Raw genomic sequence first — 57671 nt, 5'->3', positions numbered from 1 at the left:
GAAGCCGTAAGTCAGCTCGTGTTCACCAACCCAAGAGATATTGCGGATGTCACCACCAATGGTCGTCACGTTGTATTCGCGATCAGGAATCGATAGGTCACCATCTTTGGTGAATTCCCAAGCGCCGTTCACCTTCTTCCAATCGCCGTACTCTTCGACTAACGCGTCGCGTTCCATGTATTGACGGTTGTAGTACAAGTTGGTTTTTAGGTTAACCAAGTCGCTTCCATTATCGAAACGGTGCTCGAACGTCACGGTATCACGGTTAAGTGAGTTGTAGTTGTGATCATCATGCAGGTAAAGTGCGCCTGCTTTTTCACCTGATAGCTGACGCTTACCGCCATCTTGGTAGGTGTTAAAAGTAAGCTTAAATTCATTAGCATCGTTTGGAACGAAGACTAGCTTCACCAAGCCAGATTTCAGTTCACCTTGCTTTGAAGTCACGTCATCTTTACCAGGAATGTAAAGATCGCCGTCTTCTGAGTAGTTGATGATACCCATCAACTGAAGTTCATCATTCAACTGCGCGTAAACCGCAACATTCGTCGTGAAGCGCTCATAAGCCGTTTGATACCCCGTTTTAACGCGAGCACCGACGCTTTCGCCTTCCGAAAGTAGATCGCTGGGATCTTTCGTTTCGTATTTAAATGAGCCGTTAATCGCACCAGCACCAGACAGTACTGAGTTACCACCTAGCGTGATTTCAGCTAACTTAAGCATCGCAGGATCGAACGTTTGGTCGCCCGAGTGGTGGAATAGCTGACCTTCTTGACGCGCACCATCAATGGTTACGACAGAGAATTTGTCTTCCATACCGCGAATGTAAACTTTACGAGAGTAACGAGCGTTACCGTCAACCGTAACACTCGGCATGGTGTTCAATACGTCTTTAATATCCGACGCTTGTTTGAGCTCTAACGTTTCAGCGTTAATCTCAGTTTGAACAAGTTGATCAAGGGCAGAACCGACAACAACAATATTTTCATCGGAAGCGTGAGCAGCAAAAGAGGCAATGGCAACGGTGATGGCTGCTGATAGTGACTTCAGTTTCATAATACTACTTATATTTTATAAACAACAACGTGGTACGAAGCATAATACACAACATTAATGATAATTAATCTCATTTACATTCTTTACGTTAATGAGTGATTTATTTTTATTCAGAATGAACCAGGCATCGTCAGTAAATCACTCAGCAGAAAAGAGCAAAAAAGTGCGAGGAAGTGGGTGTTGGACGGTTTTGAGTAAAGTGAGAAGTAGATAACCTCCACGAATCTGCTTCCAGTGTTAGACTAAAACCACTCTCTTTCGCTTTGTGAAATACGATGCCATCTCGCCCAAAAACCTTTTATGAACAAGAAATCGATCGCGTGTACAGCGAGATGCCGTTGAGCCCAAAACAGTACCTCCTGATCAGGCAGTCCAAGGCATTTATGGAAAAGCATCACTCAGAAAACATCGAGCTAAACGACTTAGCCAAAGCGGCTTTTATGTCACGCTTTCACTATGTGCGGATTTTCAAACAGATGTATGGTGTCACGCCGCGAAGCTATTTAAGGGATATGCGGATTAAAAAAGCCAAAGTGCTGCTCAAGGAAGGTCACTCGATTACGGATACTTGTTTTCAGGTTGGCTATGAGAGCTTAACCACGTTTTCGAGTGTCTTTAGAAAGAGCACAGGTTACTCCCCCAAAGCGTTTCAAAAAATATATAAAAGCAATCTAGAATAAGTTTTTGAGCCAAGCTTTCGCTATCTTTTACTTATTCCAAAACAGTAAAGGTGAATACCCGTGATCAGAATTTCCCTAACCAGCGTTCCTGTTAACGATCAAGATAGAGCTCTCGATTTCTATACCAATATCCTTGGTTTCATTAAAAAAACAGAAGTACCAATTGGTGAGCACAAATGGCTAACAGTGGTCTCTCCACAAGAGCAATCTGGCGTGGAATTATTGTTAGAACCGATGGCATTTGGCCCAGCAAAAGTATACCAAGACGCGTTGAAAGAAGCCGGAATCCCATGGACGTCGTTTGCGGTCGATGACCTAAATAAAGAATATGCAAGATTAACTGAGCTTGGCGTGCAGTTCTCAATTGAGCCACGAGAAGCAGGCACGGTCATGATTGCGGTACTTGACGATACCTGTGGTAACTACATCCAATTGATGCAAGAGCTTTAAAAACGGCTCATGAGCGGATAGAAAGAACAGAGGTTATCAGGTAAGCAACAAAATCTGAGACCTCTTGTTTGTATAAAGCCCTACCGAAAAAGTGTGATTACACCAAGCAAAGATATGAAAGTGATCGTGTATTCGATATCCAACTCGATTAGCATGGATTTTTTAACATCCTGTCACATTTATAGAACCTATGTTTGGATTAAAACGAATCAAATCAGAAAATGAGCTGCTAAAGCAAGAATTAGCAGACCTCAAACAGAAGTACCAAACTGACGTTGCCGCTCTGGAAAATCAGCTCCAAGAGGCTCAGCAGCTTGTTCGCTCCGCTCAACAGGAACACCACAATAGTGATGAGTTGATGTCGAGCAGTTTGAAAGGTGGAGATATGCTCCAAACCATTCGAACAGAGATGGTGGAGAGTGCGCAATCTATGGCGCATGAAAACCAAGAGCTGCAACAACTAGATGAAATGTTTAAGCAGACTCATCAAGCTCTTGCTCGTCTTGATAACCGAGCCGTAAAGATCAGTACGCAAGCCTCACAAAGCATTGAATCTGTTCAAATATTAGATAAAACTGCCACTTCTATTTCCCTTCTTGTATCGACTATTCAAGAGATTTCTGACCAAACGAATTTGTTGGCATTAAATGCAGCGATTGAAGCAGCACGAGCCGGTGAAGCAGGCCGCGGATTTGCCGTGGTAGCAGATGAGGTAAGAAACCTTGCCGGCAAAGCCAGCGAAGCCAGTGAGCAGATTGATTCTTTGGTGAACCAAGTACTAACGCAAGTGAACGCGATTAAAACCTCGATTGATGAAAACCAAACTTGTGCTGAGGAAGTGTCTGCCTCTTCTGCGCAGATTGGTTCTATTGTCAACGAAGTGGTCGTGAAATCGGAACACATGCAACAGGTGATCCATATTGCTTCCACACGCGCTTTCTTGGATACGGTCAAACTCGACCACGCCATTTGGAAGAACAATATCTACCGTCTCCTACAAAAAGGCGCGTTTGGTGAAACCGTTAATAGCCACTCTGAGTGTCGCTTGGGTCAGTGGTACTACCGTGGCGATGGCAAGGCTTACAGCCACTTAAGAAGCTATGCATTGCTTGAAGAACCACACAAAGGCGTGCATGACGGTGGACGTGAAGCAATGAGCCAAGCCAAATCTGGCAACATGGCAGGCATGGTGACTGCAATTAACGCCATGGAAGACGCCAGCGAACAAGTCGTAGTACAAATCGATCGCCTAATGGATGAAATTATCGCGAGTTAATTACAATACTTGTTCTTCCTCCCTTCTCACAGAGTAAAGGGAGGAAGCTAAGCTTACCTACCCTATCATCCCCTTATTCATTTTTTGGCAACTGCGTCTCAAGCCATTCAATAAATGCAGCATTCTTTGGTCTGTGTTGTTGCCCATTTAGACAGATCAAATCGTAGCCTCGCTCTGCACTTACGCGCTCAAAATGTGCCACTAGTTCACCGTTTTCTAGGCTGCTTTTCACTAAAGATTCGCGAGCGATCCCCAACCCCATTCCGTTCTTAGCCGCTGTCATTGCCATATCGGCGTGATTAAATAAGTAAGTTCTGTCCATCACGTTAAGTGTGTTGAGTAGCGGGTTAGATTGTTTGTCCAACCACATCGCCCATTCTTGATTAGGTTCACTCGCCTCTAATGATTCAGAGCAATGAATAAAAGTCACGCCGGCCAACTGCTCAAGTAGTGGTGCTGGCTCAGTAAAATGGTCGTTAAAGTATTTGGGGCTACAAACCGGCAACAGCACTTCATCAAATAAACGCTGATGGTAAAAACCCGGATGTTCGCTATCGCTGTAGTAAATCGCGATATCGACGGGCTCATGTTGAAAGTCCAAACGGCTCGCTTTCACCCTCAGTTTTATATTGAGATGCGGGTACAAACGTTGGAAATCTGGCAACCTTGGCAGAAGCCAACTCTGGGCGAACGTCGGAGCTGCTCCGATATATAACTCACCGCGCAGTTCATTAAACTTGATGTCTTCGAGCTCAGAGAAAATAACTTCGAACGATTGGTTTAATGCATGCAGTAATCGCTCACCTTCTTTGGTCAGTTCTAATCGTCTCGTCATACGCACAAACAAGCTGAAACCCAGTTGCTCCTCTAACGATTTGATTCGCTGGCTCACCGCCCCTTGGGTAATGAAAAGCTCTTCCGCTGCTTTGGTAAAGCTAAGAAACTTACCTGCAATCGCAAAAGTGTACATATTGGAGAGCATCTGCTGCTTTCTGTCCATTACTCAACCTTCTATAAATTAGCTGTGCTAATCCATAGCAAGATTTGTTTGGTTTGTGAAGCCAATAAAGATGCATTTTAATCAAACTGTCTTATCCATAACGAGAACATCACGATGAAAAAGAATCTTAAAATTACCATCATTGGCGCAGGCTCTAGCTACACACCAGAGCTGATCGAAGGTCTGATCAAACGCAATCATGAACTGCCAATCGGCGAACTGTGGTTGGTTGATATCGAAGATGGCGCAGAGAAAGTCAGCATCATTGGCGATTTAACACGTCGCATGTTGGCTAAAAACGACATGTCGCATATTGATGTGCACGTCACCTTGGATCGCAAAGCTGCTTTGAAAGACGCAGACTTTGTATGTTCTCAATTTCGCGCTGGCTGCTTGGAAGGTCGAATCCGTGATGAACGCATCTCGCTGAAGTACGGCATGATCGGTCAGGAGACCAATGGGCTAGGCGGTTTTGCCAATGCCTGTCGCACCATTCCTATCGCGCTGGAAATCTGTAAAGAGATGGAAGTGTTGTGTCCAGATGCTTGGTTGCTAAACTTTACCAACCCATCAGGCATGGTTACAGAAGCGATTCTCAAACACACCAAAGTGAAAGCGGTCGGTTTATGTAACGTGCCAGTGATCATGCAAAAAGGCATCGCCCAAATGCTAGGTGCTAGCGAGCAAGAGTTTGTACTGCAAGTTGCGGGTTTGAACCACTTTATCTGGGCACGTCAGATCCTGCACGAAGGTCGTGACAAACTGCAAGAAGTGGTCGAAGAGATCCTATCCGGCAACGATCCTTTGGTGCCGCAAAATATTCCTCCATTCGACTGGCCACAAGAGTTGCTGCGTAATATGGGGATGATCCCGTGTGCTTACCTGCGCTATTACTACACCAGCGAAGACATCATGAGCCAAGAGATTGAAGAAGCGAACGGCGAAGGCACACGCGGTGAAGTGGTCAAAGCTATGGAGAAACGACTGTTCGATATCTACCGCAATCCAGAGCTCAACGAAAAACCAAAAGAGCTCGAAAAGCGTGGTGGTCAATACTACTCAGAAGCTGCCTGCGAGCTGATGAGCTCTATCTACAACGATAAGCGCACCATCATGCACGTAAACACCCGTAACAACGGTGCCATTGCAGGTTTACCTGACGATTGCGCGGTGGAAGTCAGCTGCATGATCACAAAATCGGGACCTGTGGCTTTAAACGTCGCGCCATTCCCAAGCGATACGCTGCGCTTGATTCAATTGATGAAAGACTTTGAATCACTCACGGTAGAAGCGGCTGTCACAGGCGACCGCAATGCCGCGCATCGAGCATTGATTTTGAACCCGCTCGTGACCACTGGAACGATTCTAGAAAAGGCTCTAGAAGAGACGATTGAAGCTAACCTCGACTACATGCCACAGTTCCGATAATCCAAACAAAAACAAAAAAGGGATGGTGAATACCATCCCTTTTTTGTTCTTCAATTTACCCAGTAACCTCAAGGTGTTTGAATACTGTTACTACATGGTCAGTATAATTTTGCCTTGCAGCGTGACTGTCTCATCTTCTATCAGCTCAAAAGCACGCTGGAACTGTCCTAACGGAAGGTAGCGATCCACATCGAGTTGTATCTGGTGTTCCATAAAGTGTTCTAGCATCTCAGCAAAGACTTGTTTGCGAACGGTCTTACCAACTGACTCTTCCCAATAGCGCAAAAAGAACGTACTGAAGTCGATATTGTTTTGCTTCATACAAGCGAAGAAAGCTGGCTCATAAGGGGTGAGTGAAAGCGTTCCATAATTGATGTATATTCCCGAATTACGCACAATTTGGATGAGTTCTGTACCCAACTTGCCGCCAATGGCATCGAATGCAACATTGGGTTGAGGTAACTCTCGGGCATCAATTTGAGATTGCAGATCTTGCTTGCTATCTAACACTGCAATGGAATCGTATGGATAACGCTCTGGCGCGGAGCTTATCGCAATTAAAGTAAATCCAAGTGAGTGCGACAACTGAGCGAAGATCTTACCAATCGCAGAATTGCCCGCGTTGATGATCACCACGTCATCTTTACCTAACTTGGCAACGTGAGTGGTGATCACCCAAGCCGTCAGGGCATTGATATACAACTGGCAAGCATAGCCGCTCTCAAGATCTTCCGGCACTACAAAGACATTCTCCGCAGGCGTATCGACATAGCTTTGCCAAGTCCCGCTTTGTGCCACCAGCACCTTTTGCCCAATGTGAAATTCAGTTTGATGCGGATCGTTTATCTCAACCACACGCCCTACCGCTTCAAACCCAGGCACTCGCGGCGGTACATGCACACGACGATACTGCCCTACTCCCTGAATCGACAATTGGTCACTTGGATTAATGTTCGTGGCTTCGATTTGCACGCGCAGTTTACCCAAAGCCAGTGGCTCTAGCTCAACATGCTCCAGCACCAATGACACACTTGGCGAGCCAAAGCTCAGTTGATTAACGCGAGTGTTTGTCTTGGTCGAGTTGGTCTTAGTTAAGCTCATCTTGATACCACTGAATTGCTAGAGAGAATATGGCGCGCCATAGCGAAACGGGTATATAACGTTTTCTCGGCGCGCGCGTCAAATTGGATAAGAGCTTAAACGGGCTGACTCAGCATAAACACCACCACTAACGCTAGGCTGCTGCCCATGCATCGGTTTACCCACACCACCTTTTGTGGTGACTGAATAAAGCGGTTCAATACTGTGCCAAAGTACGCCCACGCAAACATCCCCAGCACACCAGTTCCCACCATTACGCTGATAATGATCACCACCTGTGTCAGGTAATCATTGTTTGGCGAGATAAATTGAGAGAACACTGTCAGCGATGCGACCCAACTTTTCGGATTAAGAATTTGCACCCAAACGCCAGATAAAAAGCCAGACTTTTTCGCATTCAAATCGTTGTCGAGTTCCATTGTGGCAATCGACCATGCGAGATACAGCAGGTACGCCGCACCAATCCACTTTAACGCCGTGTACAAATCAGGGTAAAGGGTAAACAAACTGACAAGCCCCACACTTGCACCAACCAACATGATGATCACCCCGACTGCATTGCCCAATACGAACGGTACGGTCGCAGAAAACCCATATCGGCTTGAAATACCTAACAGCGCGACGTTACCAGCTCCCGGCGTTAAAGAAATAGAAACGGCAAACAACAAAAATGCCGCCAACAATTGAGCACTCATGCACTCTCTCCCAAAAAGTAATCAACGAATATGGGAACAGTCTAACGATTTGGGTAGAAAGAAAATTGCTATCTGAGCTACGATAAAAGCAAATTTGAGCAGACTATTTCCAGAATAACCATGAAAAAGAAAGAATCCACCAATTTTGAATTGGATAGTACCGATTTCGCCATTCTTGACCATATTCAGAAAGATGGTCGCATGAGTAACTCTAAGCTTGCCGAGACCGTTAACCTGAGTGAAACGCCCTGCTGGCGACGCTGGAAAAAGATGGAAGAGGAAGGCTACATTGAGGGTTATGCAGCAAAGCTGAACCGCAAAAAGCTCGGTTTCCAAGTCTCTGGTTTTACGCTGGTGACACTAGGCAGTCATGAAGTAGAAAACACCACGCCTTTTGAAGACTTTGTCGCTGAAACCGACTGGATCTTAATGTGTCACTGCATTGCTGGCAGCGCAGATTATATGGTGCAAGTGGTGGCGAGAGATTTAGACGAATACTTTGACCGCATCAGTGCGATTCGCCGCGTGAAAGGCATCAGCGCCATTCAATCCAACGTATCCGTAAAGGAAATTAAGAGTACTTTCCAGTTGCCGTTAGAGTAGTGTGATGGACGAGATTGATGCTGTAGACAAGGCTGCACTCACTATCCCCGTCGACCATTCACGCGAAACTGCTGTGGGGTGACATCAAAATAGGCTTTAAACGCTTTGATGTAAGAAGAGTCATTTTGATACCCCACTTGATCGGCAATGCTTTGGATCGAGAGCTCTTCATCTAGCAAAGAGAGCGAATAAATCAGCCGAATTTGTTGCCGCCAAAGTTGAAATGAGGTGTTGAACTCTTTGGAGAACAGGCGCGACAATGTTCGCTCAGATGCGCCTACTGTCTCTCCCCACTGTTTGAGTGACCAATCTAATGCTGGCGTGTCGGTCAGCGCTTCAAATATCAGCTTTAAGCGCCTGTCTTCTGGCAGCAGTAACTGAAAGGTCTGCACGTTATCTTTCATGATTTGATCATGCAACACGCCAAGCAATCGTGATACTTCCTCATCACTCACGAGCCCTTCGCACTGGCGGCGTATTTCCTGTAACAACTCGTTTAAGAACGGCGTGAGAGTGATGGTTCTAACTTGATGCTCGTACTCAGTACCAAACTTAGGGTTTAGATAGATACCGACAAATGTCGTATGGCTTAGCGCGATGGATTCATGTTGAATACCCGCAGGTACAAACAGCGCAGAGGTATGAGGCACAAGGTGTTGGTAGTGCTCGGTTTTGGTTTGCAATAGCCCTTTGATCGGGAAAATGACTTGATGCCACGTGTGTTGGTGCAGCGCATCAATGTAACCTTTCGGCATGTCGATGGTCTTAACCAAAGCTGGAGAGTGAGGATTGGCAGCCATCATCTCATTGGAGGTCATGACACCGGAGTGAGAATCGATTTGGCGGGTTGGCATTATTAACTGTCCTTACATCCCTACTCTGACACGAGTTCACTAGGCTATCATGCTCGGCAAAGTGAATGAAGCCGTGAGGTGCGACGTATGCGATATCAAGTTGAAATATCCAAAGAAAACCAACTCTTATTCAAAGTCGATATTGATAACATCAACCAAGACAAGTGCGAAGCATCGCTTGAAACCGTGTTAACCAAGTTTCCTAAAGCGGAAGGTTATCAACGTCATGTGTTGGTTTCAGATAGCGAAACGCGTTACTTAAAAAGCACAGAAAAGCGCATTGAAGTACTGGCAGCGATTCCGGTATTCAAATCATTGGGTGAGCGATAACGTGATTTTGTCTCACGCCGTTTGGCAAATCAGTTTTAGCGATAAGGAAAGAATATGAAGAAGTTAGGCGTAGTTAACAGCGTATTAGCAGGTAAAACCGTTGCCTTTGCACATGGTGCGAAAAGTGCGATTAACAAACAGGTTCTACCTCAGCGTCAGCACGCAACAGAACTGGGTTTTACCAATGACGAACAAGGCGATCCGCGCTTTCATGGTGGGATTCAAAAAGCCCTTCATATTTACCCAAGCGAGCACTATCCGATTTGGCAACAAGAGTTGGGCGACAAAGCGATTTTCCAATCAGCTGGCGCGTTCGGTGAGAACTTAAGCTCAAGCGGCGTAACAGAAGCGTCCATTTGCCTGAAAGATAAGATCCGCATCGGCTCAACCTTGTTAGAAGTATCCCAAGGGCGCATGCCCTGCTGGAAACTCAACGTCCGCTTCGAGCAAAACGACATGGCGAGAAGGCTGCAAGACACGCTTCGAACAGGCTGGTACTTCCGAGTGTTGCAAGAAGGCGATATCGGCGCAGGTGACGAAATTATTCTATGGGAAAGACCTTACCCAGACTGGTCATTGGCTCGCATCATGGGCGCAGTATTTACTGGTTGCCTAGATAAAACAGAGCTAAGCCAACTAGCGGAACTTCCATTGGTTGAATCTTGGGGCAAGCTTGTTGAACGCCGCTTAGAAACCGGTGAAGTCGAAGATTGGGAAATGCGTTTGGTTGGTCCGACTGCGGGTTAATTCCCGTTTTGACTCCCCGAGAGAACAAAGCGTATCCCTTCCGATATCCGCCCCACAACCAATTCAGTGGGGCTTTTGCTTTTTAGCCGTTCAAAACAGCAAATCTGTATTTAAGCTGGAACTTAGCAATTAACAAAGGTTAATGAATCACGCACAAATACTCTTTATGTTGTACCCAAAATAATACAAGGGGAAGCATGATGCTCGAATGGAGAATTAAGAAATTCGCAGATCTGTCTGTTCAAGAGCTTTACGATTTTTTGCAGCAAAGAGTCAATATTTTCATCGTAGACATGAACACGCCATACAGCGATTTGGATGGTAAGGATAACCATCCCGACACCTACCATGTGATGGGATATGATAACGAACGTCTGGTGGCTTATAGTCGTATTATGCCTCCGAAACTCGGATACCCCGTTGACGTTTTACCCTTGCTGAACTCTGATGCCAATGACGTGTGTATCGGTCGCGTTATCGTCGCAGAAGATTACAGAGGGAAAAACATCGGCAACCAATTGATGCAAGTGAGCTTCGATGCCACAAGGAAGATCTACCCGAACGACAGCATTTTTATATCCGCACAAGCGCACTTGAAAGGTTACTACGGCAAATTCGGCTTCGATGTTGTCACCGATAGCTACTTGGAAGACGGGTGCACTATGTTGGGTCTTAGATACATTCCGAAAGTTATCTGCTCAGCATAAAACCATTCATCATTCTATACGTTCACTTATAACGCTATTAGGCGTTTTATCTCAAAACCAAAACCGTCATCACTTTGCTCTGTATCGTGTATTGAAACAAAGCAAAGGAGAAAGGCAATGAGCGGACAGTTAGTAAGATTGGTTTTAAGATGGATGCATATATTGTGTGCGCTGTTGGTGGGTGCAGCGCTTTATTCACCGCTGAAGGCAAATGAAATGTTCATGACGTTAACGTTATTTGTACTTGTTCCCGTCGTTGCTATCACAGGCGTTATGATGTGGAAGCAAGGGAAAGTCATGAAGTACCTTCACCGCAAACCCAGTTAAACCATCTCAACGGCGATAGAGATCATCTATACCAATGTCTCAACCATGCCTTCACAGCGGGCATGGTTCTACTTCTTAGCGTTTTTTAAGCGAAACCATACATTTCTTAAAGTCATCATTACACTTCCATACGCTCTGCTGATAGAGGGTTACAATTTTATTTTGTACAGTGTTCAAAACCAAACAACTGGGACAGAACAATGAACAAAACAATTATTGCATTATTAACGTTGACGGCTGCAGGCACGGCAACAGCGGGTGATACTTACATTCGTAACGGTAACATCTACAACAACGAAGGTGGCTGGATGGTCGAAGCTGGCGTAGTACAAGCGAGCGATCTTTTCAAAGACCAAAAACACAACACTGCACCAGTTCTAAACGGTGGCTACCATGGTGAAGACTTCAACGCTGATTTAGGCGGTATTAACTACCGTTTCCTAGGTGACAACGATGAACTACTTAACATGAGTGCTTACGTGGTAGGTAGCGGTGTACCTCGTGATAGCGATGTAGCGAAAAGCCTAAAAGGTACGAAACGACGTGATATCGCGATCGATCTAGGTTTGAACGCAGACTTCAGACTTGATCCAAACAACGTGATCTCAACTTACCTACAACATGATGTATCAGGTGCTTACAAAGGCTTCCAAGGTGGTGCTACTTACTTCCATATCATGAATATCGGTAATGTTGATTTCGTACCATTTGCGAGCGTGTCTTACCAAAGCAAAGATTACGTTGATTACTACTTCGGTGTAACAGACAAAGAAGCACGTGCAAACCGCAAAGCATACAAAGGCGATGCAACCGTAAACTACGGTTTAGGTTACAAACTGGTAGTGCCAATCACTGAGCACTGGCAAATCAGCCAAGTATCACAATACACTCGTCTAGGTAGTGGCATCAGCGATTCTTCTATCGTAGACAGTGCAAACCAATGGGCAGTAGGCGCGACAGTTTCTTACAACTTCTAAGCACTACCCTTATTTAGACACACACTCCATTTAATTAAAAAGCCATCATTACGATGGCTTTTTTTTATTTGGTTTTGCTCATTTAGCTTTAGGCGCTTGACGTTTCGGCTTACCTTGAAACTGCTTAATGCTCTTTTTGGCATTGGTTCGGCGATTGGCTTTTTTATCACGTGGGGCGCGCTTGCTTTCGCCTGTTGATGGCTTATCCGTTACAGGGAAACCTTCAAGGTCTTGCGTTGGCAATTCACGTTGCGTCAAGTTACGGATCGCTGTAAGCGCTTCACTTTCTCCATGGCAGACCAGCGACATTGCAACACCTTGCTCGCCCGCACGGGCTGTGCGCCCAACTCGGTGAACGTAAGTCTCAGCGTGCATTGGCAACTCAAAGTTAATCACTACTGGTAGTTGCTCGATGTGAATACCGCGAGCTAATAGATCGGTAGCGATCAACACCTGTGTTTGCCCGGACTTAAACTGCGCCAGCGCTTCTTCTCGCTCTGCTTGGCTCTTATTACCGTGCAGCGCATTGGTTGTAATTCCAGCTTTGTTCAATTTCTTCGCCAAACCATCAGCGTTCTCTTTCGCGCCAATAAATACCAATACCTGCGCCCATGAATTTTGCTTGATCAGTTCAACCAACGCTTTGGTTTTGCTGCCTTTGTTGACGAGATACAGCGTTTCGGCAATATCTCGATTGGTGCTGTTTTCTTGATGCGCTGCTACCTGTTTTGGTGCGTGCATGAGTTGCTTGGCTTTGCCCTTCAACTCATCAGAAAACGTTGCTGAGAACATCGCGGTTTGACGCTGGTTTGAAATCTGTCCTGCAATATTTTGCACGTCTGGCCAAAAGCCCATATCCAGCAAACGATCCGCTTCATCCAACACTAGATAATGGATATTACTCAGGACCAAACCGTTGTTGACCAGATCAACTAAACGACCGGTTGTCGCCACAAGAATGTGGGGATTTGACGCAAGTGCTTGTAGTTGCTGCTCTTTATCAACACCACCACACAAACACACTGCGTTGAGACCAATAGATTGACCAACTTGGTTAATCGCCTCGCTCACTTGTATCGCCAGTTCACGTGTAGGTACTAGAATCAGCGCTTTTTGCTCTGGATTTACACTTAGCTTTTCCAACAAAGGCAAACCATACGCAAGGGTTTTACCACTGCCTGTATTTGCCAATGCCAACACATCTTTACCACTGAGTAGCTCAGGAATAGCCAAAGCCTGAATATCAGTTGGCTTCTTAAAGTCTTTTGGCAGTGCGTGAATCAGCTCAGAACTCAAAGAGAGAGTAGAAAATGGCATTAGCTTAACCTTGTGCTTTTGATTGAAGAGGCAGTAAAAGATGCGGTAAATCGCAGGCGCGGACTTTACCACAATCTAAGAGACGAACAATCCAATTTTAGAAGAGGAAGTCTGCGAACGTTGTTGGTTTTTAATGCCTCAAACCAAAACAGTGATTAGATTGCCGCTTGGTAGGTACCACGAATAGGGTAATCATTTTCTGGGTTACGGATAAACGCCAACCCTGAGAGCAAGACTTCTAGGTCAGGTCGAGCGAATGGACCGTTGGAAATATCGACTAACTGAACTTGTCCTTTACTGTTCACCACAAACAAACCTGGCTCTGCAAAGAGATGGTCTGTCTCTTTTTCTGAGCGAGGCTCCGAGATATACAAACCTAGCGTTTGCATCTGCTCTACTGTCAGACCATAAGCCACTGGGAACGTGACGGTCAGTTGCTCCTTATGCTGCTCTAGCTGTGCTTGGCTATCTGCGGACACCGCTACGATATCCATCCCGAGTTGTAAGAATCGCGCTTTTAGTGTCTCTAGTTGGTTGAGATAGCGAGTACACAAAGGGCAATGTTTGCCACGATAAACCACCACTAAACGCCAATCGACATTCTCTGAAGGCTTACCTAGCACGATTGTATCGCCATTTAACGTTGGTAGAGTGATAGAGGGAAACAAATCACCTGCGGTAAATTTCGTCGTTGTCATTATTCAGTCCTATTTACTTCACATTGTTCACGGTAAAGCGGGCGCGACACAGGTTGGAGTGGAGGGCATTTCTGCCCTCACATGTCGCGCCCTAATCAAGAGACCGGAGTTATCATCGAATGTATTCGTTACATTTGTCAGAATTAATACGTTCAATAACCACAACTTTTAAAAAATGTGAACGCAGAACCAAAACTCTGCGCTTTTACATTGTAAATCGAGCGGATATTTTAGCTTTATGCCACTTCAGAACTATACATTTGAGCCATGTGAAGGCACTGCGGTTCTGGTGAGAAATCAACGATACCTCCTCGCCCGGCTTCAACATTGCAGTACTCAACTAACAAGGCTTTGAGCTTAACTCGACCGCGCTGAATTCGGCTTTTCGTCGCAGAAAGCGAAAGCCCCAACTTATCCGCTACCGTTTGTTGAGGCAAACCATCGAGTTCAGACAAAATCATGGCTTGGCGATATTTCTCTGGTAGGCACTCAAACATTGGGCGCAAACAATGCCCCATGGTTTGTAGATTCTCCAGCTCTATCGGCATTTCCTCTTCAATCTGATTGTCTATCAGCTCTTCATAACTTTGCTGCGTACGATAGTGATCCATGATCGCGTTGTGCGTGATGCGATATAACCAACTTTTAATTTTGCTTCGCGCTTCTAACTGGTCGATCTTTTGACTCGCCTTGATGTACACCTCTTGCAAAATGTCATCGGCTAAATCTGGATCACTGGTCTGTTTGACAATGTAGTTTTTGAGCTGCTCTTTGTGCGTCAACCACTCTGCTAACATACGACGGTCTCTATACATAAAAAGATAATTCGATATCAATCGAAATATAAACCGTATGGCAAGTATGACATAGACCGCTAAGACTCAGACTCAACCGCGCCATCTGCTAGCGCTTTGATACCTTTAGTGATGGTTTGTGTCATCGTTTTATTCTCCTACCACTTCACTTATTTACGTTTATCGACAGCGGCTTTAAGCAACTCAAACGAGGTTTGAATTTGCTCTAAAGAACAAGCGAAGTTCATGCGGTAGTAGTTTTCATTGGGTTCACTAAACCAAGTACCTGGCGTTAGCGCCATTTTGGCTTCTTCTGTCAGCAAGGTTTTTAACTGAGAAGATTCCAATTCTAAACCAGAAAAATCCAACCAAATTTGATTGGTTCCTTGTGGCAGGAATGCTTTCACCTGTGGCAAGTTGTGTTCAATAAACTCAATAATCCAGTTACGATTGTTTTGCGTGTAGGCATAAAAACCTTCAAACCACTCTTTACCTTGTTGGTAAGCCGCAATCGTCGCGTAAGTGGTAAACGCATTGCCATGATCGATAGACAGTGAAGCTGACGTCGCTTTGATTTTCTCGAAAAGTGCTTGGTTATCGCTGTAAATATAACCGTTAGAGATGCTGTTCAAACCAAAATTTTTCGCCGGCGAGCCAATGATCGTCAGGCTGTTTTCATAACCTAATGAAGTCATACTGGTAAAGGTGGAACCTTCAAACACAATGTCGGCATGCACTTCATCGCTGATGATCATCACCTTGTATTTCTCAGCTAACGCCACCATGCGCTCTAGTTCTGCTTTCGTCCAAACACGCCCCACTGGGTTATGAGGGTTGCACAGCAAAATCATTTGCACTTCACCACTTTTCAACTGATTTTCAAGTAGCTCAAAGTCCATCACGTAGTAGTCGTTTTCAATTTTCATTGTGTTGCCCACAACAGTACGACCCGCAGATTCAATTAAACGTCGGAATTGATGATAAACCGGTGTCTGGATCAGAACGCCCTCACCTTCTTTGGTGAACTCGCGAATCAGTAGCGCAATCGCACTCAGTACGCCCGGCACTTGAACAAAGTTATCAGTGCTAAGCTCAAGACCATGCAAATCCTTATTCCAATCAGCAATGGACTGAAAGACCGTCTTGCTATCAAACTCGTATGAGAAGGTTTCACGGCTGACAAGTTGCTGCATCGCTTGCAAAATAGGTGATGCAATAGGAAAGTCCATATCCGCAATCCAATACGGTACGACTTGGTCTGTTCCGTACACTTGGTTGAGCATTTGGCTATCGTGCTTGATGAATTTATCTTTAATGTCTGAACGCGTTGGTTGCGGCTTGAACATGGAATTCTCCGGTCAAAATAGTTGTGTCTAATAAGACGACATCGCAAAGAAAAAGACGCAGATTATTTGCAACTCTTCATTATAAAAGTGACTTTCGATCACTTTTTACGCTAAGAATCATAGTGTTAAAGAGCAAAAATTCACAATAAATAACTGTGGTTAATCAAAATCCCATGAGAAGCCAACACTAACATCGCCATCGTCATTCGACTGCATGCGGGTTTTAATGTTGCTGTTTGGAAAATGCGTGATGTAGCACTCGACGTTTTTCTTTTTGTTCGCATCGGCAAGAGATGTGAATTGCTCTTCTGTCCCTCGCGTACATTTATCATCGGTAAACGCGTCATGTTTTGGCGTTGTATCCAGCGCATATGGAGAACTCTCCCATGTATTGCTCTCTTCGAGATTGTAGTCTTTGGCCAAATCATCCAAAAAAATACCCTCAGCTAAGCTAGGAGCAGATACCGTTAGCAACGTCGTTGTAAAAAAAATCGCCTTATTCATTCCCCATACCTTTATTCATCAATTTTATAAATCCACTTGGCAACATTAAATACTTGCATTAAGAAAAGCAATAAAAAATTATCGTAAAACGATAAGTTTTTATTGCGATATTATTTTTAACTGATTAGGATGAGCGAAAATTAAATCTGATATGAGGTTTGTCATGTCTCAACATTCCATAAGCAACTTTAGTCGTAAGCTACTTATCCTATTTTGGTTTTCTATGATCTTCACGGTTGTGCTCAATACCGTCTTTTGGTTTGGGGCAACTATGTTTGATGCGGAGTGGTTTCACGCCACCTTTCCTATTGAAGTGGCGCTCCCTCTTTCCGTTACGCGTTCTATAATTGGCTACTTCCCAAGCATGATCTCAACACTACTGACAGTGGCCTTACTGTGGCAGCTCATCGTCCTTTTCCGTTTGTATGAGAAAGGGCAGATTTTTGAACGCCAAAATACGGAGTGTTTCAAGAAACTCAGCTACTTACTGATCGCAACACCGTTTATTGAAGTCACGATGGACGTGCTTCTTAGCTTGGCTTTGTCGTACAATGACGGGAATTGGAATGTGTCAGCGGAAGTAGACGACAGCGACATTACTATGATGGTCATCGGTTTTATTGTCCGAGTCATCGCTGTAGTGATGGATAGAGCAGTCGAGCTACAAGAAGAAAGTGAGCTGACAATTTAAGTGAATGGTATATGGCGATTGTAATCAACTTGGATGTAATGCTGGCAAAACGGAAGATGCGCTCTAATGAACTAGCGAAGCTCATTGGTATTACTGAACAAAACTTATCGGTACTCAAAAATGGTCGTGCTAAGGCGGTTAAGTTAGCCACTTTGGAAGCCATATGTACGCATTTAAATTGCCAACCAGGTGATATTTTAGAGTTTGTGCCGGATGACGACGATTAACACCCTTCATCCCTAATCAGCTTAAATAAAAACCGAAGCATTACGCTTCGGTTTTTTGCTTTTATTAATATGGTTTGATGACACTCTCTGGTGTGCTTAATAAATTCAATTACTTAGTGTAGAAAGCGCGTTTTAGTGCCATCTCTAGACCACGCACTTCCGCAAGACCTTTCAAGCGACCGATGGCTGAGTAGCCTGGGTTGGTCTTCTTCTTCAAATCATCCAGCATTTGGTGACCATGGTCAGGACGCATAGGAATTAAACGGTGATCGCCCACTTCTGCGCGGCGTTGTTCTTCATCCAAAATTGCCATCACCACATTGTACATATCCACATCGCCATCAAGGTGCGCCGCTTCGTGGAATGTCATCGGGTTGCTTTCTTCACGTTTGGTTGAACGCAAGTGAGTGAAGTAAACACGGTCACCGTGCTTTTTAATCATTTTCACTAGGTCGTTGTCACCACGAACACCGTAAGAGCCGGTACACATGGTTAAACCATTCATTTTGCTTGGTACTTTTTCAGTCAACCAATCAATATCTTCGATGGTTGACACAATGCGTGGCAGGCCAAGAATTGGGCGCGGTGGATCGTCTGGGTGTACCGCCAACTTCAAACCATGCGCTTCACACACTGGCATGAGTTCTGCCAAGAAGTGCGCCATGTGCTCACGGAGTTTGTCTTTGCTGATGCCCGAGTAACGGTCCAATTGTGCTTGGAACTCTTCTAGTGTGTAACCTTCTTCTGCGCCCGGCAAACCAGCAATGATGTTGCTTGTCAGTTGTTGAATTTGATCCGCCGTCATGTTGTTGAAGTATTCAAGGGCTTGCGCTTGCTCAGCTTCGGTATAATCCGCTTCTGCGCCCGGACGCTTAAGAATATGCAGTTCAAATGCCGCAAATGCGATTTGGTCAAAGCGTAGCGCTTTAGAGCCATCCGGCATTTCAAATTCAAGGTCAGTACGTGTCCAGTCGAGTACTGGCATAAAGTTGTAGCAGACCGTATCTACGCCGCACTCAGCAAGATTACGCAGCGTTTGTTTGTAGTTGTCGATCCATTGTTGGAAGTTGCCCGTCTGAGTTTTGATTTCTTCGTGAACAGGAACACTTTCAACCACCGACCACGTTAAGCCTTTCTCTTCGATGATGGCTTTACGTTTTAAAATCTCTTCTTTAGACCACACTTCACCATTTGGAATGTGATGCAAGGCATTCACAATGCCTGTTGCGCCTGCTTGACGAATATCGTCTAGCGACACAGGGTCATTCGGACCGTACCAACGCCAAGTTTGTTCCATGACACTCACCTTTTTTAAGACGCACTCAGCCCGCTCGAATTTATCAAGCTAAGTGCACAACGACTTCTTAATATGCAGCCACGATAATGCAGCTGCGCTGACTAGAGCCGACCGAAGCCGGCAATGTGGTTAACCGTTTTCAGCGCCCTGCAGAACAACAGGATTGGAACTGAATAAGTAACCATCAAAATTCGGGTCATCGATGTCAGACAGCTCCAACAGGCGCTGTTTAACGTTTTCAAGGTGTTGCCACATGGCATTTTTTGCAGCGATTGGATCTTTACGCTGCAATGCGGCAAGGATTTTGGCGTGATCGTCTAACCACTCTTCACGGTAGTCTTGACCAGCAATGTGAGAATGAAGTTTATTCCACATTGGGCTGCTCTCACGTCGCTCCCAAGATTGCTTCAGCATGTCCACCAGCACAGAGTTTTGAGTTGCCTCTGCAATGCACATATGAAACTTCTCATCACCGTTACAATCTGCGGTGCCGCTGGCGAGTTCTTCTCGTTCTAACTCAAGGGCTGCACGCATTTTCACGATGTCGCCTGGCGTTACTTGCATCGCTGCAAATTCCGCAATGTTACTTTCAAGCAACTGGCGAGCTTGGAGCATTTCAAACGGACCGGCATCATCGCTGATCACGTTCTCACGGGAGTTCGGTTGAGATGGAATATTGATAACATACACCCCAGAACCTTTCTTCACTTCGACAAGGTTTTCCAGCTCCAGCATGATGATCGCTTCACGCACTACTGTGCGGCTAACGTCGAGACGTTCTGCGATATCGCGCTCAGGCGGCAGCCTATCTCCGACCACGTAACGGCCATTGATAAGTTCTTGTCTAAGGACTAAACCGATCTCTTGATACGGTCTTTTCGGTTCAAAAGGCATCATGATGATATTATCACTATATTCCATCTAACTTCTCACGCCATCATAACGACCAATAACAATTGGTCAACCTCTATGTACCAGAATGTGGTAACACCTTGTTTTCGATTGTTTATTACTAATTACTTTGTGAATTACTTAACTGCTTTGATCTTCTCAACCAGTTCATTTAATTCAGGATTTGTCTTTTCTAAGTCCGCGTACATTGGTTGAACCGCTTCAACGAATGCCGCTTTATTTGGTTCAACAAAAGTTACGCCCATCTTTTCAGCTTTTGTACGCTCTTTTGCTTCTGACTCAGCCCACAATTTCTTCATGTATTCAGAAGAGTCTGCTGCTGCTTTCATCAGTGCTTTTTGCTGCTCAGGAGTTAGCTTGTCGTACGTTTTAGTCGAAATAACCAATACGTCTGGCACCATGGTGTGCTCGTCTAGGCTGAAGTATTTCGATACCTCACTGTGACGGCTCAAGCTAAATGATGGGATGTTGTTTTCCGCTGCATCCACCACGCCTTGTTGTAATGCAGTGTATAGCTCACCGTATGCCAATGGTGTTGGGTTACCACCTAACGCTTTTACCATCGCAATCGCAGATGGGCTCGGCTGTACACGCACTTTCAGACCTTTTAGATCTTCAGGCGTATTGATTGGCTTGTTGGTGTAAAAGCTACGAGCACCAGCATCGTAGTAAGTCACACCAATAAAGCCGCTGTCTGCTGAAGAATTCAGGATTTCACGACCTACTTCACCGTCGGTCACTTTGTAGTAGTGGTCTTTATCGCGGAACAAGTAAGGCATGTTGAATGCCGCATAAGCTGGGGAGAAAGCTTCCAATTCTGCCGCGTTACTCTTCACCATATCCAGAGCACCGTTTTGCATTAGCTCCATCGATTCACGCTGAGTGCCTAGCTGCGCATCAGGGTAGATACGGATACGAACTTCACCGTCTGTCATTTCACGAACTTCTTTTGCCATAAAGTCCATTGCTTTATGTACTGCATGGTCACGAGGGTGGTTGTGACTTAGCTTCAAAGTGGTCGCAGCATAAGCAGAAGCAGTGGCGCCGAAGGTCATTGCAGCACCTACTACAGCGCTTAAAAGAGTCTTACGCGTCATCATTGTTCTATTCTCCTTGGATTGGTTGTCCAATATGTAGGGTAGTTTTAATTTTTCACGGTATTTCTTGTTTCGAGGTCATTATTGGCGATCGAAAAACCTATCGTCAAAACAAAAAAGCAAATTGATTGACCAAAATCACAATAAGAACCCTTAAATTGGTCAACCAATTCATTTGTGAACCTGCTCACGTGACAACCAAATCGGCTAACTTATAATCCGACCAGAAAGATTAGCGTATGTTACTGCCCTACACAGAAACACATTCTTACATTGGTAAACCAATTGTTATGAGATACGCGTATTTACTGAAAGGAAACTAAAATGAATAAATTGGTCAAATACATAAATAGAGGGTTGGCCGCCTTTACCATCTCTCTGTCGACCTTCCTCGTTTTTTGCGTGGTCTGGCAAGTGCTATCTCGTTACGTTATTGGTAGACCAAGTACCGTGACCGATGAACTTGCTCGTTATCTCTTTATGTGGGTAGCCCTTATTGGTGCCGCATACACTACTGGTCTGAAACGTCACCTTGCTATCGACTTGCTGACAATGAAGCTGCAAGGCAAACGCAAACTCATCAATGAAATCGTCATCCAAATTGCCATTGCCCTGTTCTCTTACGTGGTATTGGTTCACGGCGGTACTCAACTGGCGATGAAAACACTGGCTACGGGTCAGTTAACGCCAGCACTAGGCTTGGAAATGGGCTACATCTACTTCTGCCTTCCAATTAGTGGCGCACTGATGATCTTCTACTCGGCGGTATTTGCTTTTGACCGCATCAAACAATTGACGTCTGGTGAAGCCCTACTCACCGACACCCAACTTGATCAATAGAGGGTTCCACAATGGAATGGCAATTAATTCTTACCCTATTCGGTAGCTTCGCAGTCCTGCTTGCGATTGGTGTACCGGTCTCTTTTGCTATCGGCTTGTCGTCGTTAGCGACCATTTTAATGAGCTTACCATTAGAGCCTGCTATCGCCGTTGTGGCGCAGCGTATGGCGGCAGGTCTCGATAACTTCGCCCTATTGGCAATCCCGTTCTTTATCTTGGCGGGCAACATCATGAACCAAGGCGGTATCGCACTTCGCCTGATTAACTTTGCTAAAGTTTTAGGTGGCCGTCTTCCTGGTTCTCTAGCACACGTAAACGTGATGGCGAACATGATGTTTGGCTCTATTTCTGGCTCAGCGGTTGCGTCTGCTGCAGCGGTTGGCGGTACTATGTCTCCACTGCAAAAGAAAGACGGTTACGATGAAAACTTCTCTGCCGCAGTAAACATTACGTCTTGTCCTTCTGGTTTGTTGATCCCACCAAGTAACACACTGATCGTGTTCTCATTAGTGTCTGGTGGTACGTCTATCGCAGCATTGTTCCTAGCGGGTTACATTCCTGGCATCTTGATGGGTCTGAGCATCATGGTAGTGGCAGGCATTATTGCGAAACGTCGTGGTTACCCAATCGCAGCACGCCCTTCTCTTGCAATGGTTTGGGATACGTTCTTAAAAGCAGCCCCATCTCTGGCACTGATTGTGATCATCATGGGTGGCATTATCGGCGGTATCTTCACCGCAACAGAAGCCTCAGCTATCGCGGTGGTGTACACCTTCGCTCTTGCAGTACTGATTTACCGTGAAGTGAAATGGCGAGACCTTCCTAAGATCATCCTAGAATCTGCAGTCACCACCTCTATCGTATTGCTGTTGGTTGGCGCATCTATGGGTATGTCTTGGGCAATGGCAAACGCTGATATTCCTTACATGATCGCGGACGCTCTACTGGCTATTTCAGATAACCCACTGATGATTCTGCTGATCATCAACATCATTCTGCTGATTGTTGGTATCTTCATGGATATGACACCAGCGGTACTGATCTTTACGCCAATTTTCCTACCAATCGCGCTGGATATGGGCATCGACCCAGTGCACTTCGGCATCATGATGACGTTCAACTTGGCTATCGGTATCTGTACCCCACCAGTAGGTAGCGCGTTGTTCATCGGTTGTTCTGTGGCGAACGTTGCCATCGACAAAGTGATTAAGCCTCTACTTCCATTTTACGTTGCACTGATTGCGGCACTAATGGCAGTGACCTTTATTCCTGAACTAAGCCTGTTCTTGCCTAACCTTGTTCTTGGCTACTAAGCGCTTAGTGACAAGCTCTAGAGTTACGATCTCTAGATTCGAATGATTAAAATAAACCATCCCGCAGGTTCGCCTGCGGGAAAAGGGATACCAAAATGAAGACTATTTCGAATTCCACTCTGAATGACCACGTTCTGCTTCCGGACTACGACCGCTCAACGCTTAAAAGCCGTATTGTTCACCTTGGTTTTGGTGCATTCCACCGAGCGCACCAAGCTCTATTCACCAATGAAATGCTAAGCAAAACAGGCTCGGATTGGGGCATTTGCGAAATCAACCTATTTGGTGGTGAAGAGTTAATTCAATCGCTGCGCGCACAAGACCACCTCTATACAGTGGCAGAAAAAGGCGCAGAATCGACAGAGGTAAAAGTGATTGGATCAGTGACCGAATCACTCCACCCAAGCCTCGACAGCATTCAAGCGGTGTTAGAAAAAATGACAGAGCCACAAGTGGCGATCGTTTCAATGACGATTACCGAGAAAGGCTACTGCGCTGACCCAGCGACGGGCACGCTTGATAAAAACAATCCGCTAGTCATTGCTGACCTTGCCAACCCAACTGAGCCAAAATCAGCATTGGGTTACATCGTGCAAGCACTGAAGATGCGCCGTGAACGCGGTCTGACGCCATTTACCGTGATGTCTTGCGATAACGTGCAAGAGAACGGTCACGTAGCAAAAGCAGCGGTACTTGAGTTCGCTCAACTGCTCGACCCAGAATTGTGTGACTGGATTGAAACCAACGTTACCTTCCCTTGCACCATGGTTGACCGCATTGTGCCAGCAGCAACCGAAGAGACACTGACTGAAATCGCTGAGCTACTTGGCTGTGAAGACCCGTGTGGCATCGCTTGTGAACCTTTCCGCCAATGGGTTATCGAGGATAACTTCGTGGCTGGTCGTCCTGATTGGAACGTGGCTGGCGCAGAATTTGTTGCCGACGTTGTGCCTTACGAAGAAATGAAGCTGCGCATGCTAAATGGTAGCCACTCGTTCCTAGCCTACCTAGGCTACCTTGGCGGTTACGCGCACATCTCTGACACCATGACAGATGAAGGCTACCGTAAAGCGGCATTCGACATGATGATGCAAGCGCAAGCTCCTTCGCTGACCATGCCAGAAGGCACCGATTTAGAAGGCTACGCCAAGCTGCTTATCGAGCGCTTCACTAACCCGAGCTTGAAACACAAAACATGGCAAATCGCGATGGATGGCAGCCAGAAGATCCCACAACGCATGGGCGGCAGCTTACGATTCCATCTTGCTCAAGGCTCTAACTACTCTTGGTTGGCAACAGCAATTGCAGGTTGGATGCGCTACGTATCCGGCGTGGACGAGCAAGGCAACGACATTGATGTTCGCGATCCAATGGCAGAGACACTACGTCAGATTTGCGACCAACACGGCTTGAACGTTTCTGTTGTGCCTGCGTTGCTCGCTGTTGAAGCCATCTTCCCTGCAGAGCTTGGTGAAAACCCACAAGTGATTGATGCGGTGAGCAGTGCTTACCAATCTCTAATCGATAACGGTGCTCGTGCCACTGTCGCTGCGTTGTAATAGGAGTTAACGATGAAGAATTTCTTGTGTGAAGACTTTTTACTCTCAAACGAAACTGCTCGTCGCTTGTACCATGAGCATGCGTTCCACCAGCCAATTTATGATTACCACTGCCACCTAAACCCAGCGGAAGTGGCGCAAAATCGTCAGTTCGATAACTTGGGTCAAATCTGGCTTGAAGGCGATCACTACAAATGGCGTGGCATGCGCTCGGCAGGCATTGAAGAGCGTTTGATTACGGGTGATGCGAGCGATTACGACAAATACATGGCGTGGGCGAAGACGGTTCCTCAAACCTTGGGCAACCCGCTTTACCACTGGACGCACCTAGAACTGCGTCGCCCATTCGGCATTACCAATACGCTGTTTAGCCCAGACACAGCAGACCAAATTTGGCATCAATGTAATGAGCTGCTTGCGACACCTGAGTTCACAGCTCGCGGCATCATGCAGCAAATGAACGTCGTAATGGCGGGCACGACCGATGACCCTATCGATTCACTAGAACACCACAAAGCGATCGCAGAAGACGACACCTTTAACGTTAAAGTACTGCCAAGTTGGCGTCCGGATAAAGCGTTCAAGATTGAATTGGACGTGTTTGCGGATTACATGCACAAACTGGGCGAAGTAGCAGACATTGAAATTCGCCGCTTTGATGATTTATTGAGTGCGCTTGATAAACGTTTGGCACACTTCGATGCACATGGCTGTCGTGCGGCAGACCACGGCATTGAGATCGTCCGTTACGCGCCGATCCCAAGCGAGGCTGATTTAGATGCGTTGCTGGCTCGTCGTTTGAATGGCGAAGTATTGTCAGAGCTTGAATGTGCGCAGTTCTCTACCGCAGTTCAAGTTTGGCTCGGCAAACGCTACGCGCAATTGGGCTGGGTCATGCAGCTTCATATTGGCGCGCAGCGCAACAACAGCACACGCATGTTCCAACTGTTAGGTGCCGACGCTGGATTTGACTCGATTGGCGATCGCCCATTTGCTTTTGAACTGGCACATCTACTGGATGAAATGGACCAAACCAACGAACTGCCTCGTACCATTCTTTACTGTTTGAACCCTCGTGATAACGAAATGATGGCGACCATGATTGGTAACTTCCAAGGTGGCGGCATCGCGGGCAAAGTGCAGTTTGGGTCAGGTTGGTGGTTCAACGACCAGAAAGACGGCATGCAACGCCAAATGGAACAGCTTTCTCAACTTGGTTTACTCAGCCAATTCGTCGGTATGCTAACGGACTCGCGCAGCTTCTTGTCTTACACTCGTCACGAATACTTCCGCCGCATCTTGTGTGACATGGTCGGTCGTTGGGCAGAGAACGGCGAAGTTCCAAATGACCTATCGTTGCTTGGTCCTATGGTCGAAGACATCTGTTTTGGTAACGCAAAACGCTACTTTGAAGAGAGGGCGTAACCAATGAAGCACATCGCCATTATTGGTGAATGTATGATTGAGCTGAATGGCAAACCGTTCGGCTCAATGCATCAAACATTTGGTGGGGATACGCTCAACGCTGCGGTTTATTTGAGCCGCGGCTGCGAAGCCAATAGCAAACCTGATGAAGTTAAAATCTCTTACGTTACGGCGCTTGGCAATGATCCGATCAGTACAGGCATGCTGACTCGCTGGGAAGACGAAGGTATCTCAACAGATTTAGTGCTGCGCGATGAGATTCGCACGCCGGGTTTGTATTTGATTCAGCTTGATGACCAAGGCGAGCGTACGTTTCTATATTGGCGCAATCAATCAGCAGCACGTTACTTACTTCAACATCCTAACTTTGGCCTGGTTAAGCAAGCATTAACTCAAGTGGATGCGGTGTTTCTCAGCGGTATCTCTTTAGCCATCTTGCCAGAAGAAGACCGAATTTCACTGCTCAACTTATTGGTCGAACTTAAAGCCCAAGGTGTTGAAATCGCGTTTGATAGTAACTTCCGCTCAGCACTATGGCCTCAAGACAATAATCAAACCGTCAAAAACGTTTACCAAGCCATGTATCAACTGACGGACGTTGCCTTGGTGACTTTTGATGATGAGCAATTGATCTGGGGTGACGAAACACCAGAGCAAACCATTGAACGCCTTACCTCTCTTGGCGTGGGCAAATGCATCGTCAAGCTCGGCGCAGATGGCTGCTTAGTTCAAGACTCAACAAATCAGGGTTCGAGCGCGGCTTTGGCTCCACAAGCCGTGCCAACCCAACCTGTCGCTCAAGTGGTGGACACCACATCGGCGGGCGACTCATTCAATGGTGGCTTTTTATCAGCATACCTTGCTGGCGCCGATCTCGCGACCTCATGTCAAAGAGGTAACGCACTGGCAGGTGCTGTGATTCAACATCGCGGTGCCATCATTCCCAAAGCATTCACACAACCGGCGCTTGGCGTCGTTTAAGGAACACTCATGTCTAGTATTAAAGAACAATTGAAAGCTCTGAAAGTCATCCCTGTTATCGCCATAGATAAAGCAGAAGACATTATCCCACTGGGTAAAGTACTGGTAGAAAACGGACTACCAGCGGCTGAAATCACCTTCCGTTCAGCAGCGGCTGCAGAAGCGATTCGCCTACTGCGTGAAACCCAGCCAGACATGCTGATTGGTGCAGGTACGGTGCTGAACCGCGAGCAAGCAATTGCAGCAAAAGAAGCAGGCGCAACCTTTATCGTATCGCCTGGCTTTAACCCAAATACCGTTAAGGCGTGCCAAGAAATCGGGATTGATATCGTACCGGGTGTGAACAACCCAAGCACAGTTGAAGCCGCACTGGAAATGGGATTAACCACCTTGAAGTTCTTCCCTGCCGAAGCTTCTGGCGGCATCAACATGGTGAAATCACTGCTTGCGCCATACACAGACATCGAACTGATGCCTACTGGTGGCATTAACCCTGCGAACATCAAAGATTACTTAGCTATCCCACGCGTATTGGCATGTGGTGGTACGTGGATGGTAGACAAGAAACTGATCGAAGCGGGCAACTGGGAAGAGCTTGCACGCCTGACTCGCGAAGCAGTAGCGCTTGTAAATGAGTAATGATTGGTAAGTAATCTCAAGGCTCTTGGGTAACCCCTTAGCGATTTAGATAAAGTGCCCAGCCCTCCCTTTGTGGAGGGCTGATTCATTCAAAGCATGGCTCAATTGATTGGGTTATCGCGGTAAGTAGATTCCTGATCTCGCCTAGGCTCGTCGGAATGACGATATGACAAATATCTCCCTATTCGTCATCCTGAAAAGCGAGGCACGAGCATGATTCAGGATCTACTCACAGACTGAATCAAACTCTAAAAGATTGGCAACTTTGAAAGATGCTCTTGCTTACTCACTTAATGGAAATAACTCAAAGAACAACACTCTAGGGAAATAAATGGAAAACTGGTTAGCACAAGGCATTGGTGGCATCGCGTTTATGGTTGGCGTGATGGCATTCTGGCAGAAAGATGACATGCGCTTTCGCTATCAGATGATGGCGTTTTGCTTCATCATGGGTATTCACTTTACCTTGATGGGTGCAAGCGTCGCCGCCATTGGCGTGATCATTAATGGCATTCGCAGTTTCGCCTCAATCAAAACCCAATCACGCAAAGTGATGTGGTTCTTCATTGCTCTTATGTGGCTGATGACCCTGCCAAACATCACTCACTTTTTTGAGCTACTCACGGTAATCGGCTCATCCGTCGCCACTTGGGCGCTCTTTTCCAAACAAGGTATCACCCTACGCAGCTTAATTTTGTTTAATTCCTTCTGCTGGGTCAGCCACAATATTTGGCTTGGCTCTATCGGTGGTTCATTGGTCGAGAGTACTTTTATCATCACCAATTTACTGACCATATATCGCTTGTATCAATCGAGTAAAAATAATAACCAGACACAAACGTTAAATCAGGGCTAATGTATTTAGCCCTTTTTCTCACCCGGTAATAATTTTGGAGTAAACGATAACAGCCAGAGCGTTACATAGAATTTGGAAGCGACATAACATAAACATAACGCATTGATTTTAAACAATTTAAATACCAAAAAATAAACTACAAAATCAAGATCACATTTAATTTGGTCAACCTATTTTTAATTGTATATTGAGTTAAGTCACCTAAATAAAAAATATGGTGATCCAAATCTTCAGTTTAATTTATTTTGGTTAACCAAAATTACACTAATTACTAATATTGGTCTGGAACAAACAACTATACCAACATTAGGACAGCGACATGAAACGTCTTACCCAACTCACTCCTATCGCAGTGGCGCTTGTTCTCGCAGGGTGTAATTCATCCGACGATGACAACAGCTATATTCAACCAGAAGTCTTCTCTCGCGTACACGACGTACTCAGCGTTGATGGTTATCAATTTAGAGATTCTAATGGCAACGGAACGTTAGAGCCGTTTGAAGATTGGCGTCTCACACCAGAAGAGCGCGCCGCTGATCTTGTTAGCCGAATGACGCTTGAAGAGAAAGCCGGCATGATGCTTATCGACACACTAAATTCCGGTGAAGGCGGTGTAGTGACAAGCAAAGGTCAAGACATGATCACCGATGCTCAGATGACCCGCTTTATCTTCCGTAACAACGTGGTGGAGACCCCAGAAAACGCACCAAACTGTGATAGCGGACGCTCTGGCTGCCAGATTTCACCTAAAGAAGCGGCGACTTTCATGAATAGCGTTCAAGAGCTGAGAGAGAAAACCCGCATGGGTATCCCTGCTCTATTTAAGTCCAATGCACGCAACCACATCGACCCATCCGCAAAAGCGGGTATCAACGTCTCTTCTGGTGCATTCTCGGCTTGGCCAAAAGAAGCTGGACTTGCAGCCACTCGCGATATGGCACTGATTGAAGAGTTTGCGGGCATCATGAATGAAGAATGGTCATCGATTGGTTTGCGCAGTATGTATGGCTACATGATGGACTTGGCGACAGAGCCTCGTTGGTACCGTGTGCATGAGACCTTTACAGAAGACGCAGATCTTGCGGCAGATATCATGCGCTCTTTGATCAACGGTCTACAAGGTGGTGGAGCCATTGACCAAGACAGTATCGCCCTTACGATCAAACACTTCCCTGGGGGAGGTCCTCAAGAAAACGGAGGTGATCCTCACTACGACTTTGGGCAAAACCAAGTCTATCCAAAAGACAACTTTGATTATCACTTGATCCCGTTTATTGCCGCGATTGATGCAGGTGCCTCTTCCATCATGCCTTATTACGGGATACCAGTAGATCAAAAGTGGATGCCAAATGATGTGGGCATGTCCTTCTCTAAAGGCATTGTGACCGATCTGCTGCGTGGTGAGCTGGGCTATACCGGCAACGTCAACTCCGATACAGGTATCATCGGCGACCGAGCATGGGGTGTGGAAGATAAAACCATCGACGAACAAGTTGCGATGGTAATCGAAGCGGGCGTCGACGTTCTCTCTGGCTTTAATGATAAAGACGTCATCGTCAATCTGGTCAACAAAGGACTGATTGACGAAGAGCGCGTCGATCTTTCAGTGACTCGCCTTGTCAAAGAGCAGTTCCAACTTGGATTATTTGAAAACACGTATGTGAACGTCGATAAAGCCCAAGAAATCTTAGGCAACGCCGAACATCAAGAACGTGCAGACTACGCTCAGAAGAAATCCGTGGTTCTGCTGCAAAACACAGACAAGACATTGCCACTCGCCAAACCAAACGCCGACAAAGCAGTTTCGCTCTATGTGATGGGTATGGATGAAACCATCGCTGGCGACGAGCGCTATGGCTTTGATGTGACCTCAGGTGATTATGAAGATGGTGAAGCTCGCCCACCAGTACCAGCAGGCACCGATTACGCCGTTATTCGCGTGCGCGTTTCCAATGAAGGTGCGGACCCTGAGCTTATCTTTGGTGGTGCAAACCCAGATGAACTCGACCTGTTGGCATTTAACCAAATGGCAACCGCAGCATCTTGGAAAATTGAACCAAGTCTGACCGATATCCAAGCCGTCATGAATGAAATTGGCGCAGAGAATACCGTGCTTTCAATTAACTTCCGTCAACCGTTTGTACTGGATGATGCAAGTAACATGAAAAAGTCGGGTGCAATCTTAGCCACCTTCGGTGTATCAGACAGCAACTTAATGGAAGTCCTTTCAGGCAACTTTGCTCCTCAAGGCAAGCTTCCATTTGCACTGGCAAACAGCGCGCAGGCGATTTTGAACCAGCACTCTGACTATCCGGGTTATGACGAAGCAGACACCTTGTACGAATTCGGTCACGGGCTAAGTTACGAATAACCTTTTACCCACCTAACTAGGCGGTGTCTCGGCGCTGCCTTTGTTGGATCTACCTGAGGAATAAACCATGGAACACATACTGCAGTTAGACTGGGTTGACCAAAGCATTCCCCATAAAGTTTGGGTGGAGCAATACTACGATGGATGCCGCATTTGCCTCAAAGTCGTCAAGGATGTTGAGCCAGAAATGCTCTCACTGATTGTGCCGAACATTGATGTGAAAAGCGTTCGTCAGGCATGGCAAGGTAAAGCTATCAACGTTACACCTGCTTATGATGATGGCGTACTTTTCACTCAAACCCGTTCACTGTTCAACCTCCCTCACGGTTGCGTGATTTGGGCAGTCACTCATATCAAGATGCAAAATGGTTTGAAGATGTCCGCAGACAAACTCTGTTTTGTACCTAAACATTCAAAACAGGATTCTCGCTTTCAACAAGAGCATCACGCTGAGGCTTGTTAAACCAAAAAGGTCAGCTCTAAAGCTGACCTTACGTTTATCAAAACCTTGTTTGGCTCTAATCAAAGATCGACTTACCCAAAGGAACAGGGTTTTGCTGCCCAAAATTGGTTCCGTTTTGTAATCCACGACAAAACGAGCAATGGATGGTGCTGTATTTGATGTCATTGTCTTGGAGCAATTTGAGAGCTTCAAATAAGGTTGGTGGAGTGCCGCAGCTACGGTTACGAATGGTCAATACATCCATTTGAACGGTGCCTTTGTGCTGCATCAGAAATTGTTCAACGACCTCATCGTTCAGCTTTAACACGTCACGATAATACGATTCAAGGTCATGCATGCCTTGCGCAATGTAAGCGTAAGTTTCCGCCTCGTCCGCACTTTGATACTTGGTCAGGTCATAATCTTTATCCAGATCAGTGCTGGTAATAATTTGCCTTGGCTTCACATAACCCGAAGCGAGCCTGCGAATATCCATGCTGCCGCCTTGCGTGTATCCATGTTCACAGTAGAACTGGAGATTCTCATTGGCGGCTAATTTGATTGGGCTCTTACTAGAGGTGCGTCCATGGGCACTAATGATCAAATGTTCCGAGGTTGGCTTTCCCTTCTCTTTTGACCATAAGTAAAGGTGATTACCAATACCGTGTTTCTTAAATGTCGCGTTTTTAGGTACCTTCATTGGCATATTATTATCTCCATATTCACTAGTTCAACCAACGGATTGAAGCTTAAGTATAAGCAGCGAAAATAACCCAACTGGTTGGTTCAGAACGAGGATAATTATGTTTGTGATATGGCTTCTAAAAGTCACTGCAAAAATAGAGCGGCATACAGCCAAGCATCAAGTATATAAGCGTAGTTCAAATTGCCTTTTCTCTTTTGAAATCAGAATCCTGGTCAAAAAATGAAAATTTACCTTACGCAGCACTCTGTCAGAGTGCTGTCAGGGCAGCGAATACTCTCTCATCCGCACACAAAACCTTCACATCACGGTCATAATCTAGGGTCTAAAATTACTCTTGTACTCGTGTCTACGGACGAAATTTTCAATCGTTAGTTGTGGGAGGTTGCTATGGAAAAGTACTGTCCAATATGTCAAACAGAGCTCATTGGTCGAAGCCAATATTCTGTGTGTCCGAGAAACAGTATCGGTGAATGCGCTTATGATGGTTATGAGGAACACCACGCCCATTGCTGTCATGATCAACGAAATAGTGCACATGATGCCGAGGCAGTCACACTGGAATAAGTAGCTCAAGAATACCCGTTAAAGAGTGCCACTCAACATCGAGTGGCATTTTTGATTGTTTTCAACATCGAAAGGACAGCAAAGGTTAGATCAATTCAAGCAAATGGAGCCCATAGAAAAACGCCGATAAAACTAAAGAAGTGGCAATCACTTTATGCTTTCCCGCTTTCCAACGGGTTCCTCTAGTCGCGACGCAAAGACCAGATGCATAGACATAACGGCAAGCTAAACAGGCACAAACCAAAGAAACTGCCAATAACCAAGAAATTGAGCCATGCAATATCTTAGCAATCGACAACACGATCAAAGCCGACACAAACAAAGTGCGCAGCCAAGATAAAACCGTTCTTTCAACTTGCAGGCCGGCATCGCTTTTTAATTGGGTCTCATCCAACAAAGACATCGTGATAGATACTGCTCAACAAGAAGGTAATCACCACCACCATTAAGATCGGTATTACTTTAATGGCATGAGAATAAGACAGGTTATTATTTAGCCGCATGGCGATTTCATTCCCTCGCCAATTTGCGTAAGCGAAAATTGAGCAAAGAATAGAAATCGTCAATAAAGATAAGCAAATTAGTGGCTTATACAGGGTATCGTTAAGGCTTGTGGCTAATTGGTCTACGGCAATAGCTGCAGTAAAAAAGCCAAGTGCGGTGCGTACCCAAGCCAAAAAGGTTCGCTCATTGGCAAGTGTAAAACGATAGTCGGGGTCTTCCCCCTGTTTTTTCCAAGACATACTCAAAGCATCAGAGAGAGTGAGTACCTCCTCACTCTCTCACTCATTTAGTTATTTATTGTGGTTTCAGCATTTGCATATCGCCACCAGCCGATGGCAGGTAACGGGCGTTATGCAGACGATATGACGACCAGTAGCCAGACCAACGAGGGTCAGATTGCAACAACTGAGCCGCTTGCAACACAATCGCTTCTTTATGGATTTGATACTCATCCAAGTCGAACAAGTTGGACTGATCATCTTTATCTAAATGATGTAATTCTTCAAAACCCGTGGTTGCGTTATAACCGTAGAAATAAGGTTTACCTTCTAGCATTACCTGAAAACCAAAGCCGTAATTACACCCGACATGTACACCCGTTTGGTAAACCTGCGTTAATGGACGGCGAGCCTTACCTTGCATCACGTTCAGCAAGTTATCTCCTTCCATTTGTGATGGAATTTCAATACCTGCAAATCCGAGGATGGTTGGCGCCACATCAATCGCAGAAACAGTCTCATCGGATTGTTTCAACATGGTTTGCTGAGATTTAGGTGGCTTAATCACCAATGGAATACGGAAGATATCTGGCTGAAAATACGAGCCTTTATCCGCCATCGCCATACGACCATTCATATCACCATGATCAGCAGAGAACACAATTGCAGTTTCATCCCATAGCCCTTCTTCTTTGAGGAAGCGTGTTAAGTGACCGATAGCGTGATCCACCACCTCTACTTGCAATAAATGACAAGCAATATAGTCCTTCGCCACTTCAGCATCATACATGCCCCAATATTGCTGGTAGAGTGCATAAATTGGGTTGCCCTCTTCTTGCATGGTAAAGCTGTCAGGCAAGGTAATGGCGGCTTTGATTTGCTCGTAACGCGCCTCTAAACCACTTGGCACAGAATAAGGCTGATGAGGGTCGAAGAATTCTAATTGAGTGAAAATTGGCTTAGCTGGCGCTTGGATTTTCGATGCTTTTATTTGCTCCACAGCCAACTTCGCCAAGAACACTGAGTAATGCGCATCTAACGGGAAATCGCTGCCATCTTGCTGTTCAATCCAACCGCCAAATGAATTTGCAGGAGACAACTTATCAATCTGTAAACCACGGAGTTCTTTGCGGTATCTTGGTAACTGTACGCCCATATTCGCGAGGTATGCTAGGTAGCGATCATCGTCTTCTACTGGTGGTCCCCAGCGATCCCAAGCATGCACGTTTTCACCAAAGGTGCGAACGAATTTCTCTACACCTACGTGACATTTACCTGAGTGTTTGAGGGAGTAACCGACACGTTTTAGGTAATCTTGGAAAATGATGTCATCGAGTTCGAGATCCACCTTCATTCCTACCGGCGTACGTTCACCGTTTGAAAGATAGGGAGGGTGCATGCCAGTAAAAATAGCGGCCCTTGCCGGGCCGCATAAAGGGCTGGGAGTAAATGCCGAACTAAATGAAGTACCTTCCGTGGCAATGGACTCGATGTTTGGCGTATTGATCACGCCAGAAAGCGGACGTTGGGGGTGATAACAATCCGCAGAAATCATATCGACAGTAATGAACACGATATTGGGCTGTTGTTGGTCGTTTCTATAGAAAGCGCCCTTTCTTTCTTTTGGGTTTAAGAAATCAGAAATCATCTAGGCCTCAAAAATATGCAAAGGTGATAGAGCTCTATTATTCAAGCCTTATCACGGACTACTGATTCCTAAAGTTAGTCGTGATTGGTACTATAAACCATAGTAAAAATCCCTGTTGAATGTAAAAAGCGAAACAATGAAAAATCAGCCGCTCCTTATCGAACAATCTGCAGATTCATGTGGCATTACGCTGCGCTCAATGTGGGATGTACATGCCGACATGAACTACCACATCAAATGGCCAAGAGACCGTATGTTGCCTATGCTTCCGAATGCTATTGTGGCGGTATACACCATCCAAGGCAGTGGATGCATCAAGATGAAGAGCGGAAAAATTCTCACGGTTTCTGCACCAAGTGTGACCTTCATCGACAGTAGAAACATCGATAGTTACTGGACAAATGGAATCGTTTGGAATCTAAACTGGTTCGAGTTTTTGATGCAGGGCGTAACCCCGATTCCTTTTGAAGAGCCTATCGCATTAAAGAACGACGATTACCCAAGCATTCTTTCGGAAGTGAAAGCGCTTATTGCCTCTAAGTCACCGATAAAACTCAATGCCGCAGTCGCAGGCTTTGGGTTTGTTTTCTATAAATGGCTCACCTTAATTGACCAATCGAAATCTATGACCAGTCAAGAAAAAACGGTCCATGAAATCGTGGCAAAAATGAGTGAAAATATCGGTGAGAATATTGCGATAAAGCAGTTTGCGCAGGAAGCAGGCTATACAGAACAGTACTTAAGAAAACTCTTCCTAAAATACCTCAACGTGACCCCAAAGCAGTACTACCTGAAGCTGAAACTCGACGCGAGCATGATGATGCTCAAACGCTCCGGAACCAATGTAAAACGCGTCGCTTTCGAACTCGGCTTCAACGACAGTTTCCATTTCAGTCGCGCGTTTAAAAAACAGTTTGGTGTTTGCCCATCAAAAGCAAACGAAGTCTGATGGGCAAAGGTATTGTGGAGTATTAAGCTCTTAACCGTGGATGACTAGGGGCTATTCGAAAGGTCAACAGACACTAATGGTTTAGTGGCCAGTTTGAGAAATAAATATGATCCGCTTGCCAATCAACGTCTTTGTTGTCTTGGAACAGCTTCGCAGCAACCGTAAAAGCAAACTCAAAGCTCACCCCTAACCCTTTCGCACTGATGAAAGGAGCGTCGACAACCACAGGCTGATCAACATATACGCCATCAGAAAAGTTCTTCTCTAGACCACCACCCGTTGTGTAATGGTGCTGCCCTAGAAGCTTGTTTGCTGCCAGTACTTTGGCACCGGATGAACACAGTGCACAGATCCACTTATCTTCTGCGATATGTATTTTTAGAAACTCAATCACTTTGCTGCTGCACGTCAAATTGTCCGTGCCCATTGGACCGCCCGGCATCATCACCGCATCGTACAGCTCTGCACTTTTTTCTGACAGCAAGTAGTCTGCAGAAATCAACGTTTTGAAATAGGAGCTCAGTGGTTTGCGATCGTGTATCGATAATACGTCCACTTCAATTTTGAGTCGGCGCATAATATCAATAAAGACCACCGCTTCAGCCTCTTCAAAACCATCCGCTAATAAAACGGCAACGCGTTTAGTCTCCGCCATTACTGCTTCTCCTGTTGATTAACCACCTTCACGGCTTCTCTCGTTAAGCGCCCTATTTCTTCCCAGTCTTGGGCTTCAATTAATGATTGGGGCACCATCCATGTACCACCACATGCCACCGTATTTGGTAACGCTAAGTACTGATTGATATTGCCTTCGTTCACCCCGCCAGTTGGCATGAACTGCACATCTTTATAAGGACCAGAAAGGGCTTTAAGCATGGCAACACCACCTGCAGCCTCTGCAGGGAAAAACTTCATTAAACGAACGCCTTGCTGTCGTGCTTGCTCCAACTCGCTCGGAGTACAAACGCCTGGAATAAATGGAATGCCTTTGGCAGCACACGCTTGCAAAGTATCTGGGTTAAAGCCCGGCGCTACAATAAATGACGCCCCAGCTAGAGTCGCTTGCTCGACTTGCTCTGCATCCAAAACCGTACCAGCACCAATATACATATCAGGCTGAGCAACGCTCAGTAGTGCGATAGCCTCCGCCGCAGCTGGGGTTCTAAACGTGATTTCAATGACGTTCAAACCATTGTCAGATAAGGCTTTGCCTAACGAGAGCACATCTTCAGCGCGCTCAATCGCGACTACAGGAATTACTTTATAAGACGCAAGTTTTGCACCTAAATTATTCATACAATTTGTCTCTTAATAGATCAGTTATTGGTGACGGTACAATGGCACCTTTATATTGAATGACTTTGCTAGCCAATAAGTTGCCAATTTGACATGACGTGCCGAGCTCTAAACCTTCGCTTATTCCCCAAATAAAGCCAGCATTGAACGAGTCACCAGCTGAGGTGGTATCAATCACTTTTTCCACCGAGCTAGCAGGATGATGGGTCACAGAATTGTTCCAGTTTGCTAAAGATCCGACACTGCAACCGTCCGCTCCTTGCTTGATAACAACGACCGCTTTACTTTGCTGATTGAGTCGTTGAATGGTGGTCTCAAGGCTTTTATCGCCCCACAGTGCCTGTTCATCATCACTGGTTAGCAATAAGTAATCGCTGATGTTGACGATGGCTTGATACCAATGTTGAGCATCGAGCCTGCTGCTCCATAAACTCGGACGATAATTGCTATCGAAAATAACTCGAGCCCCTCGGTGACGAGCATCTGTCAAAATCGAGATAAGTTTGGCTCGGTCCTCGTCATCTAAAATGGCAAGAGAGATGCCCGATAGATAAAGAAAATCAAAGGACATAAGCGCTTGTTCAATCTTTGAAAATTGCTCATGCTTGAGTAATTGAGACGCCGCCGATTGATGTCGCCAATAAGCGAAACTGCGCTCTCCAGCATCATCTAATTGGATCATGTAAAGCCCGGTTGGATGTGCTGGGTCAATCAATACATATTGAGTATCAACCCCTTCTACTTGCCATTTTTCTGCCATGTATTGAGAAATCGAATCTTCACCTAGCGCCGTGATATAGGCTGGCTTTAAATCAGGATTTAGGCGACTGAGATAAACCGCAGTATTTAATGTGTCACCACCATAGCTCTGAGTCATTTGCCCAAAAGGCTGCCCACTGAGCTCGATCATACATTCGCCGATCAAGGCTATTTTTTTCATCGAAAACACCGAAAGTAACGTAACAATTCCGAAAGAAGCTCGGGAATAAAATCAGAAAGAAAATGCCTGCGAGTGCAGGCATTTGGGGAGTACGAGATTAGCGAGCGAGCCAGCCACCATCGACAGCTAATGTATAACCGTTCACGTAATCAGACGCTGGTGACGCAAGGAAAATCACAGGACCCGCCAAGTCTTCAGGCAAACCCCAACGTTGTGCAGGGATACGCTCTAAGATCGCTTGGTTTCGATCTGCATCGGCGCGCAATGCAGCGGTATTATTGGTCGCCATGTAGCCTGGGGCAATCGCATTCACATTAATGTTGTGTGCTGCCCACTCGTTCGCCATTAAGCGGGTAATCCCCATAACGCCACTTTTCGATGCTGTATAAGAAGGCACTCGAATACCGCCTTGGAAAGAGAGCATAGACGCCACGTTGATGATCTTCCCGCCGGTGCCTTGTGCGATAAATTGTTTCGCAACCGCTTGAGACAAGAAGAACACCGACTTAACGTTAATGTCCATTACGTCGTCCCAATCTTGCTCAGAGAATTCCAACGCGTCATTGCGACGAATAATGCCTGCATTGTTAACCAAGATATCGACACGACCAAATTCTGTCACAGCACGATCTACAATCGAGCTAATGTCATCCGTTTTCATCAAGTTCGCTCGGATATCGATGAATCGGCGACCTGTTGCTTGGATTTTTTCGATGGTTTCTGTCGGCTCAACAATATTCACACCAACAATGTCACACCCCGCTTGGGCTAGCCCTAAAGCCATGCCTTGCCCTAAGCCTGTATCACAACCTGTCACAATCGCGACTTTATCTGTCAGTTTAAATTCCATGTTTTGCTCCTAGCGAAGATCGGTGGTTTTAATGTGGTCCATGTCGTCGAACGTTTGGTTCTCACCAACCATTCCCCAAATAAAGCTGTAGTTTTTGGTCCCCACGCCAGAGTGGATAGACCAACTCGGTGAGATGATCGCTTGCTCGTTGTGAACCAAAATATGGCGAGTCTCTGTTGGTTCACCCATCATATGGAACACAGCTTGCTCCGGCTGGATATCACAATACAAGTACACTTCCATACGGCGTTCATGTGTGTGACAAGGCATGGTGTTCCATAGGCTGCCAGCTTCCAGTTTGGTTAGCCCCATCACTAGCTGACAGGTCTCAACCACATCTGGCACAATGTATTTATAAATGGTTCGTTCGTTACAGCTTTCACTATCTCCTAGCGTTACTGGCATCGCATCTGCCTGAGTGATTTTACGTGTAGGGTACGCAACATGAGCAGGTGCACTGTTGTAGTAAAATTTCGCAGGCTGACTTTCGCTTTCACTGCCAAATGACACCGATTTTGCACCTTTACCAATGTATAACGCTTGTTGGTTTTCTAGCTCGTAAACCTCACCATCAACGTCAACGTAGCCCAAGCCACCGATGTTGATGATGCCCATCTCACGGCGCTCTAGTAAGTAATCCACACCGAAATCTTTACCAATACCATCGAAAGAAACTTTCTCTTGCTGCGGCATCACACCACCAAACAGAATGCGGTCGATATGACTGTACGTCATGGTGTAGCTGTCAGCCTCGAAGATGCTCTCAACAAGGAACTCCTCTCGTAACTGTTGAGTGTCTAGCGTTTTTGCGTGTGCTTTATGAATGCCTTGACGTGTGTTCATATTTCTTTCACCTATCATTGTGTAACACTTGCGATTTTTTGTTTATTTCCAAGGCTTTGAGAGTAAATCAAGCCTCCGACGGTCATGATGAACAGACCACAGATTAAGAAGTAATAAGCATGCTCGTTCGGAACTAAGAAGAATGCAGTGATGACGCCACCAAAGATCAGCGTTAAGCGACCCAAAATTCGACACTGCATCACATCAGACTCTTCCATGCCTGCTGGCGAGACAATTGGTGTCTTTTGATTCGTAAAGAACTGTTCGATCGCACTCTTTCTTTCCCCTTCAGGCGCTTTGTAGAACAAGCCTGTGCAAAGGAAGAAGCCAACCGTGATAATGGCGTGCATAAACTGGGTAATAACCACACCCAAGTCCCCAAGCTCACGTCCTGTTAGCGCTACGCCTATCGTTTCTGATACCCATTGAGCGTTAAAGACATTGTTACTGATTAAGCTAACCACGAAACCGAAACAAACGGTCGCCCAACCTGCCCAATCAGGAACACGTTTGATGAACATGCCAAGAGTTTGAGGGATCATCATCGGAATATTCACAAGACCCGCAAAGATGATCATCATGGAGAACAAACTGATGCCACGTAATTCGTTAAGGAATAGCGCGAAGCCAATGACAATCAACCCCATCACACCAGTCGAAATCTTACTTGCGCGCAACTCTTGCTCTTCCGTCGCATCTTTGTTCAACATTGGCTTGTAGATAGATTTCACAAACGATGCAGCAACAAAGTTAATGCGTGAATCCAGTGTCGACATTGTTGCGGCGAACATTGCCGAAACCACTAACCCCACCATACCCGCAGGAAGAAGAACCTGAACTGCTGATAGATAAGCCGCTTGATTCGCTTTTGCACCTAGTTGTGGGTACATCCCCGCAAGGTCAAGATCTGCACTTGCAGACCACATTGGAGGGATAAACCACATCACGCTACCAAATGCGAACAACAGTGCGGTAAGGTAAGCCGCTTTTCGAGCTTGAGCCGAGTCCTTCACGCACAAGAAGCGAACTGACTGACCAATGTTGTTCATGTCGATGACACGTTGAATAAAGATAGCGCCAATCCACAGTAGGAAGATTTCTTGGTAGTGGATGCCATTACCCGTCCAAAGCGCAGCCCCCTGCCAGTGATCAGTAATATCGGTAACGCTGTCTACGTTGTTCATCACCGCAATAAAGGTCACAACACTGATGGCAACAATCAATAGTGCCTGTAAGAAGTCACTTGAAACAACAGCCCAAGCCCCACCTGTAATGGTCATGAAAACAACGGCTGCACCTGTGATCACAATAGCCAATTGAATGTTGATACCAATCACCGCAGAGATGAAAATTGAAACTGCATACAGCGTAATTGCACCACCCATCAGACCAGTGATCATGTAGATAAACGTGTAGAAACGCTCTGTCTTCGCACCGTAACGCTGACGAATCGCTTCCATCGGTGTAATTACATTAAGCTGTCGAAAACGAGGGGCGAAAATACGCGCACAGATCAGATAGCCGATAATGTTAAAAACAAAAATCCAAACGACCGCAAAACCATCAATGTAAGCTTTACCTGCCGCGCCAGTGAAGGTCCAAGCACTGAACGTAGTCATAAAGGCACTAGAGCCCGCCATCCACCAGACCATCTTGCCGCCTCCACGGAAATAATCGCTGGTATTGGCAACTTGCTTACGGAAAATAAACCCAAGCAAGACCATGAAAATAAAATAAAAAACAATCGCGCTAATATCGTATCCAGAAATCATTATCAGTTTCCTTACCAGAAGTAGCGTTGATGACCGCAGATACGCATCAATGCTTCGAGATAGTAGTAATCACCGTACGGCAGCATGTTGTTTGCCATGTCTTTTGCGACAAACGATGCGCCTTGAGAAAGTAAGCCATGAGCAGAAGGGTCTGCCGTTAGATCGCATTGTTCGATCAATCCTTGAACTAAATGCATGCCCCATTGCTCGAAGAAATCACGCTCTTGCTCGTCCTCACAAAGGCTCGCAATCAACAAGAAGCCTGCTGCTGTAATAGCCCCCGCCGAACTGTCTTTGTATGGGTGCTCAGACTCTGGTAAACGGTAATCCCATACAGGAACCGCATCATCTTGCAGGTAAGGCGTGACAAACAGCGCTAGCTTTTTCGCAAGCGCCAAAAACTCAGGATTCTTGGTATAAAGGTAGGTTTGAGCAAAACCATGAATAGCCCACGACTGACCTCGAGCCCAGCAAGAGTCATCTGCATATCCTTGAAAGGTTTCACCTTTAATTGGCGTTTGAGTCAGCGGATCAAAGTTAAAGGTATGAAAAGTAGAGAAATCATCACGAACAATATGCTTAGCCATTGTTTTTGAGTGATTAATTGCTGCATCTTTTAATACATCACTATTGGTTTGATTTGCTGCCCAAAAAAGCAGCGCCGTATTTTGTAGCGAGTCGATAATTGTTTTTCCCTGAGTTTTTTCAGGACCAAGAATGTGAGTTTCATTCCATGCAACAATATATTGACCAAGTCGACGGTAGCGTTGATATAAACTATGAGCAGCTTCTATACCCATTGATTTATATTCTTCATCTTCGGTTAACATATAACCAGCAACGCAACTTAATGAATATTGAAAACCTAAATCATGATCATGCCAATTTGGGTTGATAAGTAATTCTTTAAAATAAGGTTTACGCATATTTGCGCTATTTTTGAACGTCTCATCACCTGTCAGCTGGTAGCAAAGCCACAACTGACCCGTCCAAAATGAAGAAACCCAATCTGAAGGACCACAGTATCGCCATGTACCATCTTCATTGCCGATCTTAGGGTTATTAATGCCAATACGAGGGATATTATTTTTAATTGAAGCAACAGCCTTTGTTAATTGCTCTTCAAAATTAGTGCTTTTATACCTTTTTGAGGGATATGCATGTTCTATCATTGCGACTCGTTCCAGGTTGATTATTTTATTTCACGTATTTTTTATCTGGAGCCAGTTTATGAAGATATGAGAGCTTCATTCAATGTGTAAAAACATGCAAAAATGAAAAAAAAGAAACTACTTCGGTAATTTTCCTTATTTAGGTAACAATTTGTGAATAATGTCACAGAGCCAATAATTGAGGGCGATCACGCTTATAATATATGAATCAATAGAGTTTCATTTTTTGCATCCCTCAGCAATTTTCTTCATTCAAATAAAAAAAATAATCACTTAATTTCTGTTGTGACTTTCGTCTTTGAAAAATAAATAGAACAAGGAAATTAATGTGAACCACTCTACGATCAAAACCTCTCTTCTCATGACATCAATTGCCTTATGCAGCCAAGGTGTTGCTGCGCAAGATATCGATTTTTCTGGATATTTTCGTGCAGGTGCAGGTTCTAGCTCAAGCAATGGTGCGATGGTGTCTTACAACAAACAGAAACTTGGTCGCCTCGGCAACGAAGATGACATTTATCTGGGCTTAGGCTTGGGGACCCAGCTTGCGAAAACCGATCAATACGATGTCTATTTCCAATCTCGTTTTGTTTACCAGTCAGATGGTTCAAACGATTGGGAAGCCATGGATGACAGCGATACTGACTTCATGTTCAAAGAAGTAAACGTAGCGGTGAAAGGACTGATACCTTCTCTACCAGAATCTACTGTATGGGCAGGTAAGCGCTACAACCAACGTCACGATAACCACATCATTGATACCTACTACTGGAATGTGTCTGGTACTGGTGGCGGTATTGATTACATTCCTGTTGGTGACGGTCTGCTGTCTGTCTCTGCCATCCGCTCAGATCGTAAAAGCCAAAACTTTGATGATCCAGGCACAAAGAACAACAAGCTCAACGTCAACATTTTCGACATTCGCTATAAAGGCATCAAACTATGGGAAAACGCTGAGCTGGAAGTCGGTCTTGACTACGGTATGCCAAATGAGTCGGATGAATTTACGTTGCAAACCGAAGATGGTGTGATGGCTACTGGCTTGGTTACCTACGGCGGTAAATGGGGTAAGAACAATACGGTTTTCCAATACGGTACCAACGGCTTCTCCAAAGCGCTGTTTAACGACCATGCAGGTAAAAACTACTTCGCAGAAGTGCAAAAAGATGCGTCCGCTTACCGAGTAATGAACTATGGCTTGTTGAAACTGACCGACGACGTTGTACTTGCTCACTCTCTGTTCTGGACCTCTTCAATTGACGATATCGAGATCAACCAGACCACAACACAAACGACTTTTTCAGCGGTTATTCGCCCTGAATACAGCTGGGACGACAACAATAAAACCGTACTCGAGCTAGGCTACTTCGATGCGACGACTGCCGATGACACCCCTCAATCAGCTAGCAAGGTAACACTTGCTCAAACTTGGTCGCCATCTAAGAGCTTCTGGGCTCGCCCTGAACTGCGCGTATTCGCGACTTACTTCCAAGACTATGAAGACGATCATGCATTCGGTGATAACAACGACACCGAATTCCAAGTCGGTATTCAAGTTGAAGGCTGGTTCAAATAAGACAAAGCCTGCTCCTTCGGGAGCAGGTCTTTTTCTGTGAAACAACAATAAGTCTAGAAATAAAGGAAACGCGGAATGCAGTCATCTTACCCTTTTCACATCATGGCAAAGCCGACAGGATCTACCTGCAATATTCAGTGTGACTATTGCTATTTTCTCGGTCGTGAAAAAACGCTGAAAGAAGTGACTGCGAACCCAATGCCGCTCGAAACCTTAGAGCTTTACATTAAGCAATACATTGAAGCTCAACCCACCGATCAAGTGGTTTTCAGTTGGCAAGGTGGTGAACCAACACTGCTCGGTCTCGACTACTTTGAAACCATCATCAAGCTGCAAAAAAAACACAATCCACTTGGTAAAACCATTCATAACGATTTGCAAACCAATGGAATGTTGCTCAACAAGCCGTGGTGTAAGTTTCTTAAAACTCATCGTTTCTTCGTCGGGTTAAGCATCGACGGAACCCAAGAGGTTCATGATCATTATCGCCACACACGCTCAGGTAGAGGCACACATAAAAAGGTGCTCAATGCGGCGGCTTTGCTTCATAAATACCACATCCCTTTTGCGACCCTCACTTGTGTGACTCAACAAAGCACACACTCTGCACTAGAGATTTATCGCTTCCTGCGTGATGAAGTGAAAACCAAACAAATGCAATTTATCCCGATCGTGGATAAAGCCGAGCTAGAAATGCGCTCTTCATGCCTTGTCACCACTAAAGAACCTTATTCTGTTTCCCCACAAGGTTGGGGCGAATTCATGACAACCGTCTTTGATGAATGGCTGAAAAACGATATTGGTCAGGTTTACATTCCAACCGTTGAGGACTGCCTCGCCGTTCTACTGAATCATCCCTCTTCATCCTGTGTGACAAGCCAATATTGTGGTCGTGCTCTTGCGATAATGCAGGAAGGCTCCGTCTACAGTTGCGATCACTACATCGAAGATAGCCACCGCTTAGGTAATGTCAAAAATACACACTTGGCGCAAATGGCATGCGACCCAAAACAACAATCTTTTGGTCTCGATAAGACCCACTCACTTTCTCAACAATGCCAGCAATGCCCATACCTTAAGTTCTGTTTTGGCGGTTGCCCTAAAGACAGGGTGCGTTCAAACAAAGAATCTTCTCCGCAAAATTACCTCTGCTCAGGATTGCGCGCTTTCTACCAGCACGCCATTCCAGCATTAAAACAACGCATAAAAAACGTGTACCCCCAATAACAAGGAAATGATTCCATGAGATACAAAATAGGAACTCTCTCTGTCGCTTTGCTGCTTGTCGCTTGTAATAGCGAGTCGAGTGTCGAAAACACCAGCCAATACTGGACGGATTTTGTTGCCAGCCGAGATTCAGCATCAGGTCTGTTGGATACCTCAACAACACTAACTGAAGAGCGCATTCTTCAAGACTACTCCTTTGCTGGTTATAAATTCAGCGATACGCCATTACCGGCACCCGCCCCAACAGAAACGGATGCTCTATACCATGTGTTTAATGTCCAAGATTTTGGGGCAATACCGAATGATTCAATCAGCGATAAAGCTGCGATAAAAGCCACTATTGAAGCGATGAAACAAAGCCGTACGACGAATCCCGCTGAGTCAAAAATCGCTGTGCTTTATTTTCCTGAAGGCACTTACATCATCAATAATGCCGCAGATGATGCCCTCATCGATCCAGATAACGTGGATGATATTAAGAACAAGCAGCCGATTTTCGTCGATCTGGATAATGTTGTGGTGAAAGGCGATGGCGTTGGTAAAACCGTGCTCAAAATGGACACCTATTTGCAGCCAGAAAATCCATCCAAAAAATGGACGACGCCACACATGTTTCAACTCGGAGCAAGAAGCGACACCGAAACCACAGCCGCAACTATTGAGCTTTCACAAACGCTTGAAGGCGGCTCAAGCTTTTCTGTTCAGGTAGACAGTAGTGCAGGTTTTTCTGTAGGCGACAGTGTTCAAATTTCTGCTTTGATTCAACGCGAGCCAGCAATCAACGATGCAATCTCACCGTACCTCATCGAGTACAAAGCCTCAGCACCAGACACGCCAGTTTGGGCAAATCTGGTTAAAGGGCTCGATAAACGCGAGAAACATACCATTGCAGCTATTGATGGCAATGTTCTGACATTCTCTACCCCAGTTGCACATACGCTCGAGCAAGCCGATACCTGGCAAGTGAAAAAAGTCACCTCTTATGAAAACGTCGGGATTGAGAACATGACGATTTCTGGCAACTGGCACGAAGAATTTGTCCATCATGAAAGTGCCTTGCACGACAGTGGTTATAGCTTGTTAGCACTTAATCGAGTTCATGACAGCTGGGTAAGAAACATTGAACTACGCGATTTCAACCAAGGAGGCGTGCTATGGAATACCTACAATGTGACGGTTGATGACGTCACGCTGTCCGGAACGCCGGGACACCTTGCTTTCACTATCATGTACGGCAACTACAACTTAATTGAAAACATTACCGACAACTCTCACGCTTGGCATGCGCCTGGCGTATCGAAATACTCGATTGCCAATGTGTACAAAAACAGCCAATACGCCGCTGACTCCTCTATTGATTTGCACGGTGAGCAGTCCATGCACAACCTATTCGATAACATGAAGGGCGGATGGATTTATGGTCGCTGGGGCGCGAGTTCTGGCAACCAACCAAACCATCTAAAAGGGCTCACTTTCTGGAATCCTGTCAACACTGGCGTAAGCGCAAATGAATTTATGTTTATGAAGGATGATGGCATTTACGGTCGTGTGATTATGCCTTACATCATCGGGATGACGGGCTCAGAATTCTCTGTCGCACCACAAGCCAAGTACATCAATACCATGATCGAAAACGGCACTGCGAACTACTCCGAAGTACCCGATGAAAGCCTTAAGCAAGCACATTTGGAGTCTATCGGTACGGCGGTTGAACCAGCATCACTGTTCGATGCACAGTTGAATTTACGCCATGCTAAGTAACCGATGAATTCGAGGTAAAGCCGAAAGGCGATGTCACTTAATAATATCGACAGGAGGCTCAAGTCGAGCCTCCTATAACAACCAGAAGCTGTCCTTATGAAAACCTCCGCAACACTCAATATCCTGCACTTCTTAGAGAAGCTCGACCCTTTTGATAAGCTCCCCACAGAGATCGTTGAGCAGCTCGCCGAACTCGTAGTGGTGCGTTACCTCGCGAAGGGAGAAACTATAGACGAAGAAACTCTAAGTCAGTCGGCGCACTTGTACTTCATTCGCTCAGGTGCAATTGAGCAAAAAGACTCGACAGGAGGTTTGTTGGCTCGATTGGGAGAAAATGACCAGTTTGGGTTTACCTTCTTTCAAGATTCTTCCCTTCAATCACAACGTTATCAGGTCTACGCACTAGACAGCACCTTGCTTTACTCCATCCCCTACGAAGCTGTGCGTAAGGTGATGAGCAGCGCAAGCGCAACGACAGATTGCTTTGATCCACAAGCACCAAAACGTCTAAACAGTGCTGTCAATCACTCGCAACACAAGGAAAACAAAAGTTTATTCTTCAGAACTGTAAAAGACATCGCGAGTGAAAACATTACGTCTGTGGACTATCTCACCCCAATCCAAGACGTAGCAGAACGAATGTGTTCTCGTCCTAAAAGCTCTTGTGCCGTCGTAGAAAAAAGCGGTGAATTGGTGGGAGTCATTACCGATCGAGACATGACTATGAAAGTGGTGGCGAAAGGGCTCCCACTCACGACGCCAGTTCACCAAATCATGACCTCTCCTGTAACCGTGATCGATGAAGACGAGCGGATCATTGAAGCCATTTCACTCATGCTAGAGCACAATATCCGGAGCCTGCCTGTCATATCAAAAGGGCAAGTCTGCGGACTGCTTACGACCACCCACTTAGTACACAACCACCGTACCCAATCGTTGTTTTTGATTGAGAAGATTCGCTACGCTGATTCTATCGAAGCTCTTGCCAAGCTGCGCGACGAGAAAGATTCGATTTTTCAGGCGCTAGTTGAAAACGGCACCTCCTCAAACCTACAAGGCAAAATCATGTCGATGATCATGGATGCGTTTACTCGCAGAATCATTGAACTAACGGAAAAGGTACTTGGTCCTGCGCCTTGTAAGTATGCTTGGATGGTGGCTGGTTCTCATGCGCGTAATGAAGTGCATCTCTTATCTGACCAAGACAATGCCATCGTCGTTGAAGATGACAAATTCCAAGAGCACCAACTGTACTTTGCCCACCTTGCGATGCGAGTTTGCAACGCCCTAGCGGCTTGTGGCTACCCACTTTGCGATGGTAAATATATGGCGGCATCTCCTCAGTGGTGTCAGCCTTTGCAACGTTGGAAACACTATTACAATAAATGGGTTTCTAGCCCGGAGTACAATCAGTTATTGAATATCAGTGTGTTCCTAGAGACACGCGCCATCTATGGCTCTTATGAGTTAGTCGAGGAGTTACAAGATCACCTCAACGATTGTATTCAACACAACTCGAGCTTCTTGCCATGCTTGACGCGAGATGCCATTAACATTTCACCACCACTGAGCATCTTTAATAACTTGGTGGTAGAGAAAGGTGGGGAGCACAGCAATACCTTAAACATCAAAAAGTACGCCTTGAATCTCATCGTAGATTTAGCGCGAATTTTCAGCCTCTCGGTAGGATGCAAGCTTGCTGGCACAGAGGAGCGATTTCGTTATGCTATGACTCATAAAGCCATTTCTGAAGATGCCTGCGAGAGCATTATTGAAGCGCTGCGATTCATTAGCCAAGTTCGCTTCCGCCATCAGTTGCATGCTATACAAAACGGGCATATACCCGATAACCACATCGCACCCGATCAATTCAGCAGTTTTGAAAGAAAGCACCTCAAAGAAGCGTTTAAAATCATCGGTAATTTGCAAGACGTCGCAAAGCTCAGGTTTGTAAAGGGAAACCAATAAGCCATGTTGACGAGTCTAAAACACAAGTTCCACTTGGAGAACATCGAGACACTTCGACAACATATCGAAGAGCAAGGTGAATGGGTTGGCGGTTGGGGAACCTATCTCAGCACTCCATTACCCTCTGTCACGTCACCACTTCAACAGCTTAAATATGTCGCTATTGACTTCGAGACAAGTGGACTCGATTTTAAACACGACCAGATTTTGTCTATTGGTTTAGTGCCATTCAGTTTTCAACAGATCGAACTGTCGACCGTTGACGAGCTTTTTATTTCACACGGGCAATACATCACCGCTAAAAGTGCCAGCGTGAACCAATTAACCCCCAAGCACCTCAGCCAAGGGCTTACTATCGATGCAGCGATGAATAAACTCTTTGAAACCTTGGCAGGAAAAGTGGTATTAGCTCATGGAGCATTCATTGAGAAAGGCTTCCTGTCACGCTACCTCAGCAAAAAGTTTGGCATCGTTAAACTTCCCTTTTACTTTATCGATACAATGGAGCTCGAACGACGATTCTTATCATCAAACCTTGCCCATAGCCCTGCCAGCTTTCAGCTTGATGACCTCAGGGAGAACCTTGGATTCCCTGCTTACTACAACCACAGCGCAGCAAGTGATGCGTTAGCATGTGCCGAGCTTTTTATTGCCAGAGTGCATAAAACGACTTCACTCGCCAATGCCGCTCTACACAAGGTAATGTCGTAAATCCGCTGGAGCCCATCAATAAAAAAGCACCACATCTTTCAACATGGTGCTTTTTGGGGGAAATTCAGGGGCGGTCTATAGCACGGCTTTGCGGCTTGGTAGGAACACTTCGCCTAACATACAGCGTACAGAGCCACCGCCAATCGATTCGATGGTAGAAACGTCGAATGGCAGCAACTTACCGTGTGTCGCTAATTGATTTCTTTGTGCTGGTGAGAACGCATCGTAAGCCGATTGAGACATAGCAATGACCTTATCGCCGCGTACCGTTTCCAGTTGAAGGATGTTGCCGCAGAACTGGTTCATCTGCTCAAGTGAAATCGAGATAACCTGCTTGTCTTTCGCCAACGATTTAAGCACAAAGCGGCGTTCAAACTCAGGGATCACTTCATCACAAATCACGCAAAACTGCTCACCCACAGCCATCATCACGTTAGTGTGGTAAATCGGAGCACCAGAAGGCAAACGGGTTTGAAAAGAAATCACGCGATCATAACCAATGCGCTTGGCGTAATCTTCTAAAACCAGACGATCGCAACGTTGTGAGAGCGCGGCATAAACGGTTTTGTTGAAGTGATCGAACACCATTACGCCCGTGCTTTCTAGGTAGGCTTCTTCATCCAGATATTCAATCAGTGAGTCTTGTTGATGCACTTCACGACCTGCGTGCGCTAATGCAGCGACCAACGCATCCGGACGAACTTCATGCTGACGGTTTTCACATGCCATCGGGAAGGTATACAAAGTGCCTTCTGGGGTAGTGCTAAACCAGTTATTAGGGAAAACCGCATCTGGCGTGGCAATTTCTGATTGAGGGTAATCAAACTCAACGACTTGCACGCCTTCTTTACGCAAGGTTTCAACCATCGCGGAAAATTCAGCCATGGTGTTACGTGAGACTTCTTCTTGAGTCAGAGAAACTTGGTGTTGAAACTCGTTGTCTTGCGCAGTTTCTTCGTTAAAACGAAACTCTTTAGGTGGCACCATCACAACGCAATTTGCGGTATGACGCAGAGCACTTTGCGTGCTTTCTTCTTTTCCATGTGCATTCTGAGGCACTGATTCGTGTAATAGCATCCAATACATTCCTTTTCACTAGAATGATGAGATTGTAAATTTATTGTTAACCGCGGTTTTGCTGTTTTTAATAATAAATCCATCAACCAAAAGTAAATATTTTGGTATAAGACCGGATTAACCCGACTTTTTATTGTCACTTTGTCGATTTACTGTTTTGTGACGCATGAATGGTCATCTCAAGAATAATGCACTAGCGAATTCTTTATAACCAACTAGTTACATTTAAAAGGCAATCGGTTAGACTATTTTTTCGCCTCTCACACATACGCAAATACGTCTGCTTTTCTGGCTAGCAGACCACAATATGTCTTATCTCCACGTTCAGGATTTCTGCCTCGTCCAAGGCAAGAAGAATTGACGGATTCACCCTCTGACGTGGCAATGCTTTAACTTTAGGATGAGTTATGTTTAAACGATTTGAAGGCTTTACCGAGCCGTTCCCCAAATCACAGCCTGACCAACCCCCAACTGGGATTTACGCCTTCTTGCGCCATTACACGCGCGGCTTTGAGAAACCGCTGATCATCATGTCGATCATGTCGACGATTGTGGCGATCGTAGAAGTATCTCTGTTTGGTGCCATGGGTCAGTTGGTTGATTGGCTATCCACCAGCAATCCAGAAACCTTTTTGCAAGACAACAAAGCAGACCTTATTTTCTACGGCTCTTTATTGCTGATTGTCATGCCGATTTTGGTGGTGGTTTACTCACTGCTGATTCACCAAACCCTGCTGGGTAACTACCCAATGTCGGTACGTTGGCTTGCGCACCGTTACTTGCTAAATCAAAGCCTGAACTTCTATCAGGATGATTTTGCAGGACGTGTCGCCACCAAGGTGATGCAAACCTCTCTGGCGGTGCGAGAAACCGTCATGAAGACGATGGATGTGTTCGTCTACGTCTTAGTTTACTTCACCAGCATCATCGTGATGTTAGCCGCCGCTGATTGGCGTTTGATGATCCCAATGTTGGTGTGGCTACTGGCGTACATCGCCATTCAGATCCACTTTGTTCCGAAACTAAAGGCCGTGGCGACTGAGCAAGCCGATGCACGCTCCACCATGACAGGGCGCATTGTCGACAGCTATACCAACATTCAAACTGTGAAGCTGTTCTCGCACAGTAAACGAGAGACCGAGTACGCCGAAGAAGGCATGAAAGGCTTCTTGAATACTGTGTATCGCCAAATGCGCTTGGTGACCGGCTTCGATGTAGCAGTAGAGATTTCCAATTATCTATTGGTGTTCTCGGTGGCTGCGCTATCGATTTACTTGTGGTTGGATAGCGCGATTAGCGTTGGTGCCATTGCAATTGCTATCAGCTTAGCCCTGCGTATCAATGGTATGTCGATGTGGATCATGTGGGAAGTCGGTGCCCTATTCGAAAACTTGGGTACTGTCGTAGATGGCATGAAGACGCTATCTAAACCTATCGACATCAAAGACAAAGCCGATGCGAAAGATCTGCAAGTTTCTCAAGGCGGCATCCACTTCGATAACGTGAGCTTCCATTATGGTGAGAAAAAGGGCGTGATAAACAACCTCGACCTTAATATCAAACCGGGTGAGAAAGTGGGCTTAGTTGGACGATCTGGCGCGGGTAAATCCACCTTAGTGAACTTGCTATTGCGCTTCCACGATGTAGAGGAAGGTTGCATCAAGATTGATGGGCAGGAAATCTCGAGCGTCACGCAAGACTCGCTACGCTCGAATATTGGTATGGTGACGCAAGATACGTCTTTGCTACACCGCTCAATCCGCGACAATATCTTGTATGGCAACCCAGATGCGACTGAAGAAGACCTGATTAAAGCGACTAAGCAAGCGCACGCACACGAGTTTATCGAAACCCTAACCGACCCGTTCGGCAACGTGGGTTACGACGCACAAGTCGGTGAGCGTGGTGTGAAGCTGTCTGGTGGTCAACGCCAGCGTATTGCGATTTCACGCGTACTGCTAAAAGACGCACCTTTGCTGGTACTTGATGAAGCGACTTCAGCACTGGATTCAGAAGTTGAAGCCGCCATTCAAGAAAGCTTGAACGAGCTGATGCAAGGCAAAACCGTTATCGCCATCGCGCACCGTTTGTCGACCATTGCGCAAATGGATCGCTTGATTGTGCTTGATAAAGGCAACATCGTCGAACAAGGCACACACAAAGAGCTTATTGCCAACAACGGCATTTACGCTCAGCTTTGGGCGCACCAAACAGGTGGCTTCCTTGGGGAAGAGCTCGAGGGTTAACGTTCTTAAATTGCAGTAAATCACCAAACTAAAACGGCGCAATAAGCGCCGTTTTTTCATTCGATTTTGCTATGTCGAGCCGCTTTCCCAAGAAGACACCCCACACAAATAGTGATGGTGATCACTTATTTTCTCAGATATAAAACAATTTTGTGGGTGAAAGTCACACTTTTTCTGGTAGTATGGCGTCCCGTTGCGTAATCGTTAGTAGTGGACACAACGCAGAGTAGCAAGCTGGATTCATTTGTAATTTCACTTTTTGAGAAACAGCTATACTCAATTGATGGCTTAGTTATTAATCTAATAATAAGGTAATTAGCTTATGTGTAAATGTGGTTCAATGCAGATCGTACAAGTAAAACCAAGTTGGGCAGACAAATTATTCGGCTACTCAGAGCGCTGGAAATGCCAACTTTGTTGTAAGGTCTTCCGCTTCTAAAAACACAATAAAAGTACACTTAGAATTTCTAAGAAAAAGCAGTGACCCGGCAGTGAATGTCGGGTTTTGTTTTTTTAGCGCTAACCTATTTCATCCCGCCTAAAAGCAGACCCAATCAAGCTCAACCTAGCATCTCTCTACCAGTTAGGTATAGAATCATGCCCACTTATTACTTCATCAATTCATACATAATCGGTCACTATGAACAAAAGTTTGCTGACTAATATCCTCGCGATCGCCATGATGGGCGCGGGATACCACATTCAAAATGATTACCTTTGGTTCGCGGGTCTATTCGCTTTTTCTGGCGCTATCACCAACTGGTTAGCGATTCACATGCTGTTTGAAAAAATACCCGGCTTGTACGGTTCAGGTGTCATTCCAGCTCGTTTCGAAGAGTTTAAATTGGCAATCAAAAACTTGATGATGGAGCAATTCTTTACCGAAGCGAACATCGATCGTTTCCTAAACAAGGAAATGGCTGGCGGCGTAAACATCAACCTAGAACCAGTGATCGAGAAAGTCGACTTAAACCCAGCCTTTGATTCTCTAGTGGAAGTCATTGAAGGTTCTCAATTTGGCGGCATGCTCGCAATGTTTGGTGGCGCAGAAGCGCTACAACCAATGCGTCAGCCATTTGTTGAGAAGATGCAAGAGTCCATCATCGAACTGAGCAAGAGCGACAGCATCAAAGAAGCACTCAAAGAGCAGTTAGAGTCACCAGCAATGATGGATGAAATCAAACAGAATATTGAAAGCATCATCGATCAGCGCCTAAGTGAATTGACGCCAGCGCTGGTAAAAGAGATCGTACAGAAGATGATTAAAGAACATCTTGGCTGGCTCGTCGTTTGGGGTGGGGTATTTGGTGGTCTGATCGGCGTACTGACAACTTTCGTCAGTGCCTAAGTGCCATCTAATCACTAATGCTGATTAACTCGCATTAAGAACTCAAAAGGAGCCCAATTGGCTCCTTTTTTGTATCTGTGTTTCGCACACTTTGTGCAATTTAACCAAGCAGCTCGGGGTTCACCCCAAAGCCCGTCTTGTGTTCTTCAATGACCACTTCACTACGAGTTTGTATCACACCAGGCAACGTCCCAAGCTTACTCGACATAAACTCTTGGTAAGCCTTCATGTTCTTCACTCGCACTTTGATCATGGTATCGAAGTCACCTGACAGCGAATAGCACTCTTCTATTTCAGGCATTAACTCTACCGCTTTAGCAAACTTCTCAAAAATCGAAAAGCTGGTTTGATCTAAGCGAATATGGATGAAGACCTGCACATCCAACCCAAGCTTCTCCGCATTGAGCTCGGCATGATAACCATTTATGTAGCCTTCTTTCTCTAACCGTTTGACACGCTCAGAGCATGGTGATGTGGTTAAGTTAACCTGCTTTGCCAGTTCTACGACCGGAATTCGCCCACGAGAATGCAGCACTCTCAAAATTTGCAAATCAATTCTGTCTAATTGGTAACTCATTAACCACATCCTTGTAACAACTCAGGAGTCATCAGAGTAATAGTAACTATTCAGTTTGCAAATAGTGATATCAACAACGTGTGAAACCTGCATACATTTAACGTTTGCCCAGCACAAAAATTCATCAAATAGTCAAAAAATAAAAACATTTATCTGCATAATTTATAAATCAACACACCAATATTGGCGACTTTATTAATCAGATAATTTTGTTAACAAAATAATGGAATGATGAACTTTGAAGAGAAAAACATGAGCTGCAGAGAAAAGAAATGAGCCAAATGATAAGGCAATAATAGGTAAAAATATTAAGGAGAAAGCAATGTTAACCCTACAACTCGCGTACAAACCATTTGGCGTTGGAGAATGGACGTACACGACCGTCTCACACGAAGTCGCAAAGTCTCTGGCGTCTGAATATGCGTCTTACGGCTGGCCAGTTATGATCGACGGATTGCCATTCGCAACAGAAAAAGATCTTGCTGCGTAAGCGTCAATTACATAATTGCTGATGTCTGTCGCGCTGGATGCTGAACCACTTCACCAATAGCGCGATGGTTACAACAACGGCAGTAGTACTGCGGTTCCATCTCGTAGTAATGCTCACCCGATACAAACTTTGCCATCAACTGAGTAAAACTGACGACTTTGCCAGTTAGCGTGGCGATATGCTCTGGTTCACAACGCTTCATGATCACTTTATGCTGCGTTGATCTTCTACAAACTGAGCAATAAATATCCGGCATTTCTCTTCTCCCTGATTTTCTGTGCTACTGACAATTGACATATTTTGTTCAAAATAATTCCACAATTAAAAAGCCCCTTTAGTTTTTTGTGCCCCACATCCAAAAAATTCCGCACACGTGCCTGAAAACTGAGACCTTGGTCAGACCTCAACTTTTGTATCAAATTATGAACAATAACGCCTATGTATGTAATACTATGAGATACTACGCATAAGTAATTGTCACTGTGTATTTTTTACATTCGGCATTAAAGAGCGTCTTGATTCCGACAGGTGAGAGAGAACGGATACCTCTCTTCCGACTCGTGTAATTTACAGTGTGAATTGTGCACAAAAAAAATCGCACTACCCCTCGCGCAGTTCAATGCGGATTTGATGCGAATAACTAAACCTGAAAGCGTTCCGCAAACTAAAGAAAGCACTGAGTATACGGTGGGACTTGCCTCTTAGATTTGTTGTTCAGCGAAACTAAGCGGCTCTCATCGTGACATTATGATGTGCAAAAGATAACTAGATAGAACATGGAGTCATTGGCATGGAAAGCCTCGCAAAATCTCTCAATCAACAAGGGTTCCGCTGTCATGCGCTAGATCGAAAGGTCAAAGTAGAACTCGGTAGCTTTGGGCAATACGTTTACGTTATTAAGGACTACCAAACTGGTCACTATTTGGTTCAGCGCCATTTAACCATCCAAATCGCGACGTTTATCCTTATGCTGATTACAGGTCTGTATGGCTTAGTAACCAAAGGAAGTGGTATCAGCGCGGTCCTTGCGGCTATCTCCGTTGGTGGGCTAATAAACCTGATTTTAATTGAAGTGAAATCTCAGCCGCTTACACAAGCTCTGCGTAAACTGTCAAACATAAGCAGCGAGGAAATTCGAAGTGATCATTCATGAGACCTCACAAAACCTACCAAAGAACAATCCGTTCTTATTCAGCATTTGGTTTCTATCACTCACCTACTTTGCTTATATAGGCGGTTACCTATGGTTAATAGGGGCAGGATTGGCTGTATTTATTCTATTGCTGTACGTATTACATCTATCTAAGCGTAAGTGGTTTACGCCAAAATCGATCAGCATTGAGCCCGCTTCTAACAGTTTGAAGTACCATCAAGATTCTACAGTGTACTTTCGTATTCCATTGAATGAAATCAGCAAGGTTCAAATTGAGAAAGAACCTTTCAGTAATAACTGCTTGATGCTCTACACCGCCACAGATTCCTATCAGGTTCCAAATTCCAACAACTTCGATAAACTACAATTAGCGCAATTAATGAAACAGATCGAAGAGAAAATTGATGATAGAGATAGTCAAAGCGCAAACGAATGACATTATACCCAAGTGACTTCAAGATGCAGGATTCAGAGCGTTGTCATTGATTCGAGTTCAAGGAAAACAACACAGCGTAATAGCCAGCTCTTTCCAAGTTGT

59 protein-coding genes (1 of these 59 running past the window's edge) are annotated in these 57671 nt (G+C 45.5%); 32 read left to right on the top strand and 27 right to left on the bottom strand.

Features of this window, described 5'->3' with window-relative positions; genetic code table 11:
• Positions 1-1053 carry the 5' portion of a TonB-dependent receptor gene (locus MHO32_RS18380; RefSeq protein WP_009695861.1) on the bottom strand. The gene continues 981 nt to the left of window position 1, outside the view, so only the first 1053 of its 2034 coding nucleotides appear in the window; the start codon lies at positions 1051-1053; the stop codon falls past the left edge of the window.
• Positions 1054-1328: 275 nt separating this feature from the next.
• Between MHO32_RS18380 and MHO32_RS18375 the strand changes: the two genes are divergently transcribed.
• From MHO32_RS18375 to MHO32_RS18365, 3 genes are all read left to right on the top strand, one after another.
• Positions 1329-1733 (top strand): helix-turn-helix transcriptional regulator, encoded by a 405-nt coding sequence (locus tag MHO32_RS18375; RefSeq protein ID WP_005450005.1) that lies wholly within the window; start codon positions 1329-1331, stop codon positions 1731-1733.
• A gap of 60 nt (positions 1734-1793) precedes the next feature.
• Entirely contained in the window at positions 1794-2183 is a 390-nt protein-coding gene (locus tag MHO32_RS18370) for a VOC family protein (protein ID WP_017818265.1), read from the top strand.
• A gap of 190 nt (positions 2184-2373) precedes the next feature.
• On the top strand, positions 2374-3459 hold the full coding sequence (locus MHO32_RS18365; protein ID WP_009695860.1) for a methyl-accepting chemotaxis protein: 1086 nt from the start codon (positions 2374-2376) through the stop codon (positions 3457-3459).
• A gap of 73 nt (positions 3460-3532) precedes the next feature.
• Here the strand turns inward: MHO32_RS18365 and MHO32_RS18360 are convergent, their stop codons facing one another.
• A complete protein-coding gene (locus MHO32_RS18360) occupies positions 3533-4459 on the bottom strand; it encodes a LysR substrate-binding domain-containing protein (protein ID WP_038897667.1) in 927 nt (308 codons plus the stop codon).
• 114 nt (positions 4460-4573) lie between these two features.
• Between MHO32_RS18360 and MHO32_RS18355 the strand changes: the two genes are divergently transcribed.
• A complete protein-coding gene (locus tag MHO32_RS18355; RefSeq protein ID WP_239213336.1) occupies positions 4574-5887 on the top strand; it encodes a 6-phospho-beta-glucosidase in 1314 nt (437 codons plus the stop codon).
• Positions 5888-5977: 90 nt separating this feature from the next.
• On the opposite strand, the gene MHO32_RS18350 is transcribed toward MHO32_RS18355, so the two are convergent.
• Positions 5978-6988, bottom strand: a complete 1011-nt coding sequence (locus MHO32_RS18350; RefSeq protein WP_239213334.1) for a zinc-dependent alcohol dehydrogenase family protein — start codon at positions 6986-6988, stop codon at positions 5978-5980.
• A gap of 95 nt (positions 6989-7083) precedes the next feature.
• Positions 7084-7683: a LysE family translocator gene (locus MHO32_RS18345; RefSeq protein ID WP_009695858.1), complete on the bottom strand. Its 600-nt coding sequence runs from the start codon at positions 7681-7683 to the stop codon at positions 7084-7086.
• A 120-nt stretch (positions 7684-7803) separates the two neighbouring features.
• Between MHO32_RS18345 and MHO32_RS18340 the strand changes: the two genes are divergently transcribed.
• A complete protein-coding gene (locus MHO32_RS18340; RefSeq protein ID WP_005450000.1) occupies positions 7804-8286 on the top strand; it encodes an Lrp/AsnC family transcriptional regulator in 483 nt (160 codons plus the stop codon).
• Between the two features lie 41 nt (positions 8287-8327).
• Here MHO32_RS18340 and MHO32_RS18335 read toward each other — a convergent pair whose 3' ends face one another.
• On the bottom strand, positions 8328-9143 hold the full coding sequence (locus tag MHO32_RS18335) for an AraC family transcriptional regulator (protein ID WP_017818268.1): 816 nt from the start codon (positions 9141-9143) through the stop codon (positions 8328-8330).
• Between the two features lie 84 nt (positions 9144-9227).
• Here MHO32_RS18335 and MHO32_RS18330 point away from each other — a divergent pair, with 84 nt between their 5' ends.
• From MHO32_RS18330 to ompV, 5 genes are all read left to right on the top strand, one after another.
• Positions 9228-9470 carry a hypothetical protein gene (locus MHO32_RS18330; RefSeq protein ID WP_005429049.1) on the top strand — a complete coding sequence of 81 codons (243 nt, stop codon included), beginning with the start codon at positions 9228-9230 and terminating at the stop codon, positions 9468-9470.
• Between the two features lie 54 nt (positions 9471-9524).
• Positions 9525-10217, top strand: coding sequence for an MOSC domain-containing protein (locus MHO32_RS18325; protein ID WP_239213332.1), 693 nt, complete (start codon positions 9525-9527; stop codon positions 10215-10217).
• 200 nt (positions 10218-10417) lie between these two features.
• The gene (locus tag MHO32_RS18320) at positions 10418-10924 is read left to right on the top strand and encodes a GNAT family N-acetyltransferase (protein ID WP_239213346.1); all 507 of its coding nucleotides are present in this window, start codon (positions 10418-10420) and stop codon (positions 10922-10924) included.
• A gap of 117 nt (positions 10925-11041) precedes the next feature.
• On the top strand, positions 11042-11251 hold the full coding sequence (locus MHO32_RS18315) for a hypothetical protein (protein ID WP_005449994.1): 210 nt from the start codon (positions 11042-11044) through the stop codon (positions 11249-11251).
• Positions 11252-11451: 200 nt separating this feature from the next.
• Positions 11452-12228: an outer membrane protein OmpV gene (gene ompV / locus MHO32_RS18310; protein WP_009695852.1), complete on the top strand. Its 777-nt coding sequence runs from the start codon at positions 11452-11454 to the stop codon at positions 12226-12228.
• 78 nt (positions 12229-12306) lie between these two features.
• On the opposite strand, the gene MHO32_RS18305 is transcribed toward ompV, so the two are convergent.
• From MHO32_RS18305 to MHO32_RS18285, 5 genes are all read right to left on the bottom strand, one after another.
• A complete protein-coding gene (locus MHO32_RS18305) occupies positions 12307-13545 on the bottom strand; it encodes a DEAD/DEAH box helicase (protein WP_239213330.1) in 1239 nt (412 codons plus the stop codon).
• A gap of 155 nt (positions 13546-13700) precedes the next feature.
• Positions 13701-14243, bottom strand: a complete 543-nt coding sequence (locus MHO32_RS18300; protein WP_005449990.1) for a peroxiredoxin-like family protein — start codon at positions 14241-14243, stop codon at positions 13701-13703.
• A 236-nt stretch (positions 14244-14479) separates the two neighbouring features.
• Complete coding sequence (gene sigZ, locus MHO32_RS18295; RefSeq protein ID WP_050907672.1) at positions 14480-15040, bottom strand: RNA polymerase sigma factor SigZ; 561 nt, start codon at positions 15038-15040, stop codon at positions 14480-14482.
• A gap of 167 nt (positions 15041-15207) precedes the next feature.
• Positions 15208-16383: a MalY/PatB family protein gene (locus tag MHO32_RS18290; protein WP_239213328.1), complete on the bottom strand. Its 1176-nt coding sequence runs from the start codon at positions 16381-16383 to the stop codon at positions 15208-15210.
• A 159-nt stretch (positions 16384-16542) separates the two neighbouring features.
• The gene (locus MHO32_RS18285) at positions 16543-16887 is read right to left on the bottom strand and encodes a hypothetical protein (protein WP_005449978.1); all 345 of its coding nucleotides are present in this window, start codon (positions 16885-16887) and stop codon (positions 16543-16545) included.
• A 163-nt stretch (positions 16888-17050) separates the two neighbouring features.
• Between MHO32_RS18285 and MHO32_RS18280 the strand changes: the two genes are divergently transcribed.
• Positions 17051-17578, top strand: coding sequence for a DUF2975 domain-containing protein (locus tag MHO32_RS18280; protein WP_005449975.1), 528 nt, complete (start codon positions 17051-17053; stop codon positions 17576-17578).
• An 11-nt stretch (positions 17579-17589) separates the two neighbouring features.
• The gene (locus MHO32_RS18275) at positions 17590-17805 is read left to right on the top strand and encodes a helix-turn-helix domain-containing protein (protein ID WP_005429033.1); all 216 of its coding nucleotides are present in this window, start codon (positions 17590-17592) and stop codon (positions 17803-17805) included.
• A 109-nt stretch (positions 17806-17914) separates the two neighbouring features.
• Here the strand turns inward: MHO32_RS18275 and uxuA are convergent, their stop codons facing one another.
• From uxuA to MHO32_RS18260, 3 genes are all read right to left on the bottom strand, one after another.
• Positions 17915-19102 (bottom strand): mannonate dehydratase, encoded by a 1188-nt coding sequence (uxuA, locus tag MHO32_RS18270; protein ID WP_005449973.1) that lies wholly within the window; start codon positions 19100-19102, stop codon positions 17915-17917.
• A 129-nt stretch (positions 19103-19231) separates the two neighbouring features.
• A complete protein-coding gene (locus MHO32_RS18265) occupies positions 19232-20023 on the bottom strand; it encodes an FCD domain-containing protein (protein ID WP_005449971.1) in 792 nt (263 codons plus the stop codon).
• Positions 20024-20130: 107 nt separating this feature from the next.
• Positions 20131-21114, bottom strand: coding sequence for a TRAP transporter substrate-binding protein (locus MHO32_RS18260; protein ID WP_005449968.1), 984 nt, complete (start codon positions 21112-21114; stop codon positions 20131-20133).
• Between the two features lie 321 nt (positions 21115-21435).
• Between MHO32_RS18260 and MHO32_RS18255 the strand changes: the two genes are divergently transcribed.
• From MHO32_RS18255 to MHO32_RS18215, 9 genes are all read left to right on the top strand, one after another.
• Complete coding sequence (locus MHO32_RS18255; RefSeq protein WP_005449960.1) at positions 21436-21951, top strand: TRAP transporter small permease; 516 nt, start codon at positions 21436-21438, stop codon at positions 21949-21951.
• Positions 21952-21962: 11 nt separating this feature from the next.
• Positions 21963-23264: a TRAP transporter large permease gene (locus MHO32_RS18250; RefSeq protein WP_005449959.1), complete on the top strand. Its 1302-nt coding sequence runs from the start codon at positions 21963-21965 to the stop codon at positions 23262-23264.
• A gap of 95 nt (positions 23265-23359) precedes the next feature.
• Positions 23360-24823 (top strand): mannitol dehydrogenase family protein, encoded by a 1464-nt coding sequence (locus tag MHO32_RS18245; RefSeq protein WP_239213326.1) that lies wholly within the window; start codon positions 23360-23362, stop codon positions 24821-24823.
• Positions 24824-24835: 12 nt separating this feature from the next.
• Positions 24836-26248, top strand: coding sequence for a glucuronate isomerase (uxaC, locus tag MHO32_RS18240; RefSeq protein WP_208444783.1), 1413 nt, complete (start codon positions 24836-24838; stop codon positions 26246-26248).
• A 3-nt stretch (positions 26249-26251) separates the two neighbouring features.
• Positions 26252-27229, top strand: a complete 978-nt coding sequence (locus tag MHO32_RS18235) for a sugar kinase (RefSeq protein WP_047514685.1) — start codon at positions 26252-26254, stop codon at positions 27227-27229.
• A 9-nt stretch (positions 27230-27238) separates the two neighbouring features.
• Positions 27239-27868: a bifunctional 4-hydroxy-2-oxoglutarate aldolase/2-dehydro-3-deoxy-phosphogluconate aldolase gene (locus MHO32_RS18230; RefSeq protein ID WP_239213324.1), complete on the top strand. Its 630-nt coding sequence runs from the start codon at positions 27239-27241 to the stop codon at positions 27866-27868.
• Between the two features lie 331 nt (positions 27869-28199).
• Positions 28200-28724 carry a YgjV family protein gene (locus MHO32_RS18225; protein ID WP_239213322.1) on the top strand — a complete coding sequence of 175 codons (525 nt, stop codon included), beginning with the start codon at positions 28200-28202 and terminating at the stop codon, positions 28722-28724.
• A gap of 319 nt (positions 28725-29043) precedes the next feature.
• Entirely contained in the window at positions 29044-31095 is a 2052-nt protein-coding gene (locus MHO32_RS18220; protein WP_239213320.1) for a glycoside hydrolase family 3 protein, read from the top strand.
• Positions 31096-31162: 67 nt separating this feature from the next.
• Positions 31163-31558 (top strand): hypothetical protein, encoded by a 396-nt coding sequence (locus tag MHO32_RS18215; RefSeq protein WP_005429015.1) that lies wholly within the window; start codon positions 31163-31165, stop codon positions 31556-31558.
• A 55-nt stretch (positions 31559-31613) separates the two neighbouring features.
• Here MHO32_RS18215 and MHO32_RS18210 read toward each other — a convergent pair whose 3' ends face one another.
• The 4 genes from MHO32_RS18210 to MHO32_RS18195 all read right to left on the bottom strand — a co-directional run bounded on the left by MHO32_RS18210 (position 31614) and on the right by MHO32_RS18195 (position 35177).
• Complete coding sequence (locus MHO32_RS18210; protein WP_005449940.1) at positions 31614-32243, bottom strand: putative adhesin; 630 nt, start codon at positions 32241-32243, stop codon at positions 31614-31616.
• Between the two features lie 649 nt (positions 32244-32892).
• The gene (locus MHO32_RS18205; protein ID WP_049535243.1) at positions 32893-33210 is read right to left on the bottom strand and encodes a DUF202 domain-containing protein; all 318 of its coding nucleotides are present in this window, start codon (positions 33208-33210) and stop codon (positions 32893-32895) included.
• Complete coding sequence (locus tag MHO32_RS18200) at positions 33194-33550, bottom strand: YidH family protein (RefSeq protein WP_005449936.1); 357 nt, start codon at positions 33548-33550, stop codon at positions 33194-33196. Before MHO32_RS18200 ends, MHO32_RS18205 begins: the two co-directional genes overlap by 17 nt.
• 55 nt (positions 33551-33605) lie before the next feature.
• Positions 33606-35177, bottom strand: coding sequence for a sulfatase-like hydrolase/transferase (locus MHO32_RS18195; RefSeq protein ID WP_230674918.1), 1572 nt, complete (start codon positions 35175-35177; stop codon positions 33606-33608).
• A 136-nt stretch (positions 35178-35313) separates the two neighbouring features.
• On the opposite strand from MHO32_RS18195, the gene MHO32_RS18190 reads away from it, so the two are divergent.
• On the top strand, positions 35314-36126 hold the full coding sequence (locus MHO32_RS18190) for an AraC family transcriptional regulator (RefSeq protein WP_005449931.1): 813 nt from the start codon (positions 35314-35316) through the stop codon (positions 36124-36126).
• Between the two features lie 73 nt (positions 36127-36199).
• Here MHO32_RS18190 and MHO32_RS18185 read toward each other — a convergent pair whose 3' ends face one another.
• The 7 genes from MHO32_RS18185 to MHO32_RS18155 form a co-directional block, all read right to left on the bottom strand.
• On the bottom strand, positions 36200-36781 hold the full coding sequence (locus tag MHO32_RS18185) for a DJ-1/PfpI family protein (protein WP_005449929.1): 582 nt from the start codon (positions 36779-36781) through the stop codon (positions 36200-36202).
• On the bottom strand, positions 36781-37422 hold the full coding sequence (locus MHO32_RS18180) for a bifunctional 4-hydroxy-2-oxoglutarate aldolase/2-dehydro-3-deoxy-phosphogluconate aldolase (RefSeq protein ID WP_045406573.1): 642 nt from the start codon (positions 37420-37422) through the stop codon (positions 36781-36783). Before MHO32_RS18180 ends, MHO32_RS18185 begins: the two co-directional genes overlap by 1 nt.
• Positions 37415-38362 (bottom strand): sugar kinase, encoded by a 948-nt coding sequence (locus MHO32_RS18175; protein WP_239213318.1) that lies wholly within the window; start codon positions 38360-38362, stop codon positions 37415-37417. The genes MHO32_RS18180 and MHO32_RS18175 overlap by 8 nt, the downstream gene beginning before the upstream one ends.
• A 97-nt stretch (positions 38363-38459) precedes the next feature.
• Complete coding sequence (gene kduD / locus MHO32_RS18170) at positions 38460-39212, bottom strand: 2-dehydro-3-deoxy-D-gluconate 5-dehydrogenase KduD (protein ID WP_005449923.1); 753 nt, start codon at positions 39210-39212, stop codon at positions 38460-38462.
• Positions 39213-39221: 9 nt separating this feature from the next.
• Complete coding sequence (kduI, locus tag MHO32_RS18165; RefSeq protein ID WP_005449922.1) at positions 39222-40055, bottom strand: 5-dehydro-4-deoxy-D-glucuronate isomerase; 834 nt, start codon at positions 40053-40055, stop codon at positions 39222-39224.
• 14 nt (positions 40056-40069) lie between these two features.
• Positions 40070-41827 (bottom strand): sodium:solute symporter family transporter, encoded by a 1758-nt coding sequence (locus tag MHO32_RS18160; protein WP_053052242.1) that lies wholly within the window; start codon positions 41825-41827, stop codon positions 40070-40072.
• An 11-nt stretch (positions 41828-41838) separates the two neighbouring features.
• Positions 41839-42999, bottom strand: a complete 1161-nt coding sequence (locus MHO32_RS18155) for a glycoside hydrolase family 88 protein (protein WP_038897642.1) — start codon at positions 42997-42999, stop codon at positions 41839-41841.
• 328 nt (positions 43000-43327) lie between these two features.
• Here MHO32_RS18155 and MHO32_RS18150 point away from each other — a divergent pair, with 328 nt between their 5' ends.
• The 5 genes from MHO32_RS18150 to MHO32_RS18130 all read left to right on the top strand — a co-directional run bounded on the left by MHO32_RS18150 (position 43328) and on the right by MHO32_RS18130 (position 50242).
• Positions 43328-44575: a carbohydrate porin gene (locus tag MHO32_RS18150; protein WP_009696492.1), complete on the top strand. Its 1248-nt coding sequence runs from the start codon at positions 43328-43330 to the stop codon at positions 44573-44575.
• Between the two features lie 75 nt (positions 44576-44650).
• Positions 44651-45802 (top strand): anaerobic sulfatase maturase, encoded by a 1152-nt coding sequence (locus MHO32_RS18145; RefSeq protein WP_239213316.1) that lies wholly within the window; start codon positions 44651-44653, stop codon positions 45800-45802.
• 15 nt (positions 45803-45817) lie between these two features.
• Positions 45818-47563, top strand: coding sequence for a DUF4955 domain-containing protein (locus tag MHO32_RS18140; RefSeq protein ID WP_239213314.1), 1746 nt, complete (start codon positions 45818-45820; stop codon positions 47561-47563).
• A 96-nt stretch (positions 47564-47659) separates the two neighbouring features.
• On the top strand, positions 47660-49531 hold the full coding sequence (locus MHO32_RS18135; RefSeq protein WP_239213303.1) for a DUF294 nucleotidyltransferase-like domain-containing protein: 1872 nt from the start codon (positions 47660-47662) through the stop codon (positions 49529-49531).
• Positions 49532-49534: 3 nt separating this feature from the next.
• Positions 49535-50242: a 3'-5' exonuclease gene (locus MHO32_RS18130; protein ID WP_049535201.1), complete on the top strand. Its 708-nt coding sequence runs from the start codon at positions 49535-49537 to the stop codon at positions 50240-50242.
• A gap of 75 nt (positions 50243-50317) precedes the next feature.
• Here the strand turns inward: MHO32_RS18130 and MHO32_RS18125 are convergent, their stop codons facing one another.
• Complete coding sequence (locus MHO32_RS18125) at positions 50318-51319, bottom strand: arginine deiminase-related protein (protein WP_239213302.1); 1002 nt, start codon at positions 51317-51319, stop codon at positions 50318-50320.
• A 407-nt stretch (positions 51320-51726) separates the two neighbouring features.
• Between MHO32_RS18125 and MHO32_RS18120 the strand changes: the two genes are divergently transcribed.
• Positions 51727-53565: an ABC transporter ATP-binding protein gene (locus MHO32_RS18120; protein WP_239213301.1), complete on the top strand. Its 1839-nt coding sequence runs from the start codon at positions 51727-51729 to the stop codon at positions 53563-53565.
• A gap of 640 nt (positions 53566-54205) precedes the next feature.
• Entirely contained in the window at positions 54206-54913 is a 708-nt protein-coding gene (locus MHO32_RS18115) for a DUF445 domain-containing protein (protein ID WP_239213299.1), read from the top strand.
• Positions 54914-55013: 100 nt separating this feature from the next.
• Here the strand turns inward: MHO32_RS18115 and MHO32_RS18110 are convergent, their stop codons facing one another.
• A complete protein-coding gene (locus tag MHO32_RS18110; RefSeq protein ID WP_005449899.1) occupies positions 55014-55490 on the bottom strand; it encodes an Lrp/AsnC family transcriptional regulator in 477 nt (158 codons plus the stop codon).
• A gap of 322 nt (positions 55491-55812) precedes the next feature.
• Here MHO32_RS18110 and MHO32_RS18105 point away from each other — a divergent pair, with 322 nt between their 5' ends.
• Positions 55813-55980 carry a hypothetical protein gene (locus tag MHO32_RS18105; RefSeq protein ID WP_005449897.1) on the top strand — a complete coding sequence of 56 codons (168 nt, stop codon included), beginning with the start codon at positions 55813-55815 and terminating at the stop codon, positions 55978-55980.
• A 7-nt stretch (positions 55981-55987) separates the two neighbouring features.
• Here the strand turns inward: MHO32_RS18105 and MHO32_RS18100 are convergent, their stop codons facing one another.
• Positions 55988-56236, bottom strand: coding sequence for a hypothetical protein (locus MHO32_RS18100; RefSeq protein WP_005449896.1), 249 nt, complete (start codon positions 56234-56236; stop codon positions 55988-55990).
• Between the two features lie 534 nt (positions 56237-56770).
• Here MHO32_RS18100 and MHO32_RS18095 point away from each other — a divergent pair.
• Positions 56771-57133, top strand: coding sequence for a hypothetical protein (locus tag MHO32_RS18095; RefSeq protein WP_005449894.1), 363 nt, complete (start codon positions 56771-56773; stop codon positions 57131-57133).
• A complete protein-coding gene (locus tag MHO32_RS18090; RefSeq protein WP_009696503.1) occupies positions 57120-57569 on the top strand; it encodes a hypothetical protein in 450 nt (149 codons plus the stop codon). The genes MHO32_RS18095 and MHO32_RS18090 overlap by 14 nt, the downstream gene beginning before the upstream one ends.
• Positions 57570-57671 lie beyond the last annotated feature (102 nt).

Origin of the sequence: Vibrio sp. MMH1-50, from assembly GCF_022347645.1 — a bacterium.
GTDB classification, from domain to species: domain Bacteria; phylum Pseudomonadota; class Gammaproteobacteria; order Enterobacterales; family Vibrionaceae; genus Vibrio; species Vibrio harveyi.
Note: the sequence above shows the minus strand (reverse complement) of the source record. Positions and strands in the feature narration are given on the sequence as shown.

Excerpts from the sequence above, each read along its gene's own strand:
- MHO32_RS18375 (WP_005450005.1), top strand. The coding sequence starts at position 1,329 with ATGCCATCTCGCCCAAAAACCTTTTATGAACAAGAAATCGATCGCGTG.
- MHO32_RS18365 (WP_009695860.1), top strand. The coding sequence starts at position 2,374 with ATGTTTGGATTAAAACGAATCAAATCAGAAAATGAGCTGCTAAAGCAA.
- MHO32_RS18360 (WP_038897667.1), bottom strand. The coding sequence starts at position 4,459 with ATGGACAGAAAGCAGCAGATGCTCTCCAATATGTACACTTTTGCGATT.
- MHO32_RS18355 (WP_239213336.1), top strand. The coding sequence starts at position 4,574 with ATGAAAAAGAATCTTAAAATTACCATCATTGGCGCAGGCTCTAGCTAC.
- MHO32_RS18350 (WP_239213334.1), bottom strand. The coding sequence starts at position 6,988 with ATGAGCTTAACTAAGACCAACTCGACCAAGACAAACACTCGCGTTAAT.
- MHO32_RS18345 (WP_009695858.1), bottom strand. The coding sequence starts at position 7,683 with ATGAGTGCTCAATTGTTGGCGGCATTTTTGTTGTTTGCCGTTTCTATT.
- MHO32_RS18340 (WP_005450000.1), top strand. The coding sequence starts at position 7,804 with ATGAAAAAGAAAGAATCCACCAATTTTGAATTGGATAGTACCGATTTC.
- MHO32_RS18330 (WP_005429049.1), top strand. The coding sequence starts at position 9,228 with ATGCGATATCAAGTTGAAATATCCAAAGAAAACCAACTCTTATTCAAA.
- MHO32_RS18325 (WP_239213332.1), top strand. The coding sequence starts at position 9,525 with ATGAAGAAGTTAGGCGTAGTTAACAGCGTATTAGCAGGTAAAACCGTT.
- MHO32_RS18320 (WP_239213346.1), top strand. The coding sequence starts at position 10,418 with ATGCTCGAATGGAGAATTAAGAAATTCGCAGATCTGTCTGTTCAAGAG.
- MHO32_RS18315 (WP_005449994.1), top strand. The coding sequence starts at position 11,042 with ATGAGCGGACAGTTAGTAAGATTGGTTTTAAGATGGATGCATATATTG.
- ompV (WP_009695852.1), top strand. The coding sequence starts at position 11,452 with ATGAACAAAACAATTATTGCATTATTAACGTTGACGGCTGCAGGCACG.
- MHO32_RS18305 (WP_239213330.1), bottom strand. The coding sequence starts at position 13,545 with ATGCCATTTTCTACTCTCTCTTTGAGTTCTGAGCTGATTCACGCACTG.
- MHO32_RS18300 (WP_005449990.1), bottom strand. The coding sequence starts at position 14,243 with ATGACAACGACGAAATTTACCGCAGGTGATTTGTTTCCCTCTATCACT.
- sigZ (WP_050907672.1), bottom strand. The coding sequence starts at position 15,040 with ATGTTAGCAGAGTGGTTGACGCACAAAGAGCAGCTCAAAAACTACATT.
- MHO32_RS18290 (WP_239213328.1), bottom strand. The coding sequence starts at position 16,383 with ATGTTCAAGCCGCAACCAACGCGTTCAGACATTAAAGATAAATTCATC.
- MHO32_RS18285 (WP_005449978.1), bottom strand. The coding sequence starts at position 16,887 with ATGAATAAGGCGATTTTTTTTACAACGACGTTGCTAACGGTATCTGCT.
- MHO32_RS18280 (WP_005449975.1), top strand. The coding sequence starts at position 17,051 with ATGTCTCAACATTCCATAAGCAACTTTAGTCGTAAGCTACTTATCCTA.
- MHO32_RS18275 (WP_005429033.1), top strand. The coding sequence starts at position 17,590 with ATGGCGATTGTAATCAACTTGGATGTAATGCTGGCAAAACGGAAGATG.
- uxuA (WP_005449973.1), bottom strand. The coding sequence starts at position 19,102 with ATGGAACAAACTTGGCGTTGGTACGGTCCGAATGACCCTGTGTCGCTA.
- MHO32_RS18265 (WP_005449971.1), bottom strand. The coding sequence starts at position 20,023 with ATGGAATATAGTGATAATATCATCATGATGCCTTTTGAACCGAAAAGA.
- MHO32_RS18260 (WP_005449968.1), bottom strand. The coding sequence starts at position 21,114 with ATGATGACGCGTAAGACTCTTTTAAGCGCTGTAGTAGGTGCTGCAATG.
- MHO32_RS18255 (WP_005449960.1), top strand. The coding sequence starts at position 21,436 with ATGAATAAATTGGTCAAATACATAAATAGAGGGTTGGCCGCCTTTACC.
- MHO32_RS18250 (WP_005449959.1), top strand. The coding sequence starts at position 21,963 with ATGGAATGGCAATTAATTCTTACCCTATTCGGTAGCTTCGCAGTCCTG.
- MHO32_RS18245 (WP_239213326.1), top strand. The coding sequence starts at position 23,360 with ATGAAGACTATTTCGAATTCCACTCTGAATGACCACGTTCTGCTTCCG.
- uxaC (WP_208444783.1), top strand. The coding sequence starts at position 24,836 with ATGAAGAATTTCTTGTGTGAAGACTTTTTACTCTCAAACGAAACTGCT.
- MHO32_RS18235 (WP_047514685.1), top strand. The coding sequence starts at position 26,252 with ATGAAGCACATCGCCATTATTGGTGAATGTATGATTGAGCTGAATGGC.
- MHO32_RS18230 (WP_239213324.1), top strand. The coding sequence starts at position 27,239 with ATGTCTAGTATTAAAGAACAATTGAAAGCTCTGAAAGTCATCCCTGTT.
- MHO32_RS18225 (WP_239213322.1), top strand. The coding sequence starts at position 28,200 with ATGGAAAACTGGTTAGCACAAGGCATTGGTGGCATCGCGTTTATGGTT.
- MHO32_RS18220 (WP_239213320.1), top strand. The coding sequence starts at position 29,044 with ATGAAACGTCTTACCCAACTCACTCCTATCGCAGTGGCGCTTGTTCTC.
- MHO32_RS18215 (WP_005429015.1), top strand. The coding sequence starts at position 31,163 with ATGGAACACATACTGCAGTTAGACTGGGTTGACCAAAGCATTCCCCAT.
- MHO32_RS18210 (WP_005449940.1), bottom strand. The coding sequence starts at position 32,243 with ATGCCAATGAAGGTACCTAAAAACGCGACATTTAAGAAACACGGTATT.
- MHO32_RS18205 (WP_049535243.1), bottom strand. The coding sequence starts at position 33,210 with ATGTCTTTGTTGGATGAGACCCAATTAAAAAGCGATGCCGGCCTGCAA.
- MHO32_RS18200 (WP_005449936.1), bottom strand. The coding sequence starts at position 33,550 with ATGTCTTGGAAAAAACAGGGGGAAGACCCCGACTATCGTTTTACACTT.
- MHO32_RS18195 (WP_230674918.1), bottom strand. The coding sequence starts at position 35,177 with ATGATTTCTGATTTCTTAAACCCAAAAGAAAGAAAGGGCGCTTTCTAT.
- MHO32_RS18190 (WP_005449931.1), top strand. The coding sequence starts at position 35,314 with ATGAAAAATCAGCCGCTCCTTATCGAACAATCTGCAGATTCATGTGGC.
- MHO32_RS18185 (WP_005449929.1), bottom strand. The coding sequence starts at position 36,781 with ATGGCGGAGACTAAACGCGTTGCCGTTTTATTAGCGGATGGTTTTGAA.
- MHO32_RS18180 (WP_045406573.1), bottom strand. The coding sequence starts at position 37,422 with ATGAATAATTTAGGTGCAAAACTTGCGTCTTATAAAGTAATTCCTGTA.
- MHO32_RS18175 (WP_239213318.1), bottom strand. The coding sequence starts at position 38,362 with ATGAAAAAAATAGCCTTGATCGGCGAATGTATGATCGAGCTCAGTGGG.
- kduD (WP_005449923.1), bottom strand. The coding sequence starts at position 39,212 with ATGGAATTTAAACTGACAGATAAAGTCGCGATTGTGACAGGTTGTGAT.
- kduI (WP_005449922.1), bottom strand. The coding sequence starts at position 40,055 with ATGAACACACGTCAAGGCATTCATAAAGCACACGCAAAAACGCTAGAC.
- MHO32_RS18160 (WP_053052242.1), bottom strand. The coding sequence starts at position 41,827 with ATGATTTCTGGATACGATATTAGCGCGATTGTTTTTTATTTTATTTTC.
- MHO32_RS18155 (WP_038897642.1), bottom strand. The coding sequence starts at position 42,999 with ATGATAGAACATGCATATCCCTCAAAAAGGTATAAAAGCACTAATTTT.
- MHO32_RS18145 (WP_239213316.1), top strand. The coding sequence starts at position 44,651 with ATGCAGTCATCTTACCCTTTTCACATCATGGCAAAGCCGACAGGATCT.
- MHO32_RS18140 (WP_239213314.1), top strand. The coding sequence starts at position 45,818 with ATGAGATACAAAATAGGAACTCTCTCTGTCGCTTTGCTGCTTGTCGCT.
- MHO32_RS18135 (WP_239213303.1), top strand. The coding sequence starts at position 47,660 with ATGAAAACCTCCGCAACACTCAATATCCTGCACTTCTTAGAGAAGCTC.
- MHO32_RS18130 (WP_049535201.1), top strand. The coding sequence starts at position 49,535 with ATGTTGACGAGTCTAAAACACAAGTTCCACTTGGAGAACATCGAGACA.
- MHO32_RS18125 (WP_239213302.1), bottom strand. The coding sequence starts at position 51,319 with ATGCTATTACACGAATCAGTGCCTCAGAATGCACATGGAAAAGAAGAA.
- MHO32_RS18120 (WP_239213301.1), top strand. The coding sequence starts at position 51,727 with ATGTTTAAACGATTTGAAGGCTTTACCGAGCCGTTCCCCAAATCACAG.
- MHO32_RS18115 (WP_239213299.1), top strand. The coding sequence starts at position 54,206 with ATGAACAAAAGTTTGCTGACTAATATCCTCGCGATCGCCATGATGGGC.
- MHO32_RS18110 (WP_005449899.1), bottom strand. The coding sequence starts at position 55,490 with ATGAGTTACCAATTAGACAGAATTGATTTGCAAATTTTGAGAGTGCTG.
- MHO32_RS18105 (WP_005449897.1), top strand. The coding sequence starts at position 55,813 with ATGTTAACCCTACAACTCGCGTACAAACCATTTGGCGTTGGAGAATGG.
- MHO32_RS18100 (WP_005449896.1), bottom strand. The coding sequence starts at position 56,236 with ATGCCGGATATTTATTGCTCAGTTTGTAGAAGATCAACGCAGCATAAA.
- MHO32_RS18095 (WP_005449894.1), top strand. The coding sequence starts at position 56,771 with ATGGAAAGCCTCGCAAAATCTCTCAATCAACAAGGGTTCCGCTGTCAT.